The 55678-nt window shown below is 73.0% G+C and carries 56 protein-coding genes (2 of these 56 only partly in view); 36 read left to right on the top strand and 20 right to left on the bottom strand.

Annotated features, from left to right (window positions below; translation table 11 throughout):
* Positions 1-189 carry the 5' portion of a tripartite tricarboxylate transporter substrate-binding protein gene (locus ACIBF7_RS39905; RefSeq protein ID WP_397199423.1) on the bottom strand. The gene continues 843 nt to the left of window position 1, outside the view, so only the first 189 of its 1032 coding nucleotides appear in the window; it begins with the start codon at positions 187-189; its stop codon lies off the left edge, out of view.
* A gap of 169 nt (positions 190-358) precedes the next feature.
* Between ACIBF7_RS39905 and ACIBF7_RS39910 the strand changes: the two genes are divergently transcribed.
* A complete protein-coding gene (locus tag ACIBF7_RS39910; RefSeq protein WP_397199424.1) occupies positions 359-1042 on the top strand; it encodes a response regulator transcription factor in 684 nt (227 codons plus the stop codon).
* Positions 1043-1048: 6 nt separating this feature from the next.
* A complete protein-coding gene (locus tag ACIBF7_RS39915) occupies positions 1049-2473 on the top strand; it encodes an ATP-binding protein (RefSeq protein ID WP_397199425.1) in 1425 nt (474 codons plus the stop codon).
* Between the two features lie 3 nt (positions 2474-2476).
* Here ACIBF7_RS39915 and ACIBF7_RS39920 read toward each other — a convergent pair whose 3' ends face one another.
* The 6 genes from ACIBF7_RS39920 to ACIBF7_RS39945 form a co-directional block, all read right to left on the bottom strand.
* Positions 2477-3220, bottom strand: a complete 744-nt coding sequence (locus ACIBF7_RS39920; protein ID WP_397199426.1) for an ABC transporter ATP-binding protein — start codon at positions 3218-3220, stop codon at positions 2477-2479.
* Positions 3217-4254, bottom strand: a complete 1038-nt coding sequence (locus tag ACIBF7_RS39925; RefSeq protein ID WP_397199427.1) for a FecCD family ABC transporter permease — start codon at positions 4252-4254, stop codon at positions 3217-3219. The genes ACIBF7_RS39920 and ACIBF7_RS39925 overlap by 4 nt, the downstream gene beginning before the upstream one ends.
* A 56-nt stretch (positions 4255-4310) precedes the next feature.
* The gene (locus ACIBF7_RS39930; RefSeq protein WP_397199428.1) at positions 4311-5318 is read right to left on the bottom strand and encodes an ABC transporter substrate-binding protein; all 1008 of its coding nucleotides are present in this window, start codon (positions 5316-5318) and stop codon (positions 4311-4313) included.
* Positions 5319-5515: 197 nt separating this feature from the next.
* Complete coding sequence (locus tag ACIBF7_RS39935) at positions 5516-6118, bottom strand: superoxide dismutase (RefSeq protein WP_271279499.1); 603 nt, start codon at positions 6116-6118, stop codon at positions 5516-5518.
* An 81-nt stretch (positions 6119-6199) separates the two neighbouring features.
* Positions 6200-7144, bottom strand: coding sequence for a TAXI family TRAP transporter solute-binding subunit (locus ACIBF7_RS39940; protein ID WP_148034999.1), 945 nt, complete (start codon positions 7142-7144; stop codon positions 6200-6202).
* A 24-nt stretch (positions 7145-7168) separates the two neighbouring features.
* Entirely contained in the window at positions 7169-7525 is a 357-nt protein-coding gene (locus tag ACIBF7_RS39945) for a DUF6223 family protein (RefSeq protein ID WP_148034998.1), read from the bottom strand.
* A 190-nt stretch (positions 7526-7715) separates the two neighbouring features.
* On the opposite strand from ACIBF7_RS39945, the gene ACIBF7_RS39950 reads away from it, so the two are divergent.
* Together ACIBF7_RS39950 and ACIBF7_RS39955 are read left to right on the top strand one after the other, a co-directional pair.
* Positions 7716-8822: a sensor histidine kinase gene (locus tag ACIBF7_RS39950; RefSeq protein WP_397199429.1), complete on the top strand. Its 1107-nt coding sequence runs from the start codon at positions 7716-7718 to the stop codon at positions 8820-8822.
* Positions 8819-9481 carry a response regulator transcription factor gene (locus ACIBF7_RS39955; protein WP_219545959.1) on the top strand — a complete coding sequence of 221 codons (663 nt, stop codon included), beginning with the start codon at positions 8819-8821 and terminating at the stop codon, positions 9479-9481. The genes ACIBF7_RS39950 and ACIBF7_RS39955 overlap by 4 nt, the downstream gene beginning before the upstream one ends.
* 3 nt (positions 9482-9484) lie before the next feature.
* Here ACIBF7_RS39955 and ACIBF7_RS39960 read toward each other — a convergent pair whose 3' ends face one another.
* The 5 genes from ACIBF7_RS39960 to paaZ all read right to left on the bottom strand — a co-directional run bounded on the left by ACIBF7_RS39960 (position 9485) and on the right by paaZ (position 15980).
* Entirely contained in the window at positions 9485-11173 is a 1689-nt protein-coding gene (locus ACIBF7_RS39960; RefSeq protein WP_397199430.1) for a 2-oxo acid dehydrogenase subunit E2, read from the bottom strand.
* Positions 11170-12189: an alpha-ketoacid dehydrogenase subunit beta gene (locus tag ACIBF7_RS39965; protein ID WP_219545957.1), complete on the bottom strand. Its 1020-nt coding sequence runs from the start codon at positions 12187-12189 to the stop codon at positions 11170-11172. Before ACIBF7_RS39965 ends, ACIBF7_RS39960 begins: the two co-directional genes overlap by 4 nt.
* 1 nt (position 12190) lies before the next feature.
* Positions 12191-13285, bottom strand: coding sequence for a pyruvate dehydrogenase (acetyl-transferring) E1 component subunit alpha (gene pdhA, locus ACIBF7_RS39970; RefSeq protein ID WP_271279502.1), 1095 nt, complete (start codon positions 13283-13285; stop codon positions 12191-12193).
* Between the two features lie 167 nt (positions 13286-13452).
* Positions 13453-13956: an Lrp/AsnC family transcriptional regulator gene (locus ACIBF7_RS39975; protein WP_378525286.1), complete on the bottom strand. Its 504-nt coding sequence runs from the start codon at positions 13954-13956 to the stop codon at positions 13453-13455.
* A complete protein-coding gene (gene paaZ / locus ACIBF7_RS39980; RefSeq protein ID WP_397199431.1) occupies positions 13935-15980 on the bottom strand; it encodes a phenylacetic acid degradation bifunctional protein PaaZ in 2046 nt (681 codons plus the stop codon). The genes ACIBF7_RS39975 and paaZ overlap by 22 nt, the downstream gene beginning before the upstream one ends.
* 96 nt (positions 15981-16076) lie before the next feature.
* Here paaZ and paaA point away from each other — a divergent pair, with 96 nt between their 5' ends.
* The 5 genes from paaA to paaE are packed head-to-tail and all read left to right on the top strand — an operon-like array spanning position 16077 to position 19884.
* On the top strand, positions 16077-17030 hold the full coding sequence (gene paaA, locus ACIBF7_RS39985) for a 1,2-phenylacetyl-CoA epoxidase subunit PaaA (protein ID WP_148034991.1): 954 nt from the start codon (positions 16077-16079) through the stop codon (positions 17028-17030).
* On the top strand, positions 17027-17320 hold the full coding sequence (gene paaB, locus ACIBF7_RS39990) for a 1,2-phenylacetyl-CoA epoxidase subunit PaaB (RefSeq protein ID WP_148034990.1): 294 nt from the start codon (positions 17027-17029) through the stop codon (positions 17318-17320). The genes paaA and paaB overlap by 4 nt, the downstream gene beginning before the upstream one ends.
* A gap of 7 nt (positions 17321-17327) precedes the next feature.
* Positions 17328-18245: a 1,2-phenylacetyl-CoA epoxidase subunit PaaC gene (gene paaC / locus ACIBF7_RS39995; protein ID WP_148034989.1), complete on the top strand. Its 918-nt coding sequence runs from the start codon at positions 17328-17330 to the stop codon at positions 18243-18245.
* Entirely contained in the window at positions 18239-18784 is a 546-nt protein-coding gene (gene paaD / locus ACIBF7_RS40000) for a 1,2-phenylacetyl-CoA epoxidase subunit PaaD (RefSeq protein ID WP_397199504.1), read from the top strand. Before paaC ends, paaD begins: the two co-directional genes overlap by 7 nt.
* Before the next feature lie 2 nt (positions 18785-18786).
* Positions 18787-19884 carry a 1,2-phenylacetyl-CoA epoxidase subunit PaaE gene (gene paaE, locus ACIBF7_RS40005; RefSeq protein ID WP_397199432.1) on the top strand — a complete coding sequence of 366 codons (1098 nt, stop codon included), beginning with the start codon at positions 18787-18789 and terminating at the stop codon, positions 19882-19884.
* A gap of 12 nt (positions 19885-19896) precedes the next feature.
* Here the strand turns inward: paaE and ACIBF7_RS40010 are convergent, their stop codons facing one another.
* The 6 genes from ACIBF7_RS40010 to ACIBF7_RS40035 all read right to left on the bottom strand — a co-directional run bounded on the left by ACIBF7_RS40010 (position 19897) and on the right by ACIBF7_RS40035 (position 25532).
* The gene (locus tag ACIBF7_RS40010) at positions 19897-20526 is read right to left on the bottom strand and encodes a TetR/AcrR family transcriptional regulator (protein ID WP_148034986.1); all 630 of its coding nucleotides are present in this window, start codon (positions 20524-20526) and stop codon (positions 19897-19899) included.
* Between the two features lie 127 nt (positions 20527-20653).
* Positions 20654-21850, bottom strand: a complete 1197-nt coding sequence (locus ACIBF7_RS40015) for an NAD(P)/FAD-dependent oxidoreductase (RefSeq protein WP_397199433.1) — start codon at positions 21848-21850, stop codon at positions 20654-20656.
* 82 nt (positions 21851-21932) lie between these two features.
* Positions 21933-22877 (bottom strand): RNA polymerase sigma-70 factor, encoded by a 945-nt coding sequence (locus tag ACIBF7_RS40020; RefSeq protein WP_397199434.1) that lies wholly within the window; start codon positions 22875-22877, stop codon positions 21933-21935.
* Between the two features lie 69 nt (positions 22878-22946).
* The gene (gene prfH, locus ACIBF7_RS40025; protein WP_148034983.1) at positions 22947-23555 is read right to left on the bottom strand and encodes a peptide chain release factor H; all 609 of its coding nucleotides are present in this window, start codon (positions 23553-23555) and stop codon (positions 22947-22949) included.
* On the bottom strand, positions 23552-24676 hold the full coding sequence (locus ACIBF7_RS40030; RefSeq protein WP_397199435.1) for an RNA ligase RtcB family protein: 1125 nt from the start codon (positions 24674-24676) through the stop codon (positions 23552-23554). Before ACIBF7_RS40030 ends, prfH begins: the two co-directional genes overlap by 4 nt.
* A gap of 115 nt (positions 24677-24791) precedes the next feature.
* A complete protein-coding gene (locus ACIBF7_RS40035; RefSeq protein ID WP_148034981.1) occupies positions 24792-25532 on the bottom strand; it encodes a hypothetical protein in 741 nt (246 codons plus the stop codon).
* 207 nt (positions 25533-25739) lie between these two features.
* Here ACIBF7_RS40035 and ACIBF7_RS40040 point away from each other — a divergent pair, with 207 nt between their 5' ends.
* The 6 genes from ACIBF7_RS40040 (at position 25740) to ACIBF7_RS40065 (ending at position 31350) form a co-directional block, all read left to right on the top strand.
* Complete coding sequence (locus tag ACIBF7_RS40040; protein WP_261808901.1) at positions 25740-26480, top strand: S1C family serine protease; 741 nt, start codon at positions 25740-25742, stop codon at positions 26478-26480.
* Positions 26481-26493: 13 nt separating this feature from the next.
* Positions 26494-27477 (top strand): AAA family ATPase, encoded by a 984-nt coding sequence (locus ACIBF7_RS40045; protein ID WP_397199436.1) that lies wholly within the window; start codon positions 26494-26496, stop codon positions 27475-27477.
* Positions 27477-28361, top strand: a complete 885-nt coding sequence (locus ACIBF7_RS40050) for a DUF58 domain-containing protein (protein WP_364233429.1) — start codon at positions 27477-27479, stop codon at positions 28359-28361. Before ACIBF7_RS40045 ends, ACIBF7_RS40050 begins: the two co-directional genes overlap by 1 nt.
* On the top strand, positions 28358-29308 hold the full coding sequence (locus ACIBF7_RS40055; protein WP_397199437.1) for a VWA domain-containing protein: 951 nt from the start codon (positions 28358-28360) through the stop codon (positions 29306-29308). The genes ACIBF7_RS40050 and ACIBF7_RS40055 overlap by 4 nt, the downstream gene beginning before the upstream one ends.
* Complete coding sequence (locus ACIBF7_RS40060; protein WP_397199438.1) at positions 29309-30373, top strand: VWA domain-containing protein; 1065 nt, start codon at positions 29309-29311, stop codon at positions 30371-30373. It begins immediately after the preceding gene.
* A 134-nt stretch (positions 30374-30507) separates the two neighbouring features.
* A complete protein-coding gene (locus tag ACIBF7_RS40065; RefSeq protein ID WP_397199505.1) occupies positions 30508-31350 on the top strand; it encodes a DMT family transporter in 843 nt (280 codons plus the stop codon).
* Here the strand turns inward: ACIBF7_RS40065 and ACIBF7_RS40070 are convergent.
* Positions 31342-32445 carry a hypothetical protein gene (locus ACIBF7_RS40070; protein WP_397199439.1) on the bottom strand — a complete coding sequence of 368 codons (1104 nt, stop codon included), beginning with the start codon at positions 32443-32445 and terminating at the stop codon, positions 31342-31344. The genes ACIBF7_RS40065 and ACIBF7_RS40070 overlap by 9 nt on opposite strands.
* On the opposite strand from ACIBF7_RS40070, the gene ACIBF7_RS40075 reads away from it, so the two are divergent.
* The 7 genes from ACIBF7_RS40075 to hpnH all read left to right on the top strand — a co-directional run bounded on the left by ACIBF7_RS40075 (position 32445) and on the right by hpnH (position 40208).
* On the top strand, positions 32445-33185 hold the full coding sequence (locus ACIBF7_RS40075) for a polysaccharide deacetylase family protein (protein ID WP_364233422.1): 741 nt from the start codon (positions 32445-32447) through the stop codon (positions 33183-33185). The two genes, ACIBF7_RS40070 and ACIBF7_RS40075, sit on opposite strands and share 1 nt — an antisense overlap.
* A 248-nt stretch (positions 33186-33433) precedes the next feature.
* Positions 33434-34243, top strand: coding sequence for a squalene synthase HpnC (gene hpnC, locus ACIBF7_RS40080; RefSeq protein ID WP_397199440.1), 810 nt, complete (start codon positions 33434-33436; stop codon positions 34241-34243).
* A gap of 8 nt (positions 34244-34251) precedes the next feature.
* Complete coding sequence (gene hpnD / locus ACIBF7_RS40085; protein WP_364233418.1) at positions 34252-35109, top strand: presqualene diphosphate synthase HpnD; 858 nt, start codon at positions 34252-34254, stop codon at positions 35107-35109.
* Positions 35106-36446, top strand: coding sequence for a hydroxysqualene dehydroxylase HpnE (gene hpnE / locus ACIBF7_RS40090; RefSeq protein ID WP_364233416.1), 1341 nt, complete (start codon positions 35106-35108; stop codon positions 36444-36446). The genes hpnD and hpnE overlap by 4 nt, the downstream gene beginning before the upstream one ends.
* Positions 36443-38311: a squalene--hopene cyclase gene (gene shc, locus ACIBF7_RS40095; protein WP_364233413.1), complete on the top strand. Its 1869-nt coding sequence runs from the start codon at positions 36443-36445 to the stop codon at positions 38309-38311. Before hpnE ends, shc begins: the two co-directional genes overlap by 4 nt.
* A complete protein-coding gene (locus ACIBF7_RS40100; protein ID WP_397199441.1) occupies positions 38308-39207 on the top strand; it encodes a hypothetical protein in 900 nt (299 codons plus the stop codon). The genes shc and ACIBF7_RS40100 overlap by 4 nt, the downstream gene beginning before the upstream one ends.
* A complete protein-coding gene (hpnH, locus tag ACIBF7_RS40105) occupies positions 39204-40208 on the top strand; it encodes an adenosyl-hopene transferase HpnH (protein WP_271278252.1) in 1005 nt (334 codons plus the stop codon). The genes ACIBF7_RS40100 and hpnH overlap by 4 nt, the downstream gene beginning before the upstream one ends.
* A 3-nt stretch (positions 40209-40211) precedes the next feature.
* Here the strand turns inward: hpnH and ACIBF7_RS40110 are convergent, their stop codons facing one another.
* Entirely contained in the window at positions 40212-40949 is a 738-nt protein-coding gene (locus ACIBF7_RS40110; RefSeq protein ID WP_364233409.1) for an SDR family NAD(P)-dependent oxidoreductase, read from the bottom strand.
* A gap of 340 nt (positions 40950-41289) precedes the next feature.
* Between ACIBF7_RS40110 and ACIBF7_RS40115 the strand changes: the two genes are divergently transcribed.
* The 14 genes in view from ACIBF7_RS40115 to ACIBF7_RS40180 are tightly spaced (at most 54 nt apart) and all read left to right on the top strand, a layout consistent with a single transcriptional unit that may run on beyond the window.
* Entirely contained in the window at positions 41290-42117 is an 828-nt protein-coding gene (locus ACIBF7_RS40115) for a hypothetical protein (protein WP_364233407.1), read from the top strand.
* Positions 42118-42171: 54 nt separating this feature from the next.
* Entirely contained in the window at positions 42172-42342 is a 171-nt protein-coding gene (locus tag ACIBF7_RS40120) for a hypothetical protein (protein WP_397199442.1), read from the top strand.
* A gap of 34 nt (positions 42343-42376) precedes the next feature.
* A complete protein-coding gene (locus ACIBF7_RS40125; RefSeq protein WP_364233404.1) occupies positions 42377-43549 on the top strand; it encodes a hypothetical protein in 1173 nt (390 codons plus the stop codon).
* Positions 43550-43557: 8 nt separating this feature from the next.
* On the top strand, positions 43558-43950 hold the full coding sequence (locus ACIBF7_RS40130) for a hypothetical protein (protein WP_271278247.1): 393 nt from the start codon (positions 43558-43560) through the stop codon (positions 43948-43950).
* A complete protein-coding gene (locus ACIBF7_RS40135) occupies positions 43947-44255 on the top strand; it encodes a hypothetical protein (protein WP_364233401.1) in 309 nt (102 codons plus the stop codon). The genes ACIBF7_RS40130 and ACIBF7_RS40135 overlap by 4 nt, the downstream gene beginning before the upstream one ends.
* The gene (locus ACIBF7_RS40140; protein WP_397199443.1) at positions 44252-47137 is read left to right on the top strand and encodes a pre-toxin TG domain-containing protein; all 2886 of its coding nucleotides are present in this window, start codon (positions 44252-44254) and stop codon (positions 47135-47137) included. Before ACIBF7_RS40135 ends, ACIBF7_RS40140 begins: the two co-directional genes overlap by 4 nt.
* Positions 47134-50343, top strand: a complete 3210-nt coding sequence (locus ACIBF7_RS40145; RefSeq protein ID WP_397199444.1) for a hypothetical protein — start codon at positions 47134-47136, stop codon at positions 50341-50343. The genes ACIBF7_RS40140 and ACIBF7_RS40145 overlap by 4 nt, the downstream gene beginning before the upstream one ends.
* 42 nt (positions 50344-50385) lie before the next feature.
* Positions 50386-50898: a hypothetical protein gene (locus tag ACIBF7_RS40150; RefSeq protein WP_271277254.1), complete on the top strand. Its 513-nt coding sequence runs from the start codon at positions 50386-50388 to the stop codon at positions 50896-50898.
* Between the two features lie 5 nt (positions 50899-50903).
* Positions 50904-51284, top strand: coding sequence for a hypothetical protein (locus ACIBF7_RS40155; RefSeq protein WP_271277255.1), 381 nt, complete (start codon positions 50904-50906; stop codon positions 51282-51284).
* The gene (locus tag ACIBF7_RS40160; protein ID WP_397199445.1) at positions 51272-53020 is read left to right on the top strand and encodes a hypothetical protein; all 1749 of its coding nucleotides are present in this window, start codon (positions 51272-51274) and stop codon (positions 53018-53020) included. Before ACIBF7_RS40155 ends, ACIBF7_RS40160 begins: the two co-directional genes overlap by 13 nt.
* Positions 53020-53358, top strand: coding sequence for a hypothetical protein (locus tag ACIBF7_RS40165; protein WP_397199446.1), 339 nt, complete (start codon positions 53020-53022; stop codon positions 53356-53358). The genes ACIBF7_RS40160 and ACIBF7_RS40165 overlap by 1 nt, the downstream gene beginning before the upstream one ends.
* 29 nt (positions 53359-53387) lie before the next feature.
* Positions 53388-53786, top strand: a complete 399-nt coding sequence (locus ACIBF7_RS40170; protein WP_364233390.1) for a hypothetical protein — start codon at positions 53388-53390, stop codon at positions 53784-53786.
* A 1-nt stretch (position 53787) separates the two neighbouring features.
* On the top strand, positions 53788-55101 hold the full coding sequence (locus tag ACIBF7_RS40175; RefSeq protein ID WP_397199447.1) for a baseplate J/gp47 family protein: 1314 nt from the start codon (positions 53788-53790) through the stop codon (positions 55099-55101).
* A protein-coding gene (locus ACIBF7_RS40180) for a LamG-like jellyroll fold domain-containing protein (protein ID WP_397199448.1) crosses the window boundary here: on the top strand, positions 55098-55678 show its beginning. It continues 3406 nt past the right edge of the window; the window shows 581 of its 3987 coding nt (coding positions 1-581); the start codon lies at positions 55098-55100; its stop codon lies off the right edge, out of view. Before ACIBF7_RS40175 ends, ACIBF7_RS40180 begins: the two co-directional genes overlap by 4 nt.

The raw sequence follows: 55678 nt of genomic DNA on the forward strand, positions 1-55678 counted from the left end.
CGTGTCGGTCGGGCCGCCCGCGCTGAACGGCACGACGAAGGTGATGTTCTGCTCCGGGTAGCCCGCGGTGTCGCCGCCGCCGGTGGTGCCCCCGTCGCCCCCGTTGCCCGCACAGGCGGCGGCCAGCGAGACGACGCCGATGACGGCGATCATCCGCGCGGCGGCCCGGTACCTGCTGGTCGTTCTCATGTCGCGGCCTCCTCTTCGGCGCATTCGCGTTCTTGGGTGAGTGCGCGGCCTCAGTCTGGGCTGGTACGGGCGCGGATAGTGTCAGAGGAATCCCAAGGAATGCGCCAGATGTCAGGAAAATCCCAAGAACTGGTTAACAACGGAGTCGGACCGGGCCGTACAATCCGGTATGCGGATCACCATCATCGAGGATGACGACCGCGTGGCCCGGGGTCTGGTGACCGTCCTGGCCCAGGCGGGCTTCGAGGTCCACCGCCTCGCCACCGCCGCGGAGGCCGTGCGCGCGGCCCCGTCCGACGTCGTCCTGGTCGACCTGGGCCTGCCCGACGGCGACGGGCTCGACGTGATCCGCAAGCTGCGCGACCGCCCCGAGACCGCCGTCATCGCCGTCACGGCGCGCTCCGAGGAGCACGAGCGGGTCCGCGGCCTGCGCGCAGGCGCCGACGACTACATCGTCAAGCCGTTCGGCATCCCCGAGCTGCTGGCCCGGATCGACGCCGTGCTGCGGCGCACCCGGGTGGCCCGCGCCCTGAGCGCCCCCGACGAGCCGCTCCTCCTCGGCCCGATGCGCATCGGCGTCGGCACCCGCGAGGTCACCGTCGACGACACGCCCGTGACGCTCACCCGCAAGGAGTTCGAGCTGCTCCTGCTGCTGGCCCGGCGGGCGCCCAACGTCGTCAGCCGCGACGTCATCCTCGACCAGATCTGGGGCGCGACCTGGGAGTCGTCGAGCCGCACCCTCGACACCCACATCGCCGCGCTGCGGCAGAAGATCGGCCCGGCCGTGGTCATCCGCACCATCCACGGGGTCGGCTACAGGCTCCTGGCCGACCGGCCGGAGCCGACCGGCTGACGCGCCGTGCACCGCCGGCTGCTCGTCGTCCTGGTGCCCCTCGCGGTGATGCTCGTCGCCGCGCTCGGGGTTCCCCTCAGCGTCACGGTGGCCGAGCGGGAGGTGCAGGAGACGTACGTCGACCGGCTGAACGACGTCGGCCGGTTCGCGTCGCTGGCCGAGACCGCGCTGTCGACCGGGCGGACCGAGGCGCTCCAGCTTGAGCTGGCCCGCTACCACGAGCTCTACGGCATCCCGGTCGCGGTGATCGACACCTCCGGCACCGTGCTGCTCGGGCCCACGGACGCCTACCGGGAGGCGGCGCGCAGCGAGCCGGGCATGGGCCCGATCGTCACCGCCGCGCTGGCCGGGGCGCGGCCCGAACCGTCCGGTGACTGGGCGCCGTGGGCCGGGTCGGCGCTCGTGGTCGCGGAGCCGGTGGGCCGCGACAGCGAGGTGGTCGGCGCCATCGTGACGATCTCCGACCTGTCGAAGACGCGCGGGCGCATCATGCTGCGCTGGGCCCAGCTCGCCGGGATCGGGCTGCTGCCGTTGGTCGCGCTGATGGCGGTCGCCTGGCCGGTGTCGGCGTGGGTGCTGCGGCCCGTGCGGGAGCTGGACGCGGCGAGCTCGCGGATCTCGCAGGGCGACCTCACCATCCGGGCCGACGCCGAGGCCGGGCCCGCCGAGCTGCGGCGGCTGGCGGAGTCGTTCAACACCATGATGGACGCGGTCGAGAACGCCGTGCAGCGGCAGCGGGCGTTCGTCTCCGACGCCTCCCACCAGCTGCGCAACCCGCTGACCAGCCTCCGGCTCGCCGTGGAGAGCCTCGAACCGCACCTGCGCGCCGCCGGTGACGGGCGGCAGGTGTACGACGTCGCCGTGGACGAGCTGAAGGCCATGCAGCGGCTGCTGAACTCGCTGCAGGCCAGCGCGCGGATGGAGAGCATCCGGACGGCGTCCCCGGTGGACCTCGACGCGGTGCTGGCGACCCGGGTGGAGCGGTGGCGGGCGCTGACGGCGACGGCCGGGCAGACGCTCGCGGTCGACGTGCCGCCGGGGCTGCGGCTGCTGGAGCCGACGGGCGGGCTGGGCAGCATCCTGGACGAGCTCATCAGCAACGCGTTGCGGCTGTCGGACGCCCGGGTGGTGGAGGTCACCGCCCGGGCCGTCCCCGCGGGCGGGGGCGTGGTCACGATCGCGGTGCGCGACGACGGGCAGGGGATCGAGGCGTCCGAGCGGGCCCAGGCGCTGCGGCGGTTCTGGCGGTCGCCGCGTCACCAGAACGTGTCCGGGACCGGCCTGGGCCTGGCGATCTGCGCCGACCTGGTCGGCGCGGCCGGTGGCGAGCTGCGGCTGGAGGACGGCCTGCCGCGCCCGGACGGGTCCGGGCACGGGTTCGCCGCGGTGGTCGCGCTGCCGGTGGCGGACTCGTCCGGAGCCCCGGCCTGAGGCTCACCTCTCGTCCTTGAGCCGCTCGAAGACGAGCTGGGTCCGCCGCACGGCGCGCACCCCGTACACCTCGGAGATCAGCTCGGGGGTGAGGACCTGCTCGGGCGGGCCGCCGGCGACGATGCGACCGGCGTTCATCACGTACAGGCGGTCGCAGAAGGCGGCGGCCTGGTTGAGGTCGTGCAGCACGGCCAGGGTGGCGACGCCGAGCTCGCGCACCAGGTGCAGCAGTTCGAGCTGGTGGCGGATGTCGAGGTGGGAGGTGGGCTCGTCCAGCAGGAGCAGGCGGGTCTGCTGGGCCAGGGCGCGGGCGAGCAGGACGCGCTGTTTCTCGCCGCCGGACAGGGTGGCGAAGATCCGGCCGGCGGCGCCGGTCAGGCCGACGCGGTCCAGCGCCCGCGCGCACAGCTCCTCGTCGGCGCGGGGGTCGGACTTGTACGGGGTGCGGCCCATGGCGACGATCTCGGCCACGGTGAAGTCCAGGTCGGGCGGGGTCTCCTGGGCGACGACGGCGGTGCGCCGGGCGGCCTCGCGGGCGGGCAGCCGGTGCACGTCGTCGCCGTCGACGGCGATGAGCCCGGCCGAGGGGCGCAGCGCCCGGTAGATCGAGCGGAGCAGGGTGGACTTGCCGCAGCCGTTCGGCCCGACGAGGCCGACGAACTCGCCGTCGTCCACCAGCAGGTCGGCCTCGCGCACGATCGGGGTGCCGTCGAGCGCGACGGACACGCCGCGCAGGTCGAGCCTCACTGGACGCTCACCGCCCGGTCCACCGAGCGGCGGCGCAGCAGCCACAGGAAGAACGGCACGCCGAACAGCGCGGTGACGATGCTGAGCGCCAGTTCCTGAGGGGCGTTGACGGTGCGCGCGGCGATGTCCACGAGCTGCAGGAACACGGCTCCGAGCAGGGCGGTCACGGGCAGCACCCGGCGGTGGTCGGCGCCGACGAGCAGCCGGGCGGCGTGCGGCACGATCAGGCCGACGAACGCGATCGCGCCGCTGGTGGCCACCATCACCCCGACCAGCAGCGAGGTCAGCACGAACAGGCTCAGCCGGAACCGGTTCACGTTCACGCCGAGCGAGACGGCCGTCTCCTCCCCGGCGGCCAGCGCGTTCAGCGGCCGGTGCTGCAGCAGCAGGTACGCCACCCCGGCGGCCAGGACGACCGCCGGCAGGGGCAGCACGTGCCAGCGGGCGCCGCCGAGGCTGCCCATCAGCCAGAACAGCACCTGCTGAGCGGCCCGCCCGCTCTGCGCCAGTTGCAGGACGAAGCTGTAGGCGGCCTGGAACAGGTACGCCAGCGCCACCCCGGACAGCACCAGCCGCGACGGCGTGAGCCGTCCGGACCGCTGAGCCATCAGGTACACCAGCACGAGCGCGAGCAGCGAGCCGGCGAAGGCGGCGGCCGACAGCGACAGCCCGCCCAGCGCGGAGGCGCCCAGGATCAGCACGAGCACCGCCCCGAACGAGGCGCCGGAGGAGACCCCGAGCAGGAACGGGTCGGCCAGCGGGTTGCGCACCAGCGCCTGCAGCACCGCCCCGACCACCGACAGCCCGGCCCCGACGAGCAGGGCCAGCAGCGCGCGCGGCAGCCGGAACTCCCACACGATCTGCTCCTGCACCGGGGCCCAGGTCTGCGGGACCACGCCCGGGATGACACGGTCGGCGACGATGCCCCAGGCCTGGGGCAGGGCGACGGGCACCGCGCCGATGCTGACCGCCAGCCAGGTCGAGGCGACCACGGCGGCGATCAGCGCGGCGACGAGCAGGAGGAACCGGCTCACTCGGCGGCTTCGCGGGACGGGCACGGTCTTCGCCGGGCTCTGCCGGGTGGTGCTGGTCACTGGGTGAAGGCGTCCGGGTGCAGGAACCTGGCGATGTCGGTGACGGCCAGGAGGTTGCGGTAGCCGGGATGCTGGGCCGTGACGGGCACGGCGAGGTAGCGCTGCTCCTTGGCGGCCGGGCTGTTCTTGACGATGGCGAAGGTCTCGGCGGCCTTGGCGGGCGAGCTGGGCATGTCCTCGCCGCGCAGCGTGGAGTAGTCGCTGATCAGGACGGCCTCGGGCTGGGAGGCGCTGACCTGTTCGGCGCTGACCTCGGTGTAGTCGCCCTTGACGTCCGCCAGGACGTTCTCGCCGCCGGCCAGGGTGATCATCTGGTGGGTGATGCCGGAGCCGCCGTAGGCGTTGACCGGGCCCTTGCCGCCGTCGGTGGCCAGGACCTTGACCGGGGTGCGGCCTTCGACGCGCTTCTTGACGTCGTCCAGCTGGGCCTGCAGCTCGCTGATCAGCTTATCGGCGCGGTCGGAGACGCCGAAGATCTTGCCGAGGTTGCGCAGGTCGTCGAAGGTGTCGTCGAGGGTGAACTGCAGCACCTCCTCGGGGCTGCACCAGCCGCCCAGGATGTAGACGGGGCTGCCGGCCGCGTCCAGCTCCTCCACGGTGGCGTAACCACCGGCGGCGTCGAAGCTGGCCATCTGGTTGTCCACGATGAAGTCGGCGCCCTGGGAGAGCATGATCTCCTTCTGCGGCATCATGATCGTGTCGGAGATCTCCGGGATCTTGTCGTACTGCTCCTTGTGGCCGGGCAGGAACGGGCTCTCGGAGAAGTTGGTCCGCCCGGTGATCCGGTCGCCCAGGCCGAGGGCGAACAGGGTCTCCAGCGAGGGGTGGTAGCCGGTCACGACCTTGGCCGGCGGCCGGTCGAAGGTGAGGGTGCGCCCGCAGTTCTCGACCGTGACGGGGAAGCCGGTTTGCGGCGCCGCCTGCTGGGTGGGCTCCTGGGCGGTGGGTGCTTGCGAGCAGGCGGTCAGCGTCAGGGCCGCCGCCAGGACGAGCAGCTTCTTCATGGAGCCTGACTTCGGGGTGGTACGGGGCGGGCGGCTCATGTGGTGGAGCTCCGGTGGTGAGAGGATCGGGCAATTGCGATACGAAACACCTCATTCTGCATATAAGTCGCAATTGCAAGCAAGTCGCATGAAACTGAGGCGGCGCCCGCCCGGCCCCGCGGACCAAGCTCAGACCGGGCGGGCGTCGCCGGCCTGGGTCAGACGCCGCGGGCGGCGTCGTAGCGGGAGATCACATCGTTCCAGTTGATCAGGTCCCACAGCTTCTCGACGTAGTCCGGGCGTACGTTGCGATACTGCAGGTAGTACGCGTGCTCCCAGGCGTCGAACACCAGCAGCGGGGTGGTGTTCATGCCGACGTTGCCGTGGTGGTCGTACACCTGCTCGACGACCAGGCGGCGGCCCAGCGGCTCCCATGCCAGCACGCCCCAGCCGGAACCCTGCACGGTGGCGGTGGCGGTGGTGAGCTGCTTCCTGAAGGCGTCGAAGGAGCCGAAGTGCTCGTCGATCGCCGCACCGAGGTCGCCGTCGGGGCGGTCGCCGCCGTCGGGGGACAGGTTCTCCCAGAAGATCGTGTGCAGCACGTGGCCCGACAGGTTGAACGCGAACGTCTTCTCCAGCCCGACCAGGCCGCCGAACTCGCCCTTGTCCCGTGCCTCGGCCAGCTTCTCCAAGGTGTCGTTGGCGCCCTTGACGTAGGCGGCATGGTGCTTGGCGTGGTGCAGCTCAAGGATCTCGCCGGTGATAGCGGGCTCCAGGGCCGCGTAGTCGTACGGCATGTCCGGCAGGGTGTAGTCACCCATGAGCTATCTCTCCTCGTAATTGCAAATGACTTGCAACAACGATAGCCCTGCAACTGACTCATGTCTCGTGCGGCGTGCCGGTCAGTGCTTGCGGTCGCGGAACCAGGCGGCGGCGCCCGGGTGGAGCGGGATCGACGCGGTCGAGATGCCGGTGCGCACGTTGATGTGCCAGGCCTCGGGAATGGCCTCGGTGTCGCCGCGGCCGGCGGAGGAGATCGTGCCGGTGTGGGTGAAGATCGTGTCGGTGATGGCGTACACCAGGTCGGCCGGCAGATCGTTCCGTACGAGAAGCACGTTGGGCACGGCGAAGGTGCGGGTGGCCGGGACGCCGGCGTAGGCGGTCGCGGGGATCATGGCCGGCGCGTAGGGGCCGGGGAACGCCGTGAAGAGCGCACCCGCCTGCGCGTCCAGCGGGATCAGGCGGATGGGGTGGCGCTGCGCCAGCTCCGTGATGGCCGGGGTCGGGACGCCGGTCAGGGAGAACATCGCGTCGATCACGCCTTCGCGCAGCGCCGCCGCCGACTCGGCCTGGCTGAGATACCGGCTGTCGGTGTCGACCGGGCCGAGCTCCAGCACCCGCAGCGAGGTGAACTCGGTGCCCGAGTCGCGGGCGCCGAGCGAGATGCGCTTGCCCTCCAGGTCGCCGAACTCCTCGATCGCCGAACCGGCCATGACCACGAGATGCAGGTGGCTGTCGTAGAGCCGGCAGATCGCCGAGAGCTCCTCGGGCGCGCTGCCGTCGGTCAGGATCAGCGCGTCCAGGCTCGTCAGCCCGAGGTGCACCGCGCCGGCCCTGAGCATCCGGATGTTGTCGGTGGACGCCCCGCTCGGCACGGTGCGCACCGTGACGCCCGGCACCTGCTCGGAGATGTGCGCCGCCATCGAGCCGCCGATGCGCCGGTAGACCGCCCCCGCCGGCCCGGTGGCCAGCCGGAGGTCGATCTCGCCGACCTCGCGCTGCCGCGAGCAACCGGCGATCAGCCCACCGGCGGCCAGGAGCACCGCCCGCCTGCTGGGGTTCAGCATGCCGCGATGATACGGGCCCGGCGATCAGCGGCGGACGCGGCGGGTCAGCGCCAGCCCGCCGAGCACGACGGAGCACAGGCCCACCACCACGGCGACATAGCCGCCGACGATGCCGTAACCGGTGCCGGGACCGCCCTCGGCGGCGGCCACCACCAGCCCGCCGACGGCCGCGCCCGCCAGCCCCGCCACCAGGGCCACGACGGCTCCCCTTCTGCCGGTGCCGGCGCCGATGCGACCGGTGGCGCGGGCCACGGCCAGCCCGCCGACCACCGTGCCCGCCAGGCCCAGCAGCGCGCCCACCGCGGACCAGAGCCGCCCGGACGTCATGGCGTAGGCGTCGACGGGGTCCACGACTCCGAGCAGGGTGAAGGTGACGGACATGAGACTCTCCTCCTGGGACTGGACGTGTCCCGATGGTGTCCTCCGGACCCGCCGCCGGTCGTCCGGCCAGGGGAGGCGATGCGCGCTGCCGCCGGCGCCGCAGGATCCGTGGAAGTACCGCGGACGCGGTAGCCCGGCGATCGTCCGTACGCAGGATCCGCCCGCGACGGCATCGGGCTATGGTGCGCGCATGAGCACAGGACGGTCCCGTGCCCTCGACTGGGCGATCGCCGGCTGCGTGGCGGCGGCGCTGCTGGTCACCGGGCTGTCCGGGCAGGGCTCCGCGAACCCCGCCGGCTACGCGGCGCTGGTCGCCGGTGGCCTGGCGCTGGCCGCGCGCCGCCGGGCGCCGGTCCCCGTCCTGGTCGTCACCGGGTTGTGCGCGGTGGGCTACCAGGCGGCCGGTTTCGACGTGCCCGCCGTCGCGTTCCTGTTCGCGGTGTACGCCGCCGTACGGGCCGGGCACCGCGTCGTCACGGTGGTGGCGAGCGTGACCATGCTGGCCGCGCTGCCGCTCGCCGCCGTGGCCTCGGGATCGTACGACATGGGCGAGGCGTTCGCGCAGGCCCGGGGCGCTCTTGAGCTGGCCTGGCTGGTCGCGGCCGGGGCGGCGGGCGAGGCGCTGCGGCAGGCCGAGCGGCGGGCGGAGGAGGCCGAGCGCACCCGCGAGGAGACCGCGCGGCGCCGCGCCGACGAGGAGCGGCTGCGCATCGCGCGGGAGCTGCACGATTCGCTCACCCACCAGATCTCGATCGTCAAGCTTCAGGCCGAGGTCGCCGTGCACGTGGCCCGCAGGCGCGGCGAACAGGTGCCGGAGGCGCTGCTGGCGATCCAGGAGGCCGGGCGCGAGGCGGCCCGCGAGCTGCGCGCGACCCTGCAGGCGCTGCGCGACGACGACACGACCCCGCCGCGCGGGCTCGACGACGTCCCGGAGCTGGTGGAACGGGCCCGCGCCATCGGCCTGGACGCCACCCTGACGATCGAGGGGCGGCGGCAGGACGTGCCCGCCGCGGTGAGCAGGACCGTCTACCGGATCGTCCAGGAGTCGCTCACCAACGTCGCCAGGCACGCCGCCGCCGCGACCGCCTCGGTCCGGATCGACTGCCGCCCGGACACGCTCGACGTACGCGTCGACGACGACGGCAGGGCCAACCAGGACACCGTCCCGGTGCCCGGCGTGGGGCTGCTCGGGATGCGCGAACGCGTCACCGCACTCGGCGGACGCCTGCGGGCGGAGCCGCGCGGCGAGGGCGGCTTCACCGTCCGGGCCGAACTCCCCGTGGACCGGCTGCCGTGATCCGCGTCCTGCTGGTCGACGACCAGCCGCTCATCCGCAGCGGGTTCCGCGCGCTCCTCGACCTGGAGGACGACATCGAGGTGGTGGCCGAGGCCGGCGACGGCGTCGAGGGCCTGGCCCTGGCCAGGGAGCATCTGCCCGACATCGCGCTCGTCGACGTCCAGATGCCGGTCGCCGACGGCATCGAGACGACCCGGCGCATCGCCGCGGACCCCGCGCTGGCCGGGGTGCACGTCGTCATCCTGACCAACTACGGCCTGGACGAGTACGTCTTCGACGCGCTGCGCGCCGGCGCGGCCGGGTTCCTGGTCAAGGACATCGTGCCCGAGGATCTCCTGCACGCCGTGCGGGTCGCGGCCCGCGGCGACGCGCTGCTCGCGCCGTCGATCACCAGGAAACTCATCGACAGGTACGTCACGCGGCCGATCACCCTCGGCACCGGCAGAGGGCTCGAAGAGCTGACCAACCGGGAACGCGAGAGCGTCGCCCTGGTCGCGCAGGGCCTGTCCAACGACCAGATCGCCGACTGCCTGGCGATCAGCCCGCTGACCGCCAAGACCCACGTCAACCGGGCGATGGCCAAGCTCCACGCCCGCGACAGGGCCCAGCTCGTCGTCATCGCCTACGAGTCCGGCCTGGTGGTGCCGGGCGGTTCCTGACGCTCAGACGTGGGCGAGCAGGATCGCCGGGTTCTCCACGAGGTCGGCCACGTGGCGCAGGAACCCGCCGGCCGCGCCGCCGTCGCAGACCCGGTGGTCGAAGGTGAGGGAGAGCTGGGTGATCTTGCGGGGGACGACCGCGCCGCCGTGCACCCAGGGGCGGTCGATGACGCGGCCGACGCCCAGGAGAGCGGCCTCCGGGTGGTTGATGATCGGGGTGGAGCCGTCCACGCCGAAGACGCCGTAGTTGTTGAGCGTGAACGTGCCGCCGGTCAGCGCCTCGGGCGGGAGTTTGCCCGTGCGGGCCAGGCCGGTGAGCCTGGTCAGCTCCCCGGCGAGCTGGGCGGTGGTCATCCGGTGCGCCCCGCGGACCACGGGGACGACGAGCCCGCGGTCGGTCTGGGCGGCGAATCCGAGGTTGACGTGTCCGTACCGGACGATCTCGGAACGGGCGACGTCCACCGTGGAGTTCAGCTCGGGGAAGCGGCGCAGGCCGTCCACGCAGATGCGGGCCAGCAGGGCCAGCAGGCCGATGCCGAGATCGGGGCGGTCGCGCCGGAGCGCGTCCCTGGCCGCGAGCAGCTCGGTCGCGTCCACGTCCACCCACGTCGTGGCGTCGGGGATCTCGGCGCGGCTGCGGCTCAGCTTCTCCGCCACAGCCCGCCGCACCCCCCGCAGCGGCACGCGCTCCTGACCCGCCATGTCCTGGGAACGGTCGGTCCCTCTCCCCGCCGTGGTCTGGGAACGGTCGGCCACCGGCGCCCTCCCCGCCGTGGCGCGGGCGCGGTCGGTGATGGCTCGGTCCACGTCACGGCGCAGGATCACCGCACGCGGCCCCGTGGGCGTGACCTCGTCGAGATCGATCCCATGTTCCCGCGCGATCCTCCGCACCAACGGCGAGATCACCCGCGGCGCCATCCCCCCGGCCGCCTCCCGCCTCCGCACCTCCGCGACAGGCCGTGATTCCGCAGCGGGACGGAGGTCTGCCGGGCGGGGATCTGCGGCGGGCCGCCGCTCTGCGGCGGGACGGAGGTTCGTGGCGGGGCTCGGCTCTGCGGCGGGATGCGATTCCGCAGCCGGACGGAGATCTGCGGTGGGACGGGGGCCGCCGGCTGGGCGGGGGTCTGTGGCAGGCCGCCGGTCTGTGGCGGGACGGAGATTTGTGTCGGGGCTGAGGTTTGTGGTGGTAGTGAGTTCTGCGGTGGGACGGGGGCCTGCGGCTGGGCGGGGGTCTGTGATGGGGCGGGATTCTGTGGCGGGCCGCCGGTCTGTGGCGGGACGGAGATTTGTGTCGGGGCTGAGGTTTGTGGTGGGGGTGAGCTCTGCGGTGGCGTTCGCGTTTGTGGTGGGACGGCGGCGGCGGGGTGGGGTGGGGGTGGTGCCGTAGCCGATGAGGACGTTGCCGGAGCCGGCGCGTTCCTCTTCGCGGTAGCGGGCCGCTGCCGGGTGCTCTCCGCCGACCTCGATGAGGGGCGCGCCCACGGACAGGACGGCGCCGGGCTCTGCGTGCAGGGCCAGGACGGTGCCCGCGTAGGGGACCGGGACCTCGACGGCAGCCTTGGCGGTCTCGACCTCCACCACGATCTGGTCGATCTCGACGGTGTCGCCGACGGACACCTTCCAGTCGAGGATCTCCGCCTCGGTCAGCCCTTCGCCCAGGTCGGGCAGCCGGAACACCTGCCCCGCGGTCATGACGCCTCCCTGCTCAGGTGCACCACGTCGGGCCGGTCGTCGAACTGCAGCCGGTCGACCGCGTCCAGGACCCGGTCGGCGTCCGGCAGATGGGCGTGCTCCAGTTTCGGCGGCGGATAGGGGATGTCGAAGCCCGTGACCCGCAGCACGGGCGCGGCCAGCGAGTGGAAGCAGCGCTCCTGGACCCGCGCCGCGATCTCGGCGCCCACCCCGGCGAACCCCTGCGCCTCCTGGATCACGACACACCGCCCGGTCTTCCGTACGGAGGACGTGACGGTCTCGTCGTCGAACGGGACGATCGTCCGCAGGTCGACCACCTCCAGGGAGACCCCGTCGGCGGCCGCCGCCTCGGCGGCCTGGAGCGCGACCGGCACGCCGGGCCCGTAGGCCACGAGCGTCGCGTCGCGGCCCTCGCGCCGGACCACGGCCTGCCCGAACCCGGGCGCGCGCCGCCGCCCGCTGGGGGAGAACGCCTCCTTGGACCAGTACAGCCGCTTCGGCTCCATGAAGATCACCGGGTCGGGGTCGGCGATGGCGTCACGCAGCAGCCAGTACGCGTCCTCGACCGTCGCGGGCGTGACGACCTTCAGCCCCGGCGTGTGGGCGTAGTACGCCTCGCTGGAGTCGCAGTGGTGCTCGACGCCGCCGATGCCGCCCGCGAACGGGACGCGGATCACCATCGGCAGCGTCACCCGGCCGCGGGTGCGGTTGCGCGTCTTGGCCACGTGCGAGGCGATCTGCTCGAACGCCGGATAGGCGAAGGCGTCGAACTGCATCTCCACCACCGGCCGGAACCCGCCCATCGCCATGCCCACCGCGAGGCCCACGATGCCGGACTCGGCCAGCGGCGTGTCGAAGCACCGCTCCTCGCCGAACTCCTTGGTCAGCCCGTCGGTGACGCGGAACACGCCGCCCAGGGGCCCGACGTCCTCGCCGAAGACGAGCACCCGCTCGTCCGCACGCAGCGCGTCGCGCAGGGCGGCGTTCAGCGCCTGCGCCATCGACATCGCGGTCATGTCACTCCTCCGGTGCGGTCAGCTCGGCCGCCAGCAGCTCGCGCTGCTCGCGCAACTGCGGCGTGGGGTCGGCGTAGACGTGGTCGAACAGCTCGTACGGGTCCGTCTCCGGGTCGGCGTTCAGGCCGTCGCGGACGCGGGCAGCGAACGCCTCGGCCGCCTCGCGCGCCGCCGTGACGCCCGCCGCGTCGAGCAGGCCCCGGTCGCGCAGGTAGGTCTCCAGCCGGGCCAGCGGGTCGGCCGCCGCCCACCGCTCGACCTCCTCGTCGTCGCGGTAGCGGGTGGCGTCGTCGGCGTTGGTGTGCGCGTCCATGCGGTACGTGTGCGCCTCTACCAGGAACGGGCCGCCTCCCTCACGGGCGTGCCGCACCGCCTCGGTCAGCACGGACAGCACCGCGACCAGGTCGTTGCCGTCCACCTGCTCGGAGCGGACGCCGTACCCGACGCCCTTGTACGCGAGCGCCGGGGCCGCGGTCTGCCTGGCCAGCGGCACCGAGATCGCGTACTTGTTGTTCTGCACGAAGAACACGACCGGGGAGCGCAGCACGCCCGCGAAGTTGAGCGCCTCGTGGAAGTCGCCCTCGCTGGTGCCGCCGTCGCCCACGAAGGCCATCACGACCGCGTCCTCGCCCTTGCGGCGCAGCGCCTCGGCCATGCCGACCGCGTGCACGGTCTGGGTGGCCAGCGGCGTGCACTGGGGCGCGACGCGGGTGGCCGCGGGGTCGTAGCCGCAGTGCCAGTCGCCGCGCAGCAGGGTGAGCACCTCGACCGGGTCGAGGCCGCGCGCGACCAGGGCCACGCAGTCGCGGTAGGTGGGGAACAGCCAGTCGTCCGCGCCCAGCGCGAGCACGCCGGCGACCTGGCAGGCCTCCTGCCCCATGCTGGACGGGTAGACGGCGAGCCTGCCCTGCTTGGTCAGCGCGGTCGCCTGGCGGTCGAAGCGGCGGCCCAGGACCATCCGGCGGTAGGCCTCGGCGAGCTGTTCGTCCGCGGGCGCCCGGTAACCGGCGGGCGGATCGACGGCGGTGCCGTCCTCGGCGACGAAGCGCACCGGGACGGGCGCGGGGAGAAGGCCGGCCACCTGGTGATGGGACATGGCGACACTCGCTTTCTCTGGACGTTTGACAAGAGAAGCGTGTGCCGCGCGAGCCACCTGCTCAAGACATCACGTACAAACAGCGACAAATGGCCAAAAATGGAGCTTATGTGGGCCAAATGTCGATCCAATCGGGTTTCTTGCGGAGGGTGAGCCGGACGTTTGGCTCACCACTCCGCGCCCCGGCCGCGGGCCTCGTCGAACACCAGCCACGTCCTGGTCGCGCGCACGCCGGGGATGTCCTGGATGCGCTCCAGCACCATGTGCCGCAGCGCCTCGTTGTCCGGTGTCCTGACCAGCACCAGCAGGTCGTAGTCGCCGCCGACCATGGCGATGTGCTCCACGTACGCGATCTCGCGCAACCGCGCCGACACCTGCCGCCAGGTGTTCTGCTCGATGGCCACCGAGACGTACGCGCTGGTGCCCAGGCCCGCCTTCGCCGGCGCGAGCTCGGCCGTGAAACCCGTGATCACGCCGTCGTCCAGGAGCCTGGCCAGGCGCGCGTAGGCGCTGGCGCGCGAGATGTGCACGCGCTCGGCCAGGTTCCGCACCGACATGCGCCCGTCGCGCAGCAGCTCGGCGATGATCGCCCGGTCCACGTCGTCCAGCGGAGCGGCAGGACGTGCCGGCCAGCCCTCGCCGGTGTCGCTCACCGCGCGTTCTCGTCCCACGTCTTGGCCACCAGCGTGAGGACGTCGTACGTGGCGACCGCGCGCCCTTCCTGGTTGGTCACGACGGCGTCCCAGCGGACCTCGCCGTGGCCGGCCCCGCTGCGCGGCGTGATCTGCTTGACGGTCAGCGTCACGGCGATGGCGTCGCCCGCCTTGACCGGTGTGAGGAAGCGCAGCGCGTCCACGCCGAAGTTGGCCAGCACCGGACCCGGCGCGGGGTCCACGAACAGCCCGGCCGCCAGCGAGACGACCAGGTATCCATGGGCGACGATGCCGCCGAACAGCGGGTTGCGCGCGGCCGCCTCCGGGTCGGTGTGCGCGTAGAAGGTGTCGCCGGTGAACTCGGCGAAGTGCTCGATGTCGTCGAGCGAGACCGTGCGCGGCGGCGACGCGATCGTGTCGCCGATCCGCAGCTCGGCCAGCGACTTGCGGAACGGGTGTACGTCCGAGTCGGTGCGCGCCGCGCCGGTCGTCCAGCGCCCGGTGACGGCGGTGAGCAGGTCGGGGGAGGCCTGGACGGCGGTCCGCTGCATGTGGTGCAGCACGCCGCGCACTCCGCCCAGCTCCTCGCCGCCGCCCGCCCGCCCCGGGCCGCCGTGGACGAGCACGGGCAGCGGCGAACCGTGACCGGTGGACTCGGCGGCGTCGTCCCGGTCGAGGACGAGGACCCGGCCGTGCCACGGCGCGAGCCCGAGCACGACGGACCGGGCGACCTCGGGGTCGTGGGTGACGACAGAGGCGACCAGGCTGCCCCGGCCCCGCGCCGCCAGGGCCACGGCCTCGTCCAGGGTGTCGTAGGTGAGCACGGTGCTGACGGGCCCGAACGGCTCCACCTCGTGCGGCTCGGTGGCTCCGGGGCGGGCACGCAGCAGGAGCGGGGTCATGAACGCGCCGCGCGTCGCGTCCCCGTCGAGCAGAGGCCCGCCCGCGAGGTCGCCGGCCACGACGTCGGCGCCGGCGCGCAGCGCCTCGACGGCCTTGCGCACCTCCTCGCGCTGGCCGAGCCCGGCCAGCGCACCCATCCGCACGTCCGGGTTGCGCGGGTCGCCCACGGTCACCCGCGAAAGGCGCGCGGCCAGCGCCTCCACCACCTGGTCGGCCATCGCCGAGGGCACCAGCGCGCGGCGGATGGCCGTGCACTTCTGCCCCGCCTTGACCGTCATCTCGGTGACGACGCCCTTCACGAACAGGTCGAACTCCGGGTCGTCCGGCCGCACGTCGGGGCCGAGGACGGAGCAGTTCAGCGAGTCGGCCTCGACGCCGAGCAGCACGCCGCCGTCGAGCACGTTCGGGTGGCGGCGCAGGATCCCGGCGGTGTGCGCCGAGCCGGTGAAGGCCACCGAGTCCTGCACGGTCAGCTCGTCGAGCAGCCCGGCAGCGCTGCCCGCGACGAGCTGGATCGTGCCTTCGGGGAGGATGCCCGAGCCGACGATCAGCCGGACGGCGAGCTCGGTCAGATAGGCGGTCTGACTGGCGGGCTTGACGATCGAGGGCAGCCCGGCGAGGAAGGCCGGGGCCAGCTTCTCCAGCATGCCCCAGACGGGGAAGTTGAAGGCGTTGATCTGCAGCGCCACGCCCGGCCTGGACGTGTAGAGGTGCTGGCCGACGAACGTGCCGCCCTTGCCCAGGCGCTCCAGGCCGCCGTCCAGGAAGACCGTGTCGTTCGGCAGCTCCCGTACGCCCTTGCTCGCGTAGCTGAACAGGGTGCCGATGCCGCCGTCGACGTCCACGGCGGTGTCGCGCGAAGTGGCGCCGGTACGCACCGACAGCGCGTACAGCTCTTCCTTGCGCTCCGACAGGTGCTTGGCCAGCGCCTTGAGCAGCGCGGCCCGCTCGTGGAAGGTCAGGGACCGCAGCGCGGGGCCGCCGGTCTCGCGGGCGTGGCGGACCATCGCGGCGATGTCCAGCCCTCGGCTGGAGAGGCGCGCGACCTCCTCGCCCGTGGCCGCGTCGAGCAGCGGCTCCCCGTCGTCGGCCGCGCGGAACCACCGTCCGGCTGCGTAGCTCTCCAGCAGCGTGCTCACCCTGTCTCCTCTCGCGCCCCGTTGCGTCGATGCCCACTCGTGTGCGACCTTATTACTGACCGAGCGATAAGTAAATGAGCCCGTTCCGGAGGGAAGATGACGACCATCCCAGCGGAGCCGGACCTGGAGGCCCGGCTGCAGGCCGGGTTCGACGCGACCATCGCCCGCCGCGACCGCATCGAACCGCGCGACTGGATGCCGGACGCCTACCGCAAGACGCTCGTCCGCCAGATCGCCCAGCACGCCCACTCCGAGATCATCGGCATGCAGCCGGAAGGCAACTGGATCGGCCGCGCGCCCTCCCTGCGCCGCAAGGCGATCCTGCTGGCCAAGGTGCAGGACGAGGCCGGGCACGGGCTCTACCTGTACTCGGCGTGCGAGACCCTCGGCGTGTCCCGCGCCGAGCTGACCGGCCTGCTGCTCAGCGGACGCCAGAAGTACTCCTCGATCTTCAACTACCCGACACTCTCGTACGCCGACGTCGGCACCATCGGCTGGCTGGTCGACGGGGCCGCGATCTGCAACCAGGTGCCGCTCTGCCGCACCTCCTACGGGCCCTACGGCCGCGCGATGATCCGCATCTGCAAGGAGGAGTCCTTCCACCAGCGGCAGGGCTACGAACTGCTCATGACGATGATGCGCGGCACCGACGAGCAGCGGGCCATGGTGCAGGAGTCGGTCGACCGGTTCTGGTGGCCGTCGCTGATGATGTTCGGCCCGCCCGACGCGAACTCGCCCAACAGCGAGCGGTCGATGGCGTGGGGCATCAAGCGCAACTCCAACGACGAGCTGCGCCAGAAGTTCGTCGACATGACCGTCCCGCAGGCCGACGCGCTCGGCGTGACGCTGCCCGACCCCGGCCTGCGCTGGAACGAGGAACGCGGCCACTACGACTTCGGCGAGCCCGACTGGCGGGAGCTCGCCGCCGTCATCCGCGGCGACGGGCCGTGCAACGCGCAGCGGCTGGCCCACCGCAGGGCCGCGCACGACGACGGCGCCTGGGTGCGCGAGGCGGCGACCGCGTTCGCGGAGCGGGAGGGCGCCCGATGAGCGGCGACCGGCGGGAATGGCCGCTCTACGAGGTGTTCGTCCGGGGCAAGCGCGGACTCAACCACGTGCACGTCGGATCGCTGCACGCCCCCGACGACGCGATGGCCCTGCGGCACGCCCGCGACGTCTACACCCGGCGCAACGAGGGCGTCAGCATCTGGGTGGTGCGCGCCGACGCCATCACCGCCTCCAGTCCGGACGAGAAGGACCCGCTGTTCGCGCCCAGCGGCGACAAGGTCTACCGGCACCCGACGTTCTACGAGATCCCCGAAGACGTCCCGCACATGTGAGGGCAGGATGAACGACGACCACGGCAGCATCTTCGACGGCCTGCTCGGCGGCGACTCCTCCCAGTGGGCCTTCGGCACCGACTTCGAGGACCCGCTGGCCGGCGTCGACACCACCACGCCCGACGGTGCCGACCCCGCCGAGCTGGCCGCGTACTGTCTCATGCTCGGCGACGACGCGCTGATCATGTCGCAGCGCCTGTCGGAGTGGTGCAGCCGCGCCCCCGACCTCGAAGAGGACATCGCGCTGGCGAACATGGCCCTCGACCTCCTCGGGCAGGCGCGCCTGCTGCTGGCGCGGGCGGCCGCCGCGGACCCGCGCGTCGTGCCCGGCCTGCCCGAGGGGTCGCCGGTGCCGCCGGAGGACGCGCTCGCCTTCTTCCGCGACGACCGCGCCTTCCGCAACGTGCGCCTGGCCGAGGTGGCCAACGGGGACTTCGCGCACGTCGTCGTCCGCCTGCTGCTGTTCTCGACGGCCCGGCTCGCGCTGCTGGAGCGGCTGTGCGTCAGCCGCGACCACGTGCTCGCCGCCGTCGCGGCCAAGGGCGTCAAGGAGGTCGCCTACCACCGCGACTGGGCCGGGCGCTGGTTCGTCACGCTGGCACGCGGCACCGAGGAGTCGCGCCGCAGGCTCCTCGCCGCCCTCGACGCGCTGTGGCCGCTGCAGGCCGAACTGGTCGCCCCGCACCCGCTCGAACACTCCCTGGCGCTGGCCGGGGTCGGCGTCGATCCGGCGTCGCTGCGCGATCCGGTGGACGCCGTCCTCGGCCAGGTCCTCACCGCAGCCGGCCTCGACCGTCCAGAACGGGCACCCCTGGCCGGCGTCGGCGGCCGCACCGGCCGCGACGGCCTCCACACCGAGGCCCTCAGCCTCCTGCTCGCCGAGATGCAGGTGGTCGCCCGCGCCCACCCCATGGGGCGCTGGTGACCACCCGACGGCCCGCGACCGGGGGAACGGCGTCCGCGCGGCGGGCTGTCGAGGCGGCGGGCCGGGTGCGTGATCCCGAGATGCCGATGCTCACGCTCGCCGACCTCGGGGTGCTGCGGGATGTCGAGGTGGTGCGGGACGCGGAAGGCGGCGAGGTCGTGATCGCGTCCATCACGCCGACGTACACCGGCTGTCCGGCCATGGCGACCATGCGCGACGACCTCGTGCACCGGCTCAACGACGCCGGGTTCGCCCGCGTCGAGGTGCGGGTCGTGCTGGACCCGCCGTGGTCCAGCGACTGGATCTCCGAACGCGGCAGGGCGGCCCTGCGCGCGGCGGGGCTGTCCGCGCCCGGCCCCGCCCCCCGCCGCACCGGGCCGGTCCCGCTGACGCTGGGCCCGCCCCGCTCGGCCCCACCGTGCCCGCGCTGCGGGTCGGCGGCCACCCGGCTCACCTCCGAGTTCGGCGCCACCGCCTGCAAGGCCCTCTACCGCTGCACCGGCTGCCTCGAACCGTTCGAGCACGTCAAGGAGATCTGACCATGACCACGCTCGCGCCCGCGCCGTCCAGGGCCGCCGTCTTCCACCCGCTGACCGTGTCGGCGGTGGACCGGCTGTGCGAGGACGCCACCGCCATCACGTTCGCCGTCCCCGACGAGCTGCGCGCCGCGTACGCCTTCCGGGCCGGGCAGTCGCTCACGTTGCGCCGCGTCATCGACGGGCACGAGCACCGCCGCTCGTACTCGATCTGCGCCCCCGCCGGCGCCGCCCCGCGCATCGGCGTCCGCGAGATCCCCGGCGGCCTGTTCTCCTCCTGGCTCGTCCGCGAGGTGAGGCCGGGCACCGCCATCGAGGTCCAGCCGCCCACCGGCTCCTGGCGGGCCGACCCGGACCCGGGCGAGCGGCACCTGTGCGTCGCCGCCGGCTCCGGCATCACCCCGATGCTGTCGGTCGCCTCGACCGTGCTCACCCACCCGGGGGCCCACGTCTCGCTCCTGTACGGCAACCGCACCAGCCGCACCGTCATGTTCGCCGAGGAGCTCGGCGACCTGAAGAACCGCTACGGCCCCCGCCTCCAGGTCGTGCACACGTTCTCACGCGAGCCGCGCGAGGTCGAGCTGCTGTCCGGGCGGCTCGACGGCGACCGGCTGCGCCGCCTGCTCACCGGTCTCGTCCCCGTCGAGGTGTTCGACCACGTCTGGCTGTGCGGGCCGCTGCGCATGATCGAGGAAGCGCGCCCGGTGCTCGCCGAGCTGGGCGTCCCCGCGGAACGCGTGCACGTCGAGTTGTTCTACGCCGACGCCCCGCCGCCCGCGCCGAGGCGGACCGGCGACGGGATCCCGTCCGGCGCGACCACCGAGCTGACCACCGAGCTGACCACCGTGCTCGACGGCCGCCGCACCACCTCGACCGTCTCCCGGGAGACGACCCTCCTGGACAGCGCCCAGGCCGCCCGCGGCGACCTGCCGTTCGCCTGCAAGGGCGGCGTCTGCGGCACGTGCCGCGCCGTCGTGCGCGCGGGCGAGGTGGACATGCGCCGCAACTACGCGCTCGAACCGTACGAGGTCGCGGCCGGATTCGTGCTGACCTGCCAGACGTTCCCGGCGGGCGAGCAGGTGACCGTCGACTACGACGCCTGAGCCCGTACGACGTCAGGCCTCGTGCTTCGCCAGCCCGTCGAAGGCGACGGTGGTGATCGCGTCGGCCACCATCACCGGGTCGTAGGCGCCGTCCGGCCGGTACCACTCGACCAGCGAGTTCACCATCCCGAACAGCAACCGGCTCACCAGCGCCGGCGGCACGTTGTCGCGCAGCGCGCCCTCCGCCACGGCTTCGGCGACGAGCGCGGCCAGCCGGTCGTCGAGCCAGCGCCGCCGTTCCAGCGCCGCCAGCTCGACCTCGCTGTTGCCGCGCACCCGCAGCAGCAGCGTCACGGACGGCTGGTGCGCCACCAGCACCTCCACGCTGCGCCGCACCACCTCGCGCAGCCGCTCGTAGGCGCCGACGCCGGCCCGCTCGCGCGACGCCTCGGTCACGACGGCGGTCAGCTCGTCGAGCGCGTCGTCGAGCGCCAGGCCGAGCAGCTGCTCCTTGCTCGTGACGTGGTGGTAGATGGCCGGCTTGGTCAGCCCCAGCTCCTTGGCCAGGTCGCCCATGCTGGTGGCGTCGTACCCCCGCCGGTTGAACAGGTCGATCGCGGCCCGGAGTATCGCCGGCTGGTCATAACCGGGACGGCCCCGCCGGCGGCGCGGGGCCGGTTCGGCCTGCTCGGTCGTGGACACCGATGCAGCATCTCACGCGGCGTCATCAACCCCGCACGCTGCCTCCGGCGGGGGTGATGACAGGGAGATTCGTGCGTCCCGCACGGACGTCGCTTCGCGCGCCGCCCCGCCTGGAGGTCGCCTCAGGTTACGCGGACGCTCTGGCGGCCGAGGCCTTGGCGGCCCGGTCCGGGGTGACGCGGCGGCGGCGGACCGGGAGCCCGAACGTCGGGTTGGCGACGTTCCAGGCGGCGCCCTTGCAGACCACTTCCTTGTAGACGGCGGCGATCCGCCCGGTCAGAGCCGCCCGCCTCGCGCGGTCGTCGGCGGTGACGTACTGGATCAAACCCTCCTTGCGGCCCAGCGAGATGCACTGGTTGAAGTAGCGGAGCGGCGCGTTCGGGAGCTTCCCGCCGGTCAGCCCCGCCGCGATGGCGTCGGCCGCCTGCCATGCCATCGGCCCTCCCGAGGCGCACGACATCCGCAGCGGCTTGTCCCCGGCGCCCATCGCCAAGGCCGCGTCGCCGACGGCGTACACGTCCGGGTGCGAGACCGAGCGCATCATCCCGTCGACCACGATCTGGCCGGTGCCGGTGACCTTCAGGGCGGTCGCCTTCGCGATCGGGTGGACCGCGAAGCCGGTCGTCCACACGGTGACCGCGGCCGGGATGTCCCTGCCGTCCGCCGTGGCCACGCGGTCGGCGTCCACGCGGGTCACGGCGGCGTGCTCGTACACGGTGATCCCCAGCTTGCCGAAGACCTTCCACAGGTGCGCACGGCCCTTGGGCGACAGCCAGTCTCCGAGGGCGCCGTCGGCGGCGAGGGCGACGTCGAGGTCCGGGCGGGACTCGGCGATCTCGGTCGCGGCCTCCAGACCGGTGAGGCCGCCGCCGACGACCACCACCCTCTCCCCGGCGCCGAGACGGGCCAGGCGCTCCCGCAGCCTGAGCGCCCCGGGACGGCCGGCGATCTCATAGGCGTGCTCGGCGGTCCCGGGGACGCCCTGTGAGTTCCAGCCGCTGCCGAGGGCGTAGACGAGCGTGTCGTACGCGAGCTGCGCGGCGCCCTTCGGGCCGGTGACGGTGACGGTCTTGCCGTCGACGTCGACGCCGGTGACGTTCGCGATCCTCACCTCGACGCCGGTGCCGGCGAACATCTCGCTGTACGGCCGGGGCTTGAGGTCCTGGCCCGCCGCCAGCTGGTGCATGCGGATCCGCTCCACGAAGTCGGGCTCGGAGTTGACGAGAGTGATGGCGACGTCCTCGCGATGGAGCCGCTTGGCGAGACGGCCGGCGGCGATGGCTCCGGAGTAGCCGGCGCCGAGGACGATGACGCGATGCTGCATTTCCTCGCTCCTGTCTTACGCGGATGTGCCCTTTGAACCGGACAGCCCGCCGTTTCCTGACAGGAACGCGGTGTGAAGCGCCTCACAGAATGGTGAACAGGGGTTCCCCGTGATCGGACGCGGCCCAGCGCGCGGTCGCCCGTTCGAGCTTGTCGGGGTTGACCTGGTTGTAGAGCTCGGTGATGCCCTCGTCGGTGACCCTCAGGCACATGACGCCGACGACCCGGCCGTCGACGACGGCCACCACGGCGGGGCCGCCGTTGGCGGTCCAGGCGTAGACCTCGGGCGCGCCGCCGGTGAACGCGCGCTTGGCCGCGGCGGGCCTGACCAGCCCCCGGACGAACTTGGCGACCGCGACCGCGCCCTCGAACGGCTTGACCCGGGCCGGGACCTTCCCGCCGCCGTCGCCGACCGAGACGGCGTCCTCGGTGAGCAGGCGCACGAGCGGCTCGGTCTTGCCCGTGGCGGCGGCCGTCAGGAACTCCTCGATGATCCGCCGGGCGGCGGCCTCGTCGACCTCGGCGCGCGCCTTGCCGGCCGCGACGTGCTTCTTGGCGCGGTGGAAGGTCTGCTGGCTGGCGGCCTCGGAGATGTCGAGGATCTCGGCGATCTCCCGGTGCGGGAAGTCGAACGCCTCCCGCAGCACGTAGACCGCCCGCTCGCCGGGGGACAGGCGCTCCATGAGGGCGAGCACCGCGTACGACACCGACTCGCGCTGCTCGGCGGTGTCGGCGGGGCCGAGCATCGGGTCGCCGGCGAGCAGCGGCTCGGGCAGCCATCGGCCCACATAGGTCTCGCGGCGCGCCCGCGCGGAGGTGAGCTGGTTGAGGCACAGGTTGGTGAGGACCTTCGTGAGCCACGCCTCCAGCACCTCGATGTGCTCGGCGTCGGCGGCCTGCCAGCGCAGGAACGTCTCCTGCACGGCGTCCTCGGCCTCACCGGCGGAGCCGAGAAGGCGGTAGGCGATGGCCTCCAGACGCGGCCTGGAGGCCTCGAACCGGTCGACGTCGCTCACCGTCAAGGCCATGGCCCTGATCCTAAGGCGTGCCCACGCCGCGCGGCGAGGCAGGCGTCGCCGGTCCGGTGAGCCGGGCGGTCACGGGCGTTCGACCCGGGTGGGGTCGCCTCGGACGAGCTCGTCGTGGACGCGCCAGCGGGCGGTGGTGAGGTCGCGCGCCGCGGCCTCGTCGCCGCGCTCGATGCGTTCGCGCAGCAGGCGCATGGCGAGGCGGCGGTTGAGGCTGAACAGCCGCTCGGTGTCGACCACGACGACGAGACCCGTGGGCCGGTGGGTCGCGCGCACCGCGGTGCTCGCCTTGTTGCGGTGCTGCCCGCCGGGCCCGCCGGTGCGGCAGGCGACGACGTCGACGTCCGCTTCGGCGAAGGTGGTGGACGGGGCCTCGACCTCGCACGGCTGGGCGATGACATACCAGTTCTTGCGGCCCGCGCGGGCCCGGTACGGGCTGGGGGCCTGCCAGCACAGGGTCCCGGTCCACGAGGCGGCGAACGCCTCCGCGTCCGCTCCCGTGATCCGCACGACGACCGATCGGTACGTGCCGGGCCGGTCACCGGGCACGGCCTGGGCGCGCTGGGTCTCCAGACGCCGCCGGGCGGCGTCGGCTTCCAGGCGGTGCAGGAGCCGGGCCAGCGCCCAGGCGCACTCCTGCGGGCCACGCCCGGCCGACAGGAGCAGGTGGACGCTCACGACCGTCCTCTCTTACGGCGCCGGTCCCTTCCGAGGTCGGCCGTCTTGTAGGTGACCAGCGGGACCGTGGTGGCCACGGGCGTGGCCAGGCCGTGCTCCACGAGGTCGGCGATCACCTGCTCGATGCGCTTGTAGGCCGTCGGCGCCTCCTCGAAGAGCAGTTGCCGGTCGCCGCACACCACCAGCGATCCCACCGGGGTGCGGCGCAGCTCCTCGACCGTGTGCTTGGCCCGGCCCCGGCGCAGGGCGTCCGCCCGCGACATCTTGCGGCCCGCGCCGTGCGCCACGGAGTGGTTCGCGTCCGGCCCGGCGTGGGCGGCCACGAGGTAGGACGGGGTGCCGCGGGTGCCGGCGATGAGCACGTCACGGCCGTCGCCCGGCGCCGCCCCCTTGCGGTGCAGGTAGACCCCGTCGCGGACCACCACCAGGTTGTGGCACTGGTCGACGACCGGCTCGGCGGGCTCCGCGCCCAGGGCGTGCGCGACCCGGGCGGCCATCAGCCGCCGGTTGAGCGAGCCCCACCGTACGGCGTCGTCGTGCATCGCCAGGTAGGCGGCGGGATCGGGGGCTGGGCCGGCGCCGTGGACCTCGGTGTGCGCGCGCAGGATCCGTTCGCCCAGGCCGCGCGAGCCGCTGTGGACGACGAGCACCAGGTCGCCGGCGGCCAGCCCGAGCCGGCTCGCGTGGTCCGGCTCGAAGACGGTCCCGACGCGCGCCAGCTCGACGAAGTGGTTGCCCCGGCCGACCGTGCCGAGCCCTTCGACGTGACCGGCGGGGATGTCGCCCCGCACCACGTCCCACGCCGGGTCGTCGGCGTCCGGCGCGTGGTCGAGGTCGGGGAACCGGGCGGCGAGCCTGGCCGGGTCGGCGCGCCTGAGCCTGATGGGGAACACGGCGATGCCGCAGCCGATGTCGGAGCCCACCAGGAACGGGTACAGCGTGGCGGACGTCATGGCGGCGCCGATGGGGGCGCCCTTGCCCGGGTGCAGGTCAGGCATGGCGGCGACGTGGATCATGCCGTCGAGCGCGGCCACCTGGTGACACTGGTCCAGGGCGTCGGACTCGATCCAGCTCGTGGGGGAGGCGAACACGGCGACGGTGGCCGAGGTTTGCTGAGACAAGACGCTCTCTTCGCTGAACAGGATGGGGGATCAGGGGGCGTTGTCCGTCAAAGCATCATGGACACCACATTCCCGGACGATGATCACGCGAGGCAACCGGTTTTCGGCCGTACGGTCACCCGACGTCGATGTAGCCGGCCGGGGCGCTGATCGTCCGGGACCCGCCCCAGTCGTGGAAGCGGATGTCCACGGTCATGAAGAGACCGCTCACCGGCTCGGGCACGACCGAGCTCATCGGGCCGGACGCCTGGACGCGGCGCGGCAGCCCGTCGGAGCCGATCCACATCGACCAGGAGTGCTCCGCGTCGCCGGACAAGGCCGCCGGGACCACACTCATGGGCAGGGAGAGAAGTCTCTTCCCGGCGGCCTGGTGGAGCCGATCGCCGGTGATGACACCGCTGTGCCGTACGGTCCCCGCCCCGTCCGGCGCCGCCGAGACGGACGCGGCGAGCAGCGCCTCGGCGACCCCGGGCCGGAGCACATCCACGAGGCAGCCGATGTAGGACGGCACGTCGCAGGTGACCTCGTCGACCACGAGGGGCATCCGTGACCAGGGCGGCCGGTCGTAGTAGACGTGGCCTCCGGTCTGGATCGAGTGCAGGGACCGTGGCCCGTCGTGGGACGACTCCAGGACGAGGTCCGCCGCGTCCGCTCCCGACGGGCTGAGCTTCAGCACGCCGCGCTGGCGGAAGGCGTGTCCAGCGGGCGCGTCGTCGGCCCGGACGGTGAGCTCGACGTCCACGCGTACGGTGGACCGCCGGGCGAACTCGTGGTCGAGCGCCGCCACGTCGGGGGACGGCGGAGCGCAGGCGGTGAGTGTCAGTACGGCGGCGAGCGCGACGAGGAATCTGGTCATCCCGTCATCTCCGGATTCTCCAGGGAAGTCCAACTCCGTTGGATGCGCCGGTACGTCACGGATCGATGCCGGATGGGACTCGCTCGGTTCTCATGGAGTTCTCAGGCGGAGTTTGTAGCACTTTCGCCTGAAATTTATGACGATGGGGCGATGGAGCACGTGCCGCAGGAGACGGGTGCGGCCGAGGCTCAGGGAACTCAGGGAGCCATGGCCGGTAGGGCTCGGTGGTTCGTCGTCGGGGGAGTGGCACTCGTCGTCGTGGCCGTGCTGGCGTACTGGCTGGGAAGCAGCGGCGGGAACGGCGAGGAGGCCGCGCCCGCGCCGAGCGCGACGCCGACCCCCAGCGCGACCCTCACGGTGCCCGAGGTCTTCGACAGGGTCGGGCCGTCGGTGGTGGTCATCCGCGCCGGGAAGTCGCTCGGCACCGGAGTGATCGCGGCCGAGGACGGCACGATCCTGACGGCGCACCACGTCGTCGAGGACGCGAAGGACGTCAGCCTGACGTTCGCCGACGGCACCAGGGCGAAGGCCGCCGTCGTGTCGTCCGACCCCAAGCTCGACATCGCGATGCTCAAGCCCGCGAAGCTGCCGGAGATCGTCGTCCCGGCGACGCTCGGCGGCGCCGCGGCCGTGGGCGCGCCCGTCGTGGCGATCGGCAACCCGCTGGGCCTGGCCTACAGCGTCTCCACCGGCGTCGTGTCGGGCCTGAACCGCAGCACCGACAAGGGCGGCCTGAGAGGGCTCATCCAGTTCGACGCCTCCGTCAACCCGGGCAGCTCCGGCGGCCCCCTCCTGGACGCCCGCGGCCTGGTCATCGGCATCGTCGTCTCGATCGCCGACCCGGGAGGCGACGAGGCGTTCGCCGGCATCGCGTTCGCGGTGCCGATCGGCGCCGCCCTGGGCGGTGACGAAGGCGACGGCCCGCCGGGCGACGGACCCCAGATCTGACCGAAGGAATGCGATGACCTCTTCCCCCGACCAGGCCCACCCGCTCGAACAGGTGCTGTTCGAGGTCAAACGCACCATCGTCGGGCAGGACGTGCTGCTGGAGCGGATGGCCGTGGCGCTGGTCGCCGACGGGCACCTGCTCGTCGAGGGCGTCCCCGGCCTGGCCAAGACGCTCGCGGTGCGGTCGCTGGCCGCCGCGATCGCCGGAAGCTTCCAGCGCGTCCAGTTCACCCCCGACCTGGTGCCCGCCGACCTCGTGGGCACGCGGGTCTACCACCAGCACTCCGGCGAGTTCCGGACCGAGCTCGGCCCGGTGTTCGCGAACCTGCTGCTGGCCGACGAGATCAACCGCGCCCCGGCCAAGGTGCAGAGCGCCCTGCTGGAGGTGATGCAGGAGCACCAGGTGACGATCGGCCGCGAGACGTTCCGGGTGCCCGAGCCGTTCCTGGTCATGGCGACCGAGAACCCGATCGAGTCGGAGGGCACCTACCCGCTGCCCGAGGCGCAGGTAGACCGGTTCATGATGAAGGTGGTCGTCGACTATCCGACCCAGGCCGAGGAGCAGGCGATCGTCAGCCGGGCGCTGCGCCCGCCCCAGCCGCCGCAGCCCATGGTCACGGCCGAGGACCTGATGGCCATGCGCGCCCGCGCCCAGCAGGTCTACGTCGACCCGGCGATCGTCGACTACGCGGTACGGCTGGTCGCCGTGACGCGTTCCCCCGCGACGGCCGGGCTCGGCGAGCTGGAACCGTACGTCACCCACGGGGCGAGCCCGCGGGCGTCCATCGCGCTGGTCACGGGCGCCCGCGCGCTGGCGTTCCTGCGCGGCCGCGACTACGTCCTGCCGCACGACCTGACCGAGCTCGCGCTCGACGTGCTCCGCCACCGCCTGGTGCTGTCCTACGAGGCGCTCGCGGACGACGTCGACGCCGACACGATCATCACCAGGGTGCTCGGGGCCGTCTGGACGCCCGACGTCGTCCTGCAGAACCGCTGATGGCCACCGCCCCCGAGAAGCTCCTGCTCCGCCTGGAGTGGAAGGTCGTCCGCAGGCTCGACGGCCGGCTCCAGGGCGCCCACCGCACCGCGCACCGCGGCTCCGGGATCGACTTCACCGGCCTGCGCCCGTACGGAGAAGGCGACGACGCCCGGCACATCGACTGGAACGTGACCGCGCGGCTGGACGAGCCGCACCTGCGGGTGTTCACCGAGGACCGCGAGCTGACGGTCTGGCTGGTGCTCGACCGGTCGGCGTCGATGGCGGCCGGCCGGCCGGGGCGCGGCAAGCACGACGTGCTGGCCGAGCTCGCGCTCGTCCTGGCCCGGCTGTTCGGCCGGGGCGGCAACCGCGTCGGCGCCCTGCTGTTCGACACCGGGGTGCTGCGCGTCGTGCCGCCCGGCACCTCCCGGCGGCACACGCTGCGGATCGGCGCCGAACTGGCCCGCACCGGCCAGGCCCGCGGCGGCGCCACCACCGACCTGGCGGAGATGCTCGACGCGGCCGGACGGCTGGCCCGCCGCCGGGCGCTCATCGTCGTGCTGTCGGACTTCATCGGCGACGGCGACTGGGAACGCTCGCTCCAGCGCCTGGCCCGGCGGCACGAGGTGGTCGCCCTGCGGATCGCGGACACCGCCGACGACGTGCTGCCCGAAGCCGGGCTGATCGTCGTCGAGGACGCCGAGACCGGCGAGCAACTCGTCGTCGACTCCGCCGACCCGCTGCTCCGGGTACGGTTCCGCCAGGCCGTCGACGAGCGCGACGCCCGGCTCGCGGCGGGCATGCGCCGCGCCGGCGTGCCCGTCCACCGCGTCGACACCGACCGCGACCTGGCCGAGGCGCTCGTCGAGGTCGTCGCCCGCACCCGGGACCGGTCGCCATGACCCTGTCGTCGCCGCTGCTGCTGTTCGTCGGGCTGGTCGTCACCGTGGCGCTCGCCTGGGCGGCCGTCGTCTCGGCGCGCCGCCGGACGGCGGCACTCGCCGCGGCCGGGGTCGTCGCGCGGGGCGGGCGCGGGACGTACCTGGGAGCCGGTCTGACGATCGCCGGCGTCGGGGTGCTCGCGATCGCCACCGCGGGACCGGCGGCCATGGTGCCGGTGCCGCGGACCGCCGGCACCGTCATCCTCGCCATCGACGTCTCCAACAGCATGAGCGCCGACGACGTCGCGCCCACCCGGCTGGCGGCCGCGCAGCGGGCGGCCCGCGCGTTCGTGGCGGCCCAGCCCGACAGCGTCGACATCGGCGTGGTCGCGTTCGAGCGGGGCGCCCTCACCACGGCGCGGCCCGACGCCGACCACTCCATCGCGCTCAAGGCCATCGACCGGCTGAAGGTCACCGGCGGCACCTCGCTCGGGACGGCCATCACCGCCTCGCTCTCGGCGATCACCGGCAAGCAGGTGGCGGTCGGCCGCGACGGCGCCGCGCCCGACATCGGCTACTGGCCGTCGGCCACGATCGTGATGTTCTCCGACGGCCAGAACCGGGGCGGCGACCTGGAACAGGCCGCGGCCGTGGCCCAGAAGGCGGGCGTCCAGGTCCACACCGTCGGGATCGGCACCGCGGCCGGGGCGACGGTGAAGGTCGACGGCTTCCACCTGCAGAGCTCGCTCGAAGAGGACACCCTCACCGCGATCGCGCGGACCACCGGCGGCGCCTACCACCCCGCCTCCGACGCCGCGCGGCTCGACGGCGTCGCCGACACGATCGACCTGCGGCTCACCGTCTCCGACGAGCCGCTGCCCCTCGCCGGCGGCCTGATCGGGCTCGCCCTCGCGCTGCTCACCGCAGGAGCGGCGCTCACCGTGCTCCGGTCTGGACGGGTGATCTGAATGACGTTGTCGTGGCCGTGGGCGCTCCTGTCAGTCATGGTCATCCCGCTGATCTTCGCCGTCCGCTGGTGGGCGCTGCGCCGCCGCCGGCGCGCCGCCGTGCGGGTGACCTCGATCGCGCTCGTGCGCACCGCCCTGCCCGGCCGCACCCGCTGGACGCGCAAGATCCCCCCGGCGCTGCTCGTGGCCGGGCTCGTGCTGCTGGTCGTCGGGGCGGCGCGGCCACAGGCGTCGGTGCCGGTGCCTCAGACGTCGGCGACGATCCTGCTCGCGCTCGACACCTCCGGCTCCATGTGCTCCACGGACGTCGACCCCAACCGCATCACCGCCGCGAGGAAAGCCGCGGCGGAGTTCATCGAGTCGCAGCGCGGCGGCCCGCGCATCGGCCTGGTCACCTTCGCCGGCACCGCGGGCCTGCTCGTCCCGCCCACCGACGACACCGACGCGCTGATCGAGGCGCTGGACGGACTCACCGTGGGCCGCGGCACCGCCATCGGGCAGGCCGTGCTCACCTCGATCGACGCGATCGCCGAGGTCGACCCGTCGGTCGCCCCCACCAGGGCCGACCCGGGCGGTGCCGGGGAAGGCTACGCCGGCGCCGCGATCGTCGTCCTCACCGACGGCGCCAACACCCAGGGCGTCGACCCCGAGACCGCCGCCAGGGAAGCGGCCCTGCGCCGCGTCCGCGTCTTCCCCATCGGCTTCGGCACCACGAACCCGGCCCCGATGGTCTGCGACAACTCGCAGTTCGACGGCAGAGGCTGGGGCGGCGGCTGGGGCGGCGGCTGGGGCGGCCGGGGCGGATTCGACAGGGGCGGCCGGAACGTCCGCATGCTCGACGAGCCCGCGCTCAAGGAGATCGCCGAGACCACCGGCGGCGCCTACCACCGCGCCGAGAACGCCGACCAGCTCCAGAGCGCCCTCGACGCCCTCCCCGGCACCTTCACCGTCGTCCGTCAGCGGGTCGACACGGCCGCCGCCTTCGCCGCCGGCGGCGCCGTCCTCATCACCGCCGCCCTGTCCCTCTCCCTCTGGTGGAACCGCCCCCGGACTCCGGCCCGCTGACGGGCCGTCCGTGAACTCCCACACCAAGGCCGGGAGATCGTAAAACGCCGTTTCCGGCAAGGGACATGTGGAAGATCTCGGTCACCCCTCCCCGGATGACTGTGCGGCGTCGAAGGCGAGGGCCCTTGATCTCGGTGGTGCTGGCTCTGCTGGCCGCGGCCTCCAACGCCGCTGCCTCCAACCTCCAGCGTCAGGCGGCGCTGTCCCTGCCCCAGCAGGAGGAGTTCGGGCCGCGGCAGGTCCTGGCGCTGGTCCGGCGTCCGGTCTGGCTGGCCGGGATCGCCGCGCTCATCGGCGGCTTCGTCTTCCAGGCCGCGGCGCTGGCGACCGGACCCCTGGCGCTGGTCCAGCCGGTCCTCGTCACGGAGCTGCCGTTCACGCTGGTCCTGATCCCGCTGATCCTGGGCGGACACGTGGGGCGGCGGCCGTGGCTCGCGGTCGCGGCCATGACCGGCGGGCTGGCGATCTTCCTGCTGAGCGCGGCGCCCAGCGTCGGCCACGACCGTCCCAGCACGGAGGTGTGGGCCCTGGCGGCGACCGCGACGGTCGGGGCGATCTTCGGACTCTGCGCGGTCGCGTACCTCTTCGGCGGCCGTGGCCGGCCCGCGCTGTTCGGGGTGGCGACGGGCTTCGGGTTCGCCTTCACCGCCGCGCTCATCAAGGAGAGCACCATGATCCTGGAGAGTGATCCGGGGTCTCTGGTGACCTCGTGGCAGCCGTACGCGATGGTGGTCGCGGGGCTGTGCAGCCTGTTCCTCCTGCAGCTCACGTTCCGGAGCGGGCCGCTGGTGGTCGCGCAGCCGGCGCTGACCATCAGCGACCCCGTCGCCGGCATCCTGTACGGCACCCTGATGTTCGGGGAGGACGTCCGCTCGGGGCCGTGGATCGTCCTTGAGGCGGCCGGCATCGGCGTGATCTTCCTCGGCACCGTGATGCTCGCGAGAACGCCCTTGCTCAAGGACTCGCCGTCAACGTAGCAGCACCGCCTCGGCCGGCGCGGCGTCGAAGAGGGCCGAGGCCCGGGCGAGCAGGCGGTCGCGCCGGCGCGCGTCCCGCAACTGATCGAGCGCGCGTACGAGAGACGCGGCGTCGGGCGCGTGCACCGTCACCTCCGCGCGGGCCATGGCCAGCGCGCCGTCGAGCCCGTGTCCCGGGATGGGCCGGTAGGAGATGACGGGCAGGCCCGCGGCGAAGGCCTCCTCGCAGGTCAGCCCCGCGCCGTTGTCGACCAGGGCGTAGGCCGCCGACATGAGCGCGGGCATGTCCTCCTGCCAGCCGAGGGCCAGCCCTCCGTGGGCGCCGGCGAGGCGGCGGCGCAGCCCGGCGTCGCGCCCGCACAGGATGACCGGCACGTACCGGCCGGAACGCGCCACGATCCGGGCGGTCTCCGCGACGTGTCCCACTCCCCACGATCCCGAGGAGATGAGCACCAGCCGGTCGCCGGGCGCGGCGCCGATGCGGGCCCGGACGTCGCCGGCCGCCGGCCGCGTACGGTCGAGGAACGCCGGCCGGACGACCGGGGCGTGCACGGACGCGGGCCGGCCCGTCAGCGCGGCGATGCGCGGGATCGTCGCCGGGTTCGGGCACAGATACCGGTCGTTGCCCGGATGCAGCCACAGCCGGTGCACGGCGAAGTCGGTCACGAGCACGGTGCTCGTCGCCGGAAGCCGGCCACGCCGCCGCAGCGTCCCGGTCACCTGGGCCGCGACATGGAAGGTCGAGATCACCTCGTCCGGCGGGCGGTGCGAGACCAGGCGCAGCAGCCGAACCCCGGCGAGCGCCGTCAAGGGGGAGACCGAGGGGGCGCGTTTGGCCGCGAAGAATACCCGGTAGATGACCTCGTACAGCCACGGAGCACGCCTGATCATCCAGCGGTACGACCCGCGCAACAGGCGGCCCAGGCGGAGGGGGAGCAGATGAAGCACGTCGACGACCTGCACGTCGGCGCCCAGGGAAGTCAGGCGGCGGGCCAGTTCCGCCGCCACGGCGTCGTGCCCTGCGCCCATGGCGGCGCTGATGATCAGCAGACGCCTGCCCTCGGCGCTCATCGTCCGGCCCGCGGGGGGACGCAATGATCAAGCGGGCCGCGCTGCCGCTGGCGCTGGCGGGGCTGGCGTTCGTCCACGTCGGTCCTGGCGCCACCTGGCTGGCCACGGCGCGGCGCCGGCTGCCCCGGCTGGCGGGCGCGGGCCGCGACGACCATGTCGCGCTGACCTTCGACGACGGTCCCGATCCGCGTTCCACGCCGTTCTTCCTGGACGAGCTCGGCCGGCTCGGCTGCCGGGCCACGTTCTTCGTCCTCGGGGAGATGCTCGAACGCCATCCTGAGGTGGGGCGACGGATCGTGGCCGAGGGGCACGAGATGGCGGTGCACGGCTGGCGGCACACCAACGCCCTCGTCACCCGTCCCGGAGCGGTCACCTCGGAGATGGGCCGGACAGCCGATCTCGTCCGGTCGTTCACCGGGGTCCGGCCCGTCTGGTACCGGCCGCCGTACGGGGTGCTCAGCGCCGAGGCGCTGGTCGCGACCCGGCTGCACCGGCTCCGCCCGGTGCTGTGCACCGTGTCGGGTCAGGACTGGACGGCTTCGGCCACGCCGGAGTCCGTCATGGCGCGACTGCGCCCGGGGCTGGGGGGCGGCGCGACCGTCGTGCTGCACGACACCGATCACACGTCCGCCGCCGGCTGCTGGCGTTCGGCGCTCGGCGCGCTGCCCGAGGTGGTCGGCCATTGCCGCCGGGCGGGGCTGCGGGTCGGGCCGCTGCGCGACCACGAGGTCGGCAGCGGGCGCGGTGCCGTGCGGATGTCGTGACAGGCAGGACACAGCGGCCCTCCTCGATATAAGTGCGGATATTGTGTGTCCGGTGCCGGGAACGGCGAAACCGGAGTTTCCCAGATTTTGATTGACCGGGGCTTCTCCGTGGACTTCCGCTGAAAAAGTAAAACGGGGATCGTGGCGGCTTAATAAGTGCCCGGACAAGTTACTTCGGCTCGTTTTGGGCAGCGCACGGCGGGCATTCGTTGGCAATGGCGTCGCGCGGGACCGGTACGTACGATTTCATGTCGAAAGCCGGCCAGGAGAACTTTCCAGTAGCACTGAGAATGCTGCCGGTCCATTACCGGAACCATTTGGCAGCCGTGTACGGGTTCGCGCGTTTCGTCGATGACCTGGGCGACGAGGGGGAGCCGGGCGACCGGTTGCGGCTGCTCGACGACGTCGAGACGGACCTGGACCGCCTCTACGGGGGATCCGGACCGCGCCTGCCCGTGGTCCGCGCGCTCACCCGGACGGTGGAGAGCTGCGCGGTTCCGGCCGAGCCCTTCCGCCGGCTGCTGGAGGCCAACCGGCGCGACCAGACGGTCACCCGGTATGACACCTTCGACGACCTTCTCGGTTACTGCGAGCTGTCGGCGAACCCCGTGGGACACATCGTCCTGCACGTGTTCGCCTCGGCGGATCCGCCGCGGCTGGCCTGGTCCGATCGCGTCTGCTCCGCGTTGCAGATCCTCGAACACTGCCAGGACGTCGGCGAGGACCACGCGCGCGGCCGGATCTACCTGCCCGCGCAGGATCTGCGCCGGTTCGGCTGCGCCGAGGCCGACCTGTCCTCCCGCACCACTCCGGGGAGGCTGCGCCGCGTCGTGGCCCTGCAGACCGTGCGGGCCGCGGAGATGCTGCGCGAGGGCCGCCCGCTCGTCGCCTCGCTGTCCGGATACGCCCGGCCGGCGGTCGCCGGATACGTCGCCGGTGGCCTGGCCACCGTCGCCGCGCTCGACCGGGCGGGCCATGACGTCCTGGGCCGCGCCGTCCGCCCGCGTCGCGGCCGCCTGCTCGCCGCCTGGCTCCGCATTCTCACTACCTGGAGGTGAAGAACCGGATGACCCTGTCCCACGCATACCGGCTCTGCGAACAGATTGTCCGCACCCGGGCGAGGAACTTCTCCTACGGCATCCGGTTGCTTCCCGAGCCGAAGCGCCAGGCGCTCAGCGCGGTGTACGCCCTCGCCCGCCGCATCGACGACATCGGCGACACGGAGGGTCCCAGCGAGCAGCGGCTCACAGGGCTGTCGGAGGTACGCGACGCCCTCCGCCGCATCGGCCCGGGCGAGACGAACCTCGTCCTGCTCGCCCTGGACGACGCGGCCCGCCGCTATCCCATCCCCCTGCCGGCCTTCGACGAGCTGATCGACGGCTGCGCGGCGGATGTGCGCGGCACCACGTACCAGAGCTTCGACGAGCTGCTGGGCTACTGCCAGTGCGTCGCCGGATCCGTCGGGCGGCTGTCACTCGGCGTCTTCGGCGCGGACGACCACCGGAAGGCCGAGCCCCTGGCCGACGCCCTGGGGGTCGCGCTGCAGCTCACGAACATCCTGCGCGACGTGCGCGAGGACCGGCTCTCCGGACGCGTCTACCTGCCGTCGAAGGACCTCGAACGCTTCGGCTGCACCCTGGACCTCGACGCCCGGGGCAGGTTCACCGACCCGCCGGACCGGCTCGCCGCGCTCGTCCGGCACGAGGCGGCCCGCGCCCGTGACTGGTACGAGGAAGGGGCCCGGCTGGTGAGACTGCTCGACCGCCGCAGCGCCGCCTGCACGATGGCGATGGCCGGCATCTACCGGTCCCTGCTGGACCGGATCGCCGCCGACCCGCTCCGGGCACTGGCCGCGCGGTCGTCGCTGCCCACCTGGCGCAAGACGGCCATCGCGGTCCGCGCGGTGGCCGGACCCCGCCGATGAGCGGCTCACCGGCGGCGCCGGTCGCGATCGTGGGGGGCGGGCTGGCGGGCATCGCCGCCGCCGTCGCCCTGGGCGAGGCCGGTCACGCGGTGACGCTGTACGAGGCGCGTCCCAGGCTGGGGGGCGCCACGCACTCGTTCGAACGTCACGGGATGGTCGTGGACAACGGGCAGCACGTGTTCCTGCGATGCTGCACCGCCTACATGGGCCTGCTCGACCGGATGGGCGTCTCGGACAAGGTCCGGCTGCAGAAGCGGTTCGACGTCCGCGTCCTCACGCCCGGGGGCCGCGGCGGGCGGCTGCGCCGGACCGCGCTTCCCGGCCCTCTGCACATGCTTCCCGCGCTGGCGACGTACTCCCTCCTCGGTCCGGCCGACCGGTTGCGCGCCGTACGAGGCGCGCTGGCGCTGGCCCGGCTGGACCCCGCCGACCCCGCGCTCGACCGGATCACCTTGCAGCGCTGGCTGGAGTCGCACGGTCAGCCCGAGCCCGTCCGCGAGGCCCTCTGGGACCTCCTCGCGAAGGCCGCCCTGAACGTCGGCGCCGAGCAGGCGGCGCTCGGGCCCGCCGTGAAGGTGTTCAGGACCGCCCTGCTCGGCAGGTCCGACGCTGCCGACATCGGCGTCCCCGACGCGCCGCTCGGCGAGCTGCACGGCACCGCCGCGCACGACGCCATCAAGCGGCGCGGCGGAGAGGTGCGGCTGTCCGCGAAGGTGACGGGGATCGCCGAAGGGCCGGCGGTCGTCGTGGACGGCGCCCTGGTGCCGGCGGCCGCGGTGATCGTGGCCGTGCCGCACGGGCAGGCCGCCAGGATCGTGCCCGCCGGGGCGGCGCCCGGCCGGGACGCCTGGCATGAGCTGGGCGCGAGCCCGATCGTCAACGTGCACGCCGTGTACGACCGGACGGTCACCGAACTGCCGTCGGCCGCCGTCGTGGGCTCGCCGGTGCAGTGGGTCTTCGACAAGACCGGAGTGGCGGGGCTGAACGAGGGCCAGTACCTGACGGTCTCGGTGTCGGCCGCGCAGCGGTGGATCGACCTGCCCACGTCGGAGATCCGGGCGGAGTTCGTCCCCGCGCTCGAACGGCTGTTCCCCGCGGCCCGGCAGGCCCGGCTCACCGACTTCTTCGTCACCAGGGAACGCCACGCCACCTTCTTCCAGGGGCCCGGCAGCGGTGCGCGCCGGCCCTATGCCCGGACCCGGTGGCCGGGGCTGTACCTCGCCGGCGCGTGGACCGACACGGGCTGGCCCGACACGATGGAGGGCGCCGTGCGCAGCGGACTTCACGCCGCCGGCCTGGTCCGGCGGCAGCTCGTCACGACAGGTCGCCGGTCATGAGCACGGCCGACACGCTCCGATCCACGAGGCTGGCCCTCGACGCCGCCCGCGACCACCTGATCGGGCTCCGGTCACCGCAGGGCTGGTGGAAGGGCGAACTGCAGACCAACGTCACCATGGACGCCGAGGACCTGCTGCTCCGGGAGTTCCTGGGCATCCGAGCGAAGGACGACACGGCCGAGGCGGCCCACTGGATCCGGTCCGAACAGCGGGCGGACGGCACCTGGGCCACCTTCCACGGCGGCCCGCCCGACCTCTCCACCACGGTCGAGGCCTACACCGCGCTCCGGCTCGCCGGCGACCCCGTCGAGGCGGCCCACATGCGCGCCGCCCGCTCGTTCGTACGGGAATCTGGCGGGATCGAGTCGGCGCGCGTCTTCACCCGGATCTGGCTGGCCATGTTCGGGCAGTGGCCCTGGGAGCGGCTGCCGGTCCTGCCGCCCGAGCTGATGTTCCTGCCGTCGTGGTTCCCGCTGAACGTCTACGACTGGGCCTGCTGGGCACGGCAGACGATCGTCCCGCTCACCATCGTCAGCGCGCGCCGGCCCGTCCGCCCGCTCCCGTTCGACCTGGCCGAGCTCCGCACCGGCCGTCCCGTGCCGAGGCGGGGCGGGCTGGGCTGGGACGGGTTCTTCCACGGCCTGGACCGGCTGCTGGTCCGCTACGAACGACGGCCCGTGCGAGGGCTGCGCGAGGCGGCGATCAGGCGGGCCGCCGAGTGGATCGTGGCGCGGCAGGAGGCCGACGGCTCCTGGGGAGGCATCCAGCCGCCCTGGGTGTACTCGCTCATCGCGCTCAACCTGTCCGGCTACGACCTGGACCATCCGATCATGCGGCGCGGGCTCCGGGGCCTCGACCGGTTCACCATCCGGGACGAGCGGGGCCGCAGGCTCGAAGCGTGCCAGTCCCCGGTATGGGACACCGCGCTCGCCGTCAACGCGCTGCTCGACGCCGGTGTCTCCCACGATGATCCGGCCGTCGCCGAGGCCGTCGACTGGCTGCTGGAGGAAGAGATCAGAGGGCCGGGCGACTGGGCGGTGCGGCGGCCCCGGCTGGCGCCGGGCGGCTGGGCGTTCGAGTTCGACAACGACCTCTATCCCGACATCGACGACACGGCCGAGGTGGTCCTCGCCCTGGGCCGGACGGACCGGCCGGACGCGCGACCGGCCATCGGCCGCGCCGTGCGGTGGATGACCGGCATGGCCTCCCGTGACGGAGGCTTCGCGGCCTTCGACGCCGACAACACCAGGACGCTCTGCACGAAACTGCCTTTTTGCGACTTCGGGGCCGTGATCGACCCGCCGTCGGCCGACGTGACCGCGCACGTCGTCGAGGCGCTGGCGCAGGAGTCCCCGCCCGGCTCGCCGGAGCTGCGCCGGGCCGTGCTCTGGCTGCTCAAGGCGCAGGAGCCGGACGGGTCGTGGTTCGGCCGCTGGGGGGCCAACCACGTCTACGGGACCGGCGCCGTGGTGCCCGCCCTGGTCGCGGCCGGCGTACGTCGCGACGCGGCATGCGTCCGCCGGGCGGTCGCCTGGCTGGAGTCCCACCGGAACCAGGACGGCGGCTGGGGCGAGGACCTGCGCTCCTACACCGACCCGGCGTGGATCGGACGCGGCGCCTCCACGCCCTCGCAGACGGCGTGGGCGCTGATGGCCCTGCTCGCCGCCGGGGAGCGGTCGCCCGTGGTGGACGCGGGCGTGCGCTGGCTGGTCGAGCACCAGCGCCCCGACGGCACCTGGGACGAACCGCACTTCACCGGGACGGGATTCCCGGGCGACTTCTACATCAACTACCACCTGTACCGGCTCGTCTTCCCCGTCAACGCCCTCGGGCGCTACCTGCGGGCCTGCGGGCAGGCGCCATGACGGCCCTGCTGATCTGCACCGCCCTGGGCATGGAGGCACGAGCCGTCAGGCGGGGCCTGTGCCGCTCCCCGGTGCACGTCCGGCTGCGCCGGACAGGGCTCGGGCCACGCCGGGCCGCGCGCGTCGCGGCCATCCTGCCGGAGTTCGACGCGCTGGCCGTGACGGGCTTCGCGGGCTCGCTCGTCCCCGGCCTGCGGGCGGGGGACGTCCTGGTGGCCGAGGAGATCCGTTACGGCGACCGGGTTCTCGCCTGCCCGTCGGCGCCGCTGCTCGCCGGGGAACTGGCGCGCGCCGGTCTGCGCGCCCGGACCGGCTCGTTGCTGACCGTGGACCACGTGGTGACCGGAGCCCGCGGGCGCGAACTCGCCGAGCGGGGCGCGCACGCCGTCGACATGGAGACGGGCCCGCTGGCCCGCGCGGCCGCCGGCCGTCCGGTGGCGGCCGTCCGGGTCGTCGTCGACACGCCCGCCGCCCCGCTGCTGAGCCCGGCCACCGTGCGCAACGCGCTCACGGCCCGCCGCGTGCTGCGCCGCGTCGGCCCGGCCCTCACCCGCTGGGCCGCGGCGACCGCCCCCCGGACGGTGCTCCGCGCGTCACCGGACCTCGACGGCGCCGCGAGCCGGGCCGACCTCGTCCTCGTCATCGGGCCCACCGGCTCCCCGGAAACCAGGAACCTGGTGGAGTCCGCCACCCGGCACGCACCGGCCCGGCTCGTCGAGGCGCCGGAGCACATCGAGCTCGCCTGGCTCCGCGGCGCCCGCACCGTCGTCCTCACCGCCGGCGCCTCCACCTCGCCTTCGCTCGTCGACACCGCCGAGAACGCGCTCCGCGGGCTCGGCCCCGTGACGACCGACGAATCCATCAGCTTCACCCTGCCGAAGGACGCCCAGCCATGACGATCCCGATCCGCCAGAGTCTGCGTGTCGCCGGCTACATCCTGAGCAACAAGCTCCGGCGACGCTCGAAGTTCCCGCTGCTGGTCGAGCTGGAACCGCTGTTCGCCTGCAACCTCTCCTGCGCCGGCTGCGGCAAGATCCAGCACCCGGCCGACGTGCTCCGCCGCCGGATGCCCGTCGAGCAGGCGGTCGCGGCGATCGAGGAGAGCGGCGCCCCGATGGTGTCCATCGCCGGCGGGGAACCGCTCATGCATCCGCAGATCGCGGAGATGGTCCGGGAGCTGATCGCACGCAAGAGGTACGTCTACCTCTGCACCAACGCGCTGCTCATCCCCAAGAAGATCGACCAGTTCGAGCCGTCCAGGTACTTCGCCTGGACCGTCCACATCGACGGCCTGAGAGAGCGTCACGACGCGGCCGTGTGCAAGGAAGGCGTGTTCGACGAGGCGGTCGCCGCCGTCCGCGAATGCCAGCGGCGGGGTTTCCGCGTCACCACGAACACCACCTTCTTCAGCACCGACAGCCCGCGGACGGTCATCGAGGTGCTCAACTACCTCAACGACGACCTGGCCGTGGACCAGATGATGATCTCTCCCGCGTACGCCTACGAGAAGGCGCCGGACCAGGACCACTTCCTCGGCGTCTCGGAGATCCGCGACCTGTTCCGCCAGGCCTTCGCCGACGGCAACCGCCGCAGGTGGCGATTCAACCACTCGCCGCTCTTCCTCGACTTCCTCGAAGGCCGCGTCGACTTCCCGTGCACGGCGTGGGCGATCCCGTCGTACTCGCTGTACGGATGGCAGCGGCCGTGCTACCTCATGGCCGACGGATACGCCCGCACCTACCGTGAGCTGGTCGAGGAGACCGACTGGGACGCCTACGGCCGGGGCCGCGACGACAGGTGCGCCAACTGCATGGCCCACTGCGGATACGAGCCCACCGCGATCTTCGCCACGCTGGGCTCGCTCCAGCAGTCGCTCCGCGCCGTACGCGACCACTGACCGTCAGCCCGTTAGCCGGGCCAGCCGGTGGAACGCCCCGGGCGCGGCGCCGCGCAGCCGCGCCGGGAGCCGTAGCCAGCCCGGCACGTAGCACTCGGACCTGCCGCGCCGGATCGCCGTCACGATGCCGCGCGCCACCCGCTCCGGCGGGATCGGCCGGGGCCACCGGCGGTCGTACGGGACGCCGCGCCGGTCGAAGAAGGGCGTGGCGACCACGCCAGGGAACACCACCGACACCCCGATGCCGGGGAACTCCGACAACTCGTCCCGCAGCGCCTCGGCGAAGACGACCAGCCCGGCCTTGGCGGCCGAGTAGACCGCCTCACCCGCCACCCCGACGGCGCCGGCGATCGAGGAGACGAAGACGACGTGTCCCCGGCGCTCCTCGATCATCCCGGGCAGCAGCAGCCGCGCCAGCTCCATCGGCGCCGTCAGGTTGACCGCCACCAGCTCGTCCACCTCCCGGAGCGGCATCCCGGCGAAGGCCCCCGCCCACCCCGCTCCGGCGTTGCAGACCAGGACGTCGACGGGGGCGGCCTGCTCTGCGAGCGCGGGGGCGTCCGTCGTGACGTCGCCGACGACGGCCCGCCCGCCGGTTTCGGCCGCGACCGCGTGCAACCGCTGCCGGTCACGTCCGGCCAGCACCAGCCGCGACCCGGCGGCGGCCATCGCCCGCGCGGTCGCCGCGCCGACGCCCGAGGAAGCACCGGTGATCAGGACACGGGCCCCGTCGATCCTCATGGCATCCGACGCTAGTGCGCGTCGCACCCTCGAACTGGGACGACGCTCCGCAGGCACGGGAATCGCGGCGTGCCCACCGTACCCACGATTGCGAGAGAGCGGCGGGACGAGCCGGGCGGGACCCACTTCTAGGGATTTCCCTAGGCCGCACCCTAGGGGGGTCGCTGCCGCAAGGAACGTAGTGTTCAAGCGGCAGTGATCGATCACATCTCCCCCTCCCGATGGGCTGATCCCTGCCTGGAAACCGCGGCCCCCGTCATCTATCGCACACCCCGTCCGGGTGGAGAGGTGCGGACATGCTGAGAAGTGATGACCGCCGCGCCGGACAGGGCGGCGCCGGGTGAGCGCCTTCACCGATGCGCTGATGCTGAAGCTCCACGCCACCTGCGGCGTACAGGATCTGCTGTTCCCTCCTGGCCAGCAGGGGCTCTCCAGGGTCCGGCAGCTGGTCGGCACGCTGTACGGGCTGCCGGCCTCCAGCGTGCACGAGGTCCTGGAGGTCGAGGTGCTCGGGGCCCGGTTCCAGCGGCCGCTGTTCAGGCCGCGGCTGCTCACCGGCACCTGGACCCGTACGTCGCCCGACCACGCGCGCACCGACGTCCGGTACGAGGGCCGCGAAGCCGGAACGCCGCCCGAGTGGATCGATCTTTCGGCCGCTCTCGCCGTCACCCTCGTGCTGGAGCTCGACCGAGGGGCGATCGAGTCGATCACGTTCGCCGACATCGGGGAGTTCACCACCCTCGCCGAGTTCGAGGCGAAGTTCCATTACTTCGACCTGGCCGGCTACATGGCGCGGCACCGCCTTGAGACCGTCGACGAGCTCAGGAGGGCCTACCGCCACCTGCTCGGAGAGATCAAGCAGGCGGACCCGCCGCCGTTCGACCCCGGCGACCCCGCCAACCAGCGAAGGGTGCGGCTGGAGCTGGCCCTGCTCATGCGGGACGTCGTCGACGTCACCGAGGCGCTCCGCTCCGCCTCGCTCGTGCGCGACCTCGCCGAGCGGGATCTCGCCTACGCCCGCGACCTGGGTGATCTGGAGGTCCTCGCCCCGCTCGCCCCGGTGCTGGTCTTCCCCGCGGACGCCGTGGCCGCGAGCGGATTCGCCGAGGCCGACCTGACGGCGTTCTTCGCCGGTCAGGACATCCTCGCGATCACGGTGCCGCCGTAGGTCCCGCGCCCGGACGCCCGAAAGCTCGTCGAAAGCCAGGAAGGAGATCCACGCATGACCCGGTCCAGGAAACGAGACCCCGACTCCGAGGCCGACGCCGCCGAGCCGGAGGCGCCCGCCGCCTCCGAGGCGGAGGTCTCCGTCACCGAGCCGGAGGTTCCCCGGCCGATGACGGCCGCGCAGCGGCAGGCCCTGCGCCGCAAGCTCCAGGAGATGTTCCACTGACGGTGCTGTCCGCGGGAAAGTGAAGGGAAATGTGATGGCCGTCCGGTACGTCAACGTCAGGTCCAACGTGGACATGTTCTCCCCGGTCGTACGCGCGACGGGGAATATCGCCGTCATCGGCACCGCCCCGTCGGGGACCGACGACCAGCCGGTGGCGGTGGCCGATCCGTCGGCCGCCGCGAAGCTGTTCGGCCCTGCGACGGTGCCTGACCCGACCCAGACCCAGCCGAACCGGGTCAAGCTCAACTCCTTGCTGACGGCGGCGCTGACGACGCTGTTCGGCCAGAGCCCCGGCCCCGGCCAGGTGTGGGCCGTCAAGGCGGCGGGCGACGCGGTCAAGCCGCTGTCCGATCCCGGGGCGGCGCTCGCCGCGGTCGAGGAACTGGACGTCCAGTTCGTGGTCATCGCCGGGACCCCGCTCGACGACGCGTCCGGCGCGGACAACGGCGCGATCGGAAAGCTGGCCCAGCACGTCACGCGCGTCTCGGACACCGGCGGAGAGGGCAAGGAGCGGATGGGCGTCGCCATGCTGGCCAAGGGCGTGTCCGACGCGACGCTGGTCACGGGCAAGGGGAAGCTCGTGAGCGACCGCATGGTGTACGTCGCCCACAAGAGCGACGACGACGCGGCGGCGGCGGTGGCGGGCACGATCGCCGGTTATCCGCCGCACATCTCGATGCTGCTCAAGCAGGTGGCCATCACCAGCGCGCCGTTCAGCGCGACCGAGATCGACGCGATCAACTCGAGCGAGGAGTTCGGCAACCCGCCGAAGGGCAACGGGATCAACTGGCTGGTCGATCCCGTGCTCATCCCCGGCGGAGGGGTCTACCTCGGCGAGGGGTACACCGGCAATCCGGGCGGCATGAAGTTCATCGACGTGCGGCGGACGGTCGACGACATCTCCTTCAGGCTCAAGGCCCGCCTGATCAGGGCCATCGGCACTCTGCGCATCAGCCGTACCGGGCTGCGAGCGCTCGTGGCGCAGATGGAGGCCGTCCTGGACCCGGCGGTGCGCGACGAGGTCATCGACGGCTACGCGATCGACATCCCGGTGCTCGCCCTGCTGGACGCCGACCCGGCGGCGCTCACCGACGCCCAGCTCCAGGCCATCCAGAACGCCCAGGCCGACAGGGTCACGCAGATCCTCGTGTCGATCGACTACGCCGGGGCGATCCACCGCATCGCACTGACCCTCAATTTCGTCTAGGAGCGGCCATGCCCGACTGGAACACGCGTCTGGAGATCCGCCTCGGCAATACCGTCGTCGCGCCGATCTCCCAGTTCACGCCCACTTTCAACGTGCCGCACCTGGTCATCCACTCGATCGAGGCGGACAACCTGGGCTACGTGCGCCAGCCTCAGACTTTCACGTTCACGATGACGGTGCAGGCCATCGGCACAGTGGTGGCGGACCTCACCGAACTCGCGGTGAAAGGCCAGGAGTTCGAGATCACGGTCGCCGAGAAGAAGGGCACCGACTGGTCGTTCAAGTCGCTCAAGTTCAGCCGGTGCGTCATCACGTCGGTGAATCCCAGCAACGTCGTCATCGACGGCGCGCCGAGCGCGAGCTTCACCTGCATGTCACTGAGCCCGGGGGTCGAGTCATGACCTGGCCGGGCGAGGCCGCCGACGGCGCCGACGAGGGCGAGGGCCTGTTCGTCATGCCGGCTTTCGAGGTCGGTGGCAGGGTCGAACGCACCGGGATCGCCCTGGTGCACGAAGGCGAGTACGTGGTGCCCGCGCCGGGCAGCGAGGCGGTGTTCTCGCAGATGGGCGGGGCTACCCGGGTGGTCTGGAACTTCCCGGTGGAGGTCGAGGTGGTCGGAGCGCTCTCGGACGAGCAGGTCGGCGCCGTGGCGAGGCACGTGTTCGACGAGCTCGACGTGGCGCTCCGGCGGCAGGGCAGAGCGTGACCGGCACGCCGGGCGCCGAGGTGCGGGTGCCGATCCGGATCCGGCTGGTCGGGACGCCCACCGCCGAGGATCTGACGCGCCTGGAGAACGCCGTGGCGCGGCTGGTCGCCCGCCGTGCGGAGCAGGCGGCGCGGGCGCTGGCCGGCGCTCGCCCCGCCGGGGTCACCGGTGACGACTCCGGCACGTCGCCCGCGACGGCCGGCGCCTCCCGCGTACCGGTGGCCCCGTATGAGCCGCCGGCCTCCGGCGGAGAGCCCACGGGCGGCGGCTACCGCATCATGTCCTATCAGGGCCCGGCGCGGCCGGTGCGGGTCCCGCTGACGCAGCGGAACGCCGCCCGTCCGGCGCCGCAGGCCGTCACCGGCCCCGCCGCGCAGCAGGCCGCGCTGCGCCGCATCACCGAGCTGCTCGGCACCGGGATCACTGACTGGGCGGTGACCGACGCCGAGGCCAGGGAGGTGCTGCGGATCCTCCTCCGCCTCGCGCCGGTGGACCTGATGCGCGTCGTGCAGGCCATGCGGCTCAGCGGCCGCTGGGCCACGCTGGGCCGGGAGGTCCCGTCCGACGCCGATGACCACCTCGTCGATCTCCAGCGGCGGATGGACCCGCACGCCGGCTATCTGATGCCGGGCGACACCGTCCGGGTCGAGGTGTGGCTCGGGCCCCACCTGCAGAAGGACGTCTCGCGTGACTACGTGCTCGGGCCGGGCGGTCTCGCCCTGCCCATGCTCGACCGCGTGATCGAGGCCACCGGCCTGCTGCCCGCGGATCTGCCCGACCGGGTCGTCAGGGCCTACACGGAGGCGCTCATCTACGTCGATCCCCTGGTCAAGGTGGCGGTCGTCGAGCGCGGGTCACTGTACGCCCCTCGGCACGGGCCCACGCGCGGGTTGCTCTGGTACACGTCGAGCAGAGTGGAACGGCCGCGCTCCGAACAATTGGACAAGCTGCGCGAACTGCTCGCCTACGTCTCCGGGGTGCGCCCCGACGACGAGTTCACCGCCCAGGCGCTCGGCCGCTACCACACCTGGATCGAGAAGCACCACCGCACTCCTGAGTTCCTGCGCCAGACCGGGCCGGCGCTGTGGAGCGCGTCCCTGCGTGAGGCGTCCCGGCCGGCACCCGTATCGGCCAGGACCCGGTTCCTGGAGCTGGCGAGCGCCATGCAACGGACGGCGGACGTCGTCCCGCAGGCCGAGAAGCTCCGGCTGGGCGCGTCGCTGGCCGACTACCTCGCCTGGCTCGACCGGCAGGCCGACGACGCGCTCGTCAGGTACGACCCGGCGAAGGTGTGGTCCCGCTTCTACGTGGGCCGGGTAGAGGCGGAGGTGAGGGCCGAGGTGGCCGAGAAGCTCCGCCGCGACCGGGAGGTCACCGCGGAGGCCGCCTCGAAGACCCACTGGGAGGCCGCCGGCCGCAAGCTCGACGAGGCGCTGGACTTCCTGAAGACGCGGGTGTGGCGGGTGCGGGAGCCCTACACGATCGAGGACCGCGAGAGCGGCGTCGGCTACCTGGTGTGGGAATCGGCGCAGGAGAGTGCCGTCCGCGACCTCATCGGGAGGGGGTTCCTGCGGGACGTCATCGCCTCCATGCACCACGAGGACTTCACCAGGACCAGCGTCGCCGCCGACTTCCAGGCCTGGCTCGCCGCCCACCCGGCCGAGTACGAGGCGTACCTGCTCGCCCAGGCATATCCGGACACCGAGAAGTACGAGATCCGGATCGACATCCCGGCGTGGCAGACCGCGATCGAGGTCGGGATCGGCTTCATCCCCGTCGTCGGGTCCATCGTCGCCGCGGGGGAGGCCGCGTTCGGGTACGACCTGTTCGGAAACAAGCTGAGCACGGTGGATCGCGCCGTTCTGGCCGCCTCCGTACTGCTGCCCGCCGCGGCCAAGGTGTACAAGGCGGGGCGGGCCTCCGTCACGGTCGCCACGCTGGCCCGCGACTACCGGCTCTCGGCACGCGAGGCCGACGTCGCCTACCGGGCGCTCACCCAGGTGAGGCCCGGGACGGCGGGCGCGCGAGTGCTGGAGTCGGCGGTCGCCGACGTCAGAGCGGGCCGTACGGTACGCGACGCCAAACGCCTGAACGAGCTGGACGTCCTGTTCAAGGACATGGGCTGGACCGATCGGGCGACGGCGAGAGAACTGCGCGCCGGCGCCGCGGAGAGCGCGATGGAAGGGCACGCGGGACGGCCCGGGCAGGAGGTCGCCGACCTCTTCGCCACCGGGGACGAAGTGGCCGAACTGACCGGGGCCATCGAGGGCCGGGCCAGCCGGCCGGGCGTCACGGGGGGACAGACTCCGCGTATCGACGACATCCGTGTGCCCGGCAGAAAACGCGTGCGCGTCGATCTCGAGCACATCGCGCGCGCCGCGGGCGAGACGTCGCGGGCGGCGCTCGCGCGCGTGCGACGGGTCATCGGCCGCCGCCTCGACCAGACGCCCCTGGGGCCGATATGGGAGCGGGCCCGGGCGAAGGTGGTCGGCGACCGCTCCCTGGCGCATGCCGGCAGGCAGGAGATGTTCGACCTCTACAACAGGGTGCGCGACGAGTTCTGGACGCTGGCACGCGCCGACCCCGGCGCGGCGCGCTTCCTCGACGAGGCCGGTTTCGCGTTCCCGCTCCAGGGCAAGGCGCCGCTGCTCAAGGTGGCCGACCCGCCCCCCGGCCTCGTGGACCTGCCGAAGGCCGCCGACATCCCCATCCAGGAGCGGCGCGTCAGCCTGGACCACAACCTGGAGAAGGCGCTGGCGGAGAACTACCGTCGCGCCGTCGACGCCGACAATCTCACGTTCCAGTTCCACAACCCCAACAGCAACCGGGAGACCGTCCAGGTGAAGTTCGGGCTGCGGCCCACCCCGGGGGTCACCGAATGAGCACCCATCCGGCCGAACCGGCCATGACCGTGTCCGAACCGGTGATCGTCAGCTGGACGGGCGAGGGCGACGAGCGGACGCGAAGGCGCGTCCAGGCGGCCGTCGCCGCGGGGGTGCGCCGCGCGCTGGGGACACGCGGCGCGGACCGCCCGGCCCCGCCGGCCGCCGGCGGACGGGGGACGGGCGGGGAGCCGTGGGGCGCCGACGCCGACGGAGCATGGTGGGTCATGCCCGGCTACAACGGCGGAGGAGCCCCGGTCGCGATCCCGATCCGGCAGGCCGCGGACGGCGGTGAGCGGCTGCCGCTCGGCGACGTGCTCGTCCGGTCCGCCTTCCCCGCCATGGCGATCATCAAGCTGTCCTTGGACGTATGGATCTGGACCGGCGACGACCCCTACGTGACCTCGCCGTCCCTCGCCCGAGCCCTGCAGTGGGGCCGGGCACTCTACGGGGCGCACGGCTTCACCGTCATGGAACGCCGCGGCCGGCACCCCGCCGACCGGTTCGTCATGGTGCCGCTGGCGGAGCACCTGCTGATCAGCCGATTCGGCAGCACCGTTCCCGTCATGGCGGGTGACGACGCCGAGGCGGTGCCCGGCCTGCAGGCCACCGAGCGCGGCAGGACGCTGCCGCTCAACGACTTCCGCGTCGTCATGACCGTCACCGGCGACGGCCGCTTCGTGTGCGAACTCAGCCGCGGCGCTTCCTGGCGGCCCTCGGCCATCAGCCGTGAACTCGCACGCACACCGGCGGGCGAGCGTGTCGATCCGGCCGTCGCCGCCCACGTCGCCGCGGCCCGGTTGACGGCCGAGGGCACCGGCACCGAGCCCGGCACGACCGACGACGAGGTCATGCTGGAGCGCATCGTCACCATGGACCGGGAAATCTTCGCCGTCATGCCGTGGGAACGGCGCGCGGCGTTCCTCGCCGCCCTGTCCGGGCTGCTGTGGCCGAGCGCCCGGCAGAAGAGGACCATGGTCGAGCTGATCGCTTCGGCCGGCAGCCGCACCGAACTCGAGGCGATGGCAGCCATCCTGCGCGAGAAGGAAGCCTACGGGCGGCTGTTCGCCACGCTCGACGGCTCGGTCATCGACCTGCTGCTCATCCTCGGACGCGCCCGCCCGCCGGGCCCGATGAGCCCGCGGTTCGTGGTGGCCCTCTTCCGCGAGCTGGGTCTCCTGCCGGAGATCGGAGCGGACCCGGGGGCTCCCGACCCGATCCGCCGCCTGCGCAACGCCGCCAACGGTCTGAGCCTGTGGGTGCGCTCGACGATCGAAGGCGTCGTGGACCTGTTCACGCACTCCCCGGCGGAGCTCATCGAGGGCATCGGCCACCTCATCGAGTTCGCGCTCGTCGTCGACCGGGCCACGAGCATCCCACCCGACCCGAAGGCGCTGGAGATGCTCCGGCTGCTCGCCGAGCAGGCCGACGGCGCCATCCGCACCGCGATGGCCGGGCTGGAGTACGCAGAGGAGCTGGGCACGCCGTACGGGCGCCGGGGCGGCGGCGCCCGCATCACCGGTGACCTCGCCAACACGCTGGCCACCGCGCTCGCGATCGAGATCCTGAGCTGGTTCGTCGGCATCGGCGAGATCAAGGAGGCGCTCGGCGGCGTCCGGCTGACCGAACGGCTGGCGGCGCTGCTCAAGGTGCTGTCGTCACTGCGCCGCCTCGGCAGCACCGCCGAGGCGGCGGGCCAGTTGTCCAAGCTGGAGCGGTTCGTGTCCGCGCTGACCAAGCTCGCCATGCTCAAGGACGAGGTCGCCGCCGCGCGGGCCCTGCGACTGCTCCCCCAGGGGCACCTCGCCGAGATCGTCCGCCTCGCCGAGCTCGTCGACGTCCCGGCCGGCGCGAGGAGTAAAGTGCTGCGGGACCTCGCCAAGGCCAGGAACGTCATGCCCGACGTGCAGCGGCTGGCGGACGCGCTGTCCCTGGCGCGCCGGTTCGAACGCCGGGCCGAGGCCGTCGGCGGCGTCACCGAGGACATGGTCGCGGCCCTGCGACGGCTGATCGACACCGGCTGGGAACGTCGATCGCTGGCGAACCTGGTGGACGCCGTCCCCGCGCAGCGCCTGGGAGCGTGGTCGCGCGCGCTGGGCGCGCTGCGGCCCGCCCAGGTCGAGCGCCTGGGAGCGGAGTCGCTGCAGGCGCTCGCGTACTGGCCGCGATCACTGACGTTCGTCGCCGAGACCGGCGGCGACGTCTACCTCACGATGCTGCGCCGCCACGGCGGTGACATGCGGGCGGTCGACGGCCTGCTGCACGGCCTGGATCTGCGCAGAGCCGAGATCGCGGACCCCGCGCGCTTCCAGCGGCTGCTGGACCGGCTGGCCGGCGGGGAGACGGCCGCCTTCGAGGAGCTGTCGGGCCGGATCTCCCAGGCGGCGGGGAGCGCTCTCGAACGGCTCCGCGCCGGTGGCCGGAGGAGTCTGCTGGCCGAACTCGAGGAGTTCGAGGAGGCCGCCGCCCGGTTGCGGAAGCAGGGCCGCGCGGCCGAGGCCGCCGAGCGGATCGCCCAGCGCGACCGGCTCGCCGCCCAGCTGGGGCAGCTGCAGGACCGGGAGCTCTCAGGGCTGGAGCACCTGGCCCGGATGAGCGATGAGACCGGCGGCTTCGCCTGGGACAGCGCGCTCGACCTCGCCGCCGCGGACCGGGCCGACCTGCTGGTGCTGGTGGACGACATCGCCGGCAGGCTGCCGGCCCGCGACCTCATGGGCATGGAGGACGTGCTGCACAGCATGCTCGAACGCAACGTCGGCAAGGCCGGCCGGATGGAGCACGCCGTCCAGGGCGGCTGGGGCGAGCTCTACGCGGCCCGCACGCTCGTCCATGACCTCGGCGCGACCTCCCTGGAGTTCCAGGCGCCGCGCGCCGACCGCGTCGTCGACATCCTCGCCGAGATACCAGGCCGGGGCCGCGTCAGCGTCGAGGTCAAGACCAACCTGTCAGGGGCGGCGACCTTCGCCGAGACGCAGATCGTCAAGGATCTGACCGCCCACGCGGCGACCCGCTACACCGACCTCATCTACCTGTATCACCCGAACGTCGCCGCGGAGCTGCCCGACCTCGGGCAGCGCATGCTCCGGCTCTTCGACGCGCCGGAGCTGACCCGCGCCCTCACGGTGGCCGGGCACGACCCGGCCGCGGCCAAGGCCGCGTTCCGGACCTGGCTCGGCGCCGGCAACCTGCGCGCCTACCGGCTGTGAACCGCCGACGACCACCCACGACGTCCCGCCGAAGGAGGGGAGATGGCCGACCGGAACACCCCGGTGCTCATCGGCACCGTGCCGCTGCTGTACGTCCAGAGCCTCAGCATCACCGAGGGATACCAGATAGAGCGGATCGCGGGCAGCCGCTTCTCGCAGGCGATCGCGCCCACGACGAAGACCATCGCGATCGAGGCCACACTGCCGGGCCCCGACCGGCTGCTCGTCAAGAAACAGCTCGAAGCGCTGGCCCTGGTCTCGCGGGTGATGGTGGCCGCCACCGCGCCGATGCTCGCCGTCACCGGCATCCCGGTGGTGTCCGGCCTGACCGTGAGCCTCGACATGCAGATCACCGATCTGCGGTTCACCCAGTCGGTCAACAGGCGGGAGGCGCTCGACGTCAGCCTGACCCTCCGGCACGTCCCCCGGTCGAGCGTCACCGCGATCCTCGGCGAGGCCGCCGATCTCGCGCTCGCGGCGGGCACGGCCCTGTCCGGCCCGGCGCCGCCGGCCGCCCCCATGCCCCGCGTCGCGACCACCCCCCTGGCCGGGTGAAGGCCATGAGCGTCGACCTGTCCAGGTACATGAGACTGCCCGTCAACGCCGACGAGGGCTTCCCGCAGGCCTTCCGGCTCGCGCTCGGCCCGGCCACGTACACGGTCGCGCTCACGGTGACGGTGGTCGAGGAGACGCTGCTGGCCGGCGGCCGGAAGCTGACGCTGCCCATGCCGGGCGCGTTCATGGTGGCGACCGTGACCCGCGAGTCACCCGGACCGGAGCGGATCGTGCTGCGCCGCAAACTGGTGCCCGGGCTGGAGTACGAGGGTGCCGAACTGGCCCTCGTCGTGCTGTCGATGGTCGTCGACCCGCGCAACCTGGGATCGGCCGGGACGTTCGGGTCAGAGGTGCTGGCGGGGGTGGCGACGCGATGGGCTTCGTGATCTGGTTCCAGTTGCAGGTCGACAAGGCCGGACCCGGAGGGTTGCTGCCGCTGCGCGTGTCCAACGACGTGTTCGGCGGCGAGTACGTCCTCGACGCCGACATCCGGCTCGACCTCCTGAGCGGCGCCGTGGCCAGCACGTTCAGCGCGACCCTGACCAACCTGCCGGCCGACGTCGTCGAGACCCTGAAATCGCGGCACGCCGACGGGCTCGCGGGCGGGGAACCGCTGTCGATCTCGCTCCACCTCGGCTACTTCGACGACCCGGACGGGCGTTCCGACCCGGTCCTGCGCGGTGTCGTCACGTCGATCCGCACCCGCGTGAGCAGCTCCGGCGAACTGCAGACCGAGCTGCGCGGCATGGAACTCGCCGGGTTCCAGCTGCTGCGTACGGCGGTGCGCGAGGGCGAGCCGGGCGGCCGGTCGCTCGCCGCGTGCGTGGAGGCGGTGGCGAAGGCCGCGAGCACGGACGGAACCACCATCGTCGCCTCGGCAGCCGGGCTGCCGGAGGCGAAGAACTTCAGCCTGCGCGCGGGAGACGGGCTGCAGGCGCTGCGGGACATCTCCGAGTTCGCCCGGGCACCGCTCGTCATCGGCGACAGGACGATCCGCATCGGCGCTGTCGTGGGCACCGGCGCGCCGCTGCGCTTCACGGCGGCCGACGACATCGTGGCGTTGGACCACGTCCAGGAGGACCCGGAGGACCTCGTTCCGCATCCGCCGCCCACCGGCGACGGCGGCGGACCCGCGGCCGCCGCCGCGGCGCTCGCCGGCGTAAGCCTGCCGAAAATTCCGGTGAAAGCGCGCACCAGCGTGGAGCTGACCGTGCTCGGCGACCCCGCCGTCCGCCCGGGACGCCCCGCCGTCCTCGTGCCCGACGACCCGCGTGACGCGCTGCCCGGCCCTCTGCGTGTGGAGCGGGTCCGCCACCTGTTCGACAGCCGCCGAGGGTACACCTGCGAGGTGATGCTCGTCGCGGCCGAGCCGGGCCGCAAGGCGGTACGCACGACCGGCGCCGAGGGAGTCGCCCAGCGCATGCGCGATATCGCCGAGTCCGTCCGCGGCGAACGCCCCGCGATCGACGTGGGGGAGGTGGCCCGGTACAAGGACGGCCGGCACCTGGCGAACCTCCACTACGGGCAGACGCCGGACGCGGAGGTCGTCGCGCCCAGCATCGAGGCGGAGGTCGATCGCACCCCGCAGTTGCACGACCGCCCGATGGCCTCGCCCTTCGCCTTCCACCGTTGCGGCCTGATGGTGCCCGTGCTGCCCGGCATGCGGGCCGTACTCGCACACAACAGGGGACTGGTCAACGACGCCGTCGTCACGGGTTTCCTCTGGCCGGAGAAGCCCGCGTACTCGCCGCCGAAGAACAAGGCGGGGGACTGGTGGCTCTGCCTGCCCACCGGACTCGACGGCAAGGGCCTGCCGGCGGGCAAGGGGGTCAACGACCTCACCGACGCCGCCGGCAGGCGCGTACTGCAGGCGAAGGGCCTGCGCGTCACCGTCGGGGAGAAGCTCCTTCCCGACGTCGGCGAGCGTCCGGACGTCCCCGCCGACCTCGACGGCAAGCTCGTCGTCGAGCATGAGAGCGGGACGACGGTCACCGTCGCCGCCGACGGAGCGGTCACCGTGGACGCCGGGAGCCGGACCGTCACGCTGAAGAGCGGATCGGCGTCCATCACCCTCGCCGACGGAAAGATCACCTTGCGCGGCTCCTCCGTGGAGGTGGCCTGATGCCGAACGTCCTGAACGCCGACGCCTCGATCGGCTGCGGTCACGGAGGAACAGTCCAGCTCGGCGCCGGGGCAGCCACGCTCACCGCGGGCGGGGCCAAGGTTCTCGCGGCGGGAGACCTCGACGGGCGGCCGATCAGCGGCTGCGGCACCAAGCCGGCACCGGGCGGGATCGTGCCGTGCACGGCGGTGGTCTCGGTGACCGGCGGCATGGCCGCGACGCTCTCCGACGGCGGCCGGGCGGCGCTGCTCGACACCGTGACCGGCCTGACCAACGGCAACCCGCCGGGCACGCTCGTCGTGCTGTCGCCCGGCCAGACGATCTTGCGTGCCCGTTGAACCCCACCGAGCGTCCCGAGGAGGACCACATGCCCAGCACGACAGGCCTCGGTCACAGCCTGGAACTGCGCGACGGCGACCTCGCACTCGACGACGGGCGCCTGGCCCAGGTCTCCGGGCTGCCCAACCTGGCGCAGGCGCTGACCCTGCGGGTTCTGACACCGCTGGGCAGCGACCGGTTCGCCACCACCTACGGTCTCGACGTCGCCGCCGTGTTCGCCCAGGCCACCAGCGCCCGGACCGCCCAGGACCTGTTGCGGCTCAGTCTCGTGCGCACGGTCGGCGGCGATCCGCGCGTCCGCGAGATCCGCGACGTGGCCGTACTCGATCCGGCGCCCGGCGACAGGAGCCGGCTCTGGCGGGTCGAGGTCACCGTCCTGACGGTGGACGGCGCACAGCACACGCTCCCGTTCCAGGTGGCGATCTGACATGGCCGCGTTCGGGGTGACCTCGCAAGGGTTCGTCCGCAAGGAGTTCGCCACCCTGCTCGCCGAGGCGGTGGCGCGGGCGCGGTCCGCCTTCGGCGACGACGTCGACCTGTCACCCACCAGCCCGCTCCTGAAGATCCTCCAGGTGACCGCCGCCGAGGACGCCCGGCTGTGGCGGCGTCTGGAGGACCTCTACTACTCAAGGTTCCTGTCCTCCGCGATCGGCGACGACCTGGACCGGCTCGGCGAGGAACTCGGGTTCGACCGGCCGCACCTGACGGCCGCCGGCGAGGTGACCATCACCGTCGAGAACCCGCAGCCGGGGCGCGTCTACGTGCTTCCGGAAGGGACCGTCCTCGTCGCCCCGGCCCCGGTGGTCGCCTTCCACACCACCGCGACCGTACGGCTCAGCGCCGGCGCGGACACCGCGACCGTCGCCGCGCGGGCCTTCGCCGCCGGGCCGGGCGGCGACGTCGCCGTCGGCGCCGTGACGGAGGTCGACCCGGACTTCCAGCGGCACTACCTCGGGGTCGCTCCGCCGACCGGCTTCCGGGTGACCAACCAGCGCCCCTTCACCGGCGGCGCCGACCACGAGGACGACGAGGCCTACCGGGGCCGGCTGCTCGGCCGCTCGCGGACCATGTGGACGCCGGCGGCGGTGCGCGAGGCGGTGCTCGCCGTCCCCGGAGTGGTCGACGTCCTGCTGTCCGACCCGCTCGGCGGTGTGGACGTGTCGCAGAGCTACTTCGGCGCGTTCCCCTTCGACCAGCGTCTCTTCAGCGACGAGCGCCGGCTCGGCGAGCCGTACTTCTTCAGCGTCGTCGTCGCCCACGAGTTCGCCCGCCCCTGGCGGACCGAGCCGCCGGGCACGGTGACCGGCCTGTTCGAACAGGTCACCGCAGCCATCGACAGGGTGCGGCCGGTCGGCATCCACCCCCAGGTCGTCGAGGCCGACCACATCGAGGTCGGGCTGCGGGCCCGGCTCGTCACCCAGCCGGGCTACGACAGCCAGGCCCTCGTGGGGGCGCTGACCGAGCGGCTCGCCGCGGACGTCGGCGGCCTGGCGCTGGGCGGTGACGTCCTGTTCAGCCAGGTCATGCGCACCCTCGTCGAGCAGCCGGGCGTCAGCGATGTGCAGGACCTGCGGTTGCGGCGCTGCCCTCCTGCGTTCGGCCGGATCACGCTGGGGCAGGTCGCGTTCGCCGCGGACGTCGTGGAGGCCGGTCCAGGCGAGAGCCTCACCATGGGCCCCACGGAGATCGCCGTCTTCACCGTCGACTCCACGCTGCTCGATCTGGAGGTCACTCCGCGATGACGGCCTCCCTCCGGCGGATGACCGCCGGCCTCACGGTTCCCTTCAGCCGCGGTGCCGACACCGTGGACCTCGCCCTGGTGCCGTCCGCCGGACCGGGCGAGGCGGACATCGTCCTGTACGACTTCGCCGAGCACAGAGCACGGTTCGGCGTCGAGCCCGAGCCGAGATTCGTCCTGACGGCGGTGACGGACGTGCCCGGCGCGGCCACGCTCATCATCGGCTACGAGGTGCCCCAGCCCACCGGCGGCGTGCGGACCGGCACCGCCACCGTGTCCGTGCCGGCCGGAACGGTGGCCGGCACCTCGTTCGGCGTGGTGCTGCGCCCTGGCGACGAGGGGCAGGCCGTGCTGCGCTCCCTGCGCGCCCAGCCGCCGCCCTCCGCCGGTCACGTGGCGGAGCAGTGGCGTGTCACCGCGCTGCTCGGCAACCTCGCGACGTTGTTGTGGGTGGCCGGTGCCGAACGCGACGTCCTCGACCGGCACGTGGCCGGTGTCAGGGCCCTGGCCCGGGTGGGCGAACGGGTGACCGGCGCCACACTCGATCGCATCGGATACGACCTCGGCGTTCCGCGGTTCCC

Origin of the sequence: Nonomuraea sp. NPDC050478 (assembly GCF_044458265.1) — a bacterium.
Lineage (GTDB): Bacteria > Actinomycetota > Actinomycetes > Streptosporangiales > Streptosporangiaceae > Nonomuraea > Nonomuraea ferruginea.

Bases quoted from the DNA above. Each gene is read 5' to 3' on its own strand.
- ACIBF7_RS39940 (WP_148034999.1), bottom strand. From the start codon at position 7,144: ATGCTGAACCCCAGCAGGCGGGCGGTGCTCCTGGCCGCCGGTGGGCTG.
- ACIBF7_RS39965 (WP_219545957.1), bottom strand. From the start codon at position 12,189: ATGACCGCGATGTCGATGGCGCAGGCGCTGAACGCCGCCCTGCGCGAC.
- ACIBF7_RS40125 (WP_364233404.1), top strand. From the start codon at position 42,377: ATGGCCGTCCGGTACGTCAACGTCAGGTCCAACGTGGACATGTTCTCC.
- ACIBF7_RS40135 (WP_364233401.1), top strand. From the start codon at position 43,947: ATGACCTGGCCGGGCGAGGCCGCCGACGGCGCCGACGAGGGCGAGGGC.
- hpnE (WP_364233416.1), top strand. From the start codon at position 35,106: ATGAGCGGCTCACCGGCGGCGCCGGTCGCGATCGTGGGGGGCGGGCTG.
- ACIBF7_RS40175 (WP_397199447.1), top strand. From the start codon at position 53,788: ATGGCCGCGTTCGGGGTGACCTCGCAAGGGTTCGTCCGCAAGGAGTTC.
- hpnC (WP_397199440.1), top strand. From the start codon at position 33,434: ATGTCGAAAGCCGGCCAGGAGAACTTTCCAGTAGCACTGAGAATGCTG.
- ACIBF7_RS40155 (WP_271277255.1), top strand. From the start codon at position 50,904: ATGAGCGTCGACCTGTCCAGGTACATGAGACTGCCCGTCAACGCCGAC.
- paaE (WP_397199432.1), top strand. From the start codon at position 18,787: ATGACCACGCTCGCGCCCGCGCCGTCCAGGGCCGCCGTCTTCCACCCG.
- ACIBF7_RS40150 (WP_271277254.1), top strand. From the start codon at position 50,386: ATGGCCGACCGGAACACCCCGGTGCTCATCGGCACCGTGCCGCTGCTG.
- ACIBF7_RS40160 (WP_397199445.1), top strand. From the start codon at position 51,272: ATGGGCTTCGTGATCTGGTTCCAGTTGCAGGTCGACAAGGCCGGACCC.
- ACIBF7_RS39910 (WP_397199424.1), top strand. From the start codon at position 359: ATGCGGATCACCATCATCGAGGATGACGACCGCGTGGCCCGGGGTCTG.
- hpnD (WP_364233418.1), top strand. From the start codon at position 34,252: ATGACCCTGTCCCACGCATACCGGCTCTGCGAACAGATTGTCCGCACC.
- ACIBF7_RS40145 (WP_397199444.1), top strand. From the start codon at position 47,134: ATGAGCACCCATCCGGCCGAACCGGCCATGACCGTGTCCGAACCGGTG.
- pdhA (WP_271279502.1), bottom strand. From the start codon at position 13,285: ATGTCCCATCACCAGGTGGCCGGCCTTCTCCCCGCGCCCGTCCCGGTG.
- paaB (WP_148034990.1), top strand. From the start codon at position 17,027: ATGAGCGGCGACCGGCGGGAATGGCCGCTCTACGAGGTGTTCGTCCGG.
- ACIBF7_RS40060 (WP_397199438.1), top strand. From the start codon at position 29,309: ATGACGTTGTCGTGGCCGTGGGCGCTCCTGTCAGTCATGGTCATCCCG.
- ACIBF7_RS40110 (WP_364233409.1), bottom strand. From the start codon at position 40,949: ATGAGGATCGACGGGGCCCGTGTCCTGATCACCGGTGCTTCCTCGGGC.
- ACIBF7_RS40020 (WP_397199434.1), bottom strand. From the start codon at position 22,877: ATGGCCTTGACGGTGAGCGACGTCGACCGGTTCGAGGCCTCCAGGCCG.
- ACIBF7_RS40050 (WP_364233429.1), top strand. From the start codon at position 27,477: ATGGCCACCGCCCCCGAGAAGCTCCTGCTCCGCCTGGAGTGGAAGGTC.
- ACIBF7_RS40075 (WP_364233422.1), top strand. From the start codon at position 32,445: ATGATCAAGCGGGCCGCGCTGCCGCTGGCGCTGGCGGGGCTGGCGTTC.
- ACIBF7_RS40040 (WP_261808901.1), top strand. From the start codon at position 25,740: ATGGCCGGTAGGGCTCGGTGGTTCGTCGTCGGGGGAGTGGCACTCGTC.
- ACIBF7_RS40055 (WP_397199437.1), top strand. From the start codon at position 28,358: ATGACCCTGTCGTCGCCGCTGCTGCTGTTCGTCGGGCTGGTCGTCACC.
- ACIBF7_RS39950 (WP_397199429.1), top strand. From the start codon at position 7,716: ATGAGCACAGGACGGTCCCGTGCCCTCGACTGGGCGATCGCCGGCTGC.
- ACIBF7_RS39945 (WP_148034998.1), bottom strand. From the start codon at position 7,525: ATGTCCGTCACCTTCACCCTGCTCGGAGTCGTGGACCCCGTCGACGCC.
- ACIBF7_RS40120 (WP_397199442.1), top strand. From the start codon at position 42,172: ATGACCCGGTCCAGGAAACGAGACCCCGACTCCGAGGCCGACGCCGCC.
- ACIBF7_RS40100 (WP_397199441.1), top strand. From the start codon at position 38,308: ATGACGGCCCTGCTGATCTGCACCGCCCTGGGCATGGAGGCACGAGCC.
- ACIBF7_RS39930 (WP_397199428.1), bottom strand. From the start codon at position 5,318: ATGAAGAAGCTGCTCGTCCTGGCGGCGGCCCTGACGCTGACCGCCTGC.
- ACIBF7_RS40035 (WP_148034981.1), bottom strand. From the start codon at position 25,532: ATGACCAGATTCCTCGTCGCGCTCGCCGCCGTACTGACACTCACCGCC.
- paaC (WP_148034989.1), top strand. From the start codon at position 17,328: ATGAACGACGACCACGGCAGCATCTTCGACGGCCTGCTCGGCGGCGAC.
- shc (WP_364233413.1), top strand. From the start codon at position 36,443: ATGAGCACGGCCGACACGCTCCGATCCACGAGGCTGGCCCTCGACGCC.
- ACIBF7_RS40130 (WP_271278247.1), top strand. From the start codon at position 43,558: ATGCCCGACTGGAACACGCGTCTGGAGATCCGCCTCGGCAATACCGTC.
- ACIBF7_RS40165 (WP_397199446.1), top strand. From the start codon at position 53,020: ATGCCGAACGTCCTGAACGCCGACGCCTCGATCGGCTGCGGTCACGGA.
- ACIBF7_RS39960 (WP_397199430.1), bottom strand. From the start codon at position 11,173: ATGACCGCGGGGCAGGTGTTCCGGCTGCCCGACCTGGGCGAAGGGCTG.
- ACIBF7_RS40170 (WP_364233390.1), top strand. From the start codon at position 53,388: ATGCCCAGCACGACAGGCCTCGGTCACAGCCTGGAACTGCGCGACGGC.
- ACIBF7_RS39935 (WP_271279499.1), bottom strand. From the start codon at position 6,118: ATGGGTGACTACACCCTGCCGGACATGCCGTACGACTACGCGGCCCTG.
- ACIBF7_RS40045 (WP_397199436.1), top strand. From the start codon at position 26,494: ATGACCTCTTCCCCCGACCAGGCCCACCCGCTCGAACAGGTGCTGTTC.
- hpnH (WP_271278252.1), top strand. From the start codon at position 39,204: ATGACGATCCCGATCCGCCAGAGTCTGCGTGTCGCCGGCTACATCCTG.
- paaA (WP_148034991.1), top strand. From the start codon at position 16,077: ATGACGACCATCCCAGCGGAGCCGGACCTGGAGGCCCGGCTGCAGGCC.
- ACIBF7_RS40015 (WP_397199433.1), bottom strand. From the start codon at position 21,850: ATGCAGCATCGCGTCATCGTCCTCGGCGCCGGCTACTCCGGAGCCATC.